Genomic DNA, 57671 nt, shown 5'->3' with positions numbered 1-57671 from the left:
CGCTGACGGGTCATCCTCTCCGCTTGGATCTTATCGTTGGTTCGGTCCTGCGGGCGTTCGGGTAGGCGCGTGGCGGCCGGTCTCCGGTCTCGTCCACAGCCGCAGACTAACAGAAGCGGGTCGCGGCTTCCTCGCAATTGCTGCGCGAGATTACCCTTAATATATCGTGAAGATGCGCGGTTCCGCTATTCGTTGCCGGAATCCTGCGCGCGATACGAGATCACGGCGAATCCGAATCGCTCAGCGCGATGGTTCGAGCAGGGCTGCCGGGGCGACGAAGCGCTGCGCAACCTCGCGCATCATAAACGTGCTGCGGATGCGGGCGACGTGCGGCAACGTGGAGAGTTCGCTGCGATACACGCGGTCATAATCCTCGAACGAGCGGACGTGGACGATCATCAGGAAATCGGTCTCGCCCGAGACGAAGCTGCAATAGGACATGGACGGGCAGGCGACGACGGCCTGTTCGAATTCGTTGAGTACCGATTCCGCCTGGCTTGCCAGTTCGATCGAAACGACGGCGACGATGTTGAACCCCAAACGTGCCATGTCGAGGTTCGCGGTATAACCGGTGATGATGCCGCGATCCTCCAGTATCTTGCGGCGCCGAGCGGTGGCGGTGCTCGACAGGTTTATGCGCTCGCCCAGCGTCACGTCGGACGCGCGGCCGTCGCGCATCAACTCGCGCAGGATGCGATAATCCGTCGAGTCGATCCCGCGGGCGTCGCTTTCGTTCATCAATACCGTCCCCTTGCGCTGCAATCCGGCAACTTCGCCGCAAAAGCTATGAGACATTGCTCGATACCGCAATCGCCACCATGCTACGCTCGCCGCGCCGCAGCAAAGAGCGCGGCTCATGGGGGATCGACGATGCTTGGACGCTGGAGTCACGCCGCAGTGGGAAGCCTGGCGCTCGCGATCGTCGGCGCGCCGGGGGTTGAAGCGCAGTCAGCAGGCGGCACTGCGGCCGCGACTTCGCCGCTATTCTCGATCAAGACGATTCCCGCGGAAGGCCGTATTCTGGCCACGCTTCCGGTTCCCGATCGCGACGGCGTGTCGGGGCGCTTTCTCTACGCACCGTCGCTGCGCACCGGACTGGGGTCGGCAGACCTGCGGCTCGATCGCGGCATGCTGGGGTCGGAGCGAATCCTCATCTTCAAACGCATCGGCAAACGCGTCGCGGTGATGTTCGAGAACCCGCGCTTTCGCGCGACCGGGGATGCCGCGGTGCAGGAAGCGGGGCGGACCAGCTTTCCGTCGAGCGTGATCGCCATGCTCGATGTGGTGTCCGACGTAGGCGGCGCGCTGACGGTCGATCTCGCGCCGTTCCTGACTCGCGACGTCATCGGCATCGCCGACACGCTCAACCAGGGCGGCAAGGGCTACAAGCTGGTCGACGCGCTGAGTGCCGCCGATCCCGTATCGGTCAAGGCCTTCCCCGACAATATCGAGATAGACGCGCTGCAAACCTACACCTCCGACAACCCGGGCCGCCAGATCGAGGCGATCGCCGCCGATCCGACGCAATTGGGGTTCGTGGTCCACCACAGCTTCATCCGCCTGCCCGCATCCGGCTTCGTGTCGCGCAAGTTCGACATCCGCTCGGCGGCGGGCGGCGAGCAATTCTATGATTACGGTACGCCCTTGGGCCAGGACGTGGTCCAGCAGCTCGCCAATCGCTTTCGTTTGGAAAAGACGGACCCCACGGCAGCGCGTTCCCCCGTCAAGAAGCCGATCGTCTTCTATATCGACCGCGCTGCCCCCGAGCCGATCCGCACCGCGCTGCTCGAAGGCGTGAATTACTGGAAGGCATCGTTCGAGAGGGCCGGTTTCATCGACGGATTCCGGGCCGAACTGCTGCCGCTCGGCGCCGATCCGCTCGACGTGCGCTATTCGATGGTGAACTGGTCCAATCGGCTGACCCGCGGCTGGTCCTACGGCGGCGGCATCGTCGATCCGCGAACGGGGGAGATCGTGAAGGGGAACGTCGTCATCGGCGCGCTCCGGGTGCGGCAGGACATGACGATCTTCGAAGGACTGGTGGGAACCGCGCAGAGCGGCACCGGCGGCGCGAACGATCCGGTGCGCGTCTCGCTCGATCGCATCCGACAATTGGGGGCACACGAGGTCGGCCATGCGATTGGCTTCATGCACAATTTCGCAGGCTCCACGCAGGATCGCACCTCGGTTATGGACTATCCTGGGCCGCGTATCCTTCTGACGGGCGGGAAGATTGACCTCGGCCAGGCCTATGCGCCCGGTGGCGGGGCGTGGGACGATTTCACCGTCGACTGGCTATACGGCCAGCCAGCGCCCGGCACCAACCCCGACGAAGCGGCACGTGCCAAGGCGCTGGCGATTCACGCCAAGGGCATCCGCTTCATCACCGACATCGACGGACGCGCGCCCGACACGCCCAGCCCGTGGGGCAGCATGTGGGACGATGGTCCCGATCCCGTCGCCGGGCTGAACCACATGATGGAAGTACGCCGGGTCGCCATCGCGAACTTCGGTCCCAACGTGCTGCGTGCGGGCGAGGCATTGTCGAACCTGCGGCGCAAGTTCGTGCCGATATGGCTGCTCCACCGCTACGATGTCGACGCCGCGGGCAAGCTAATCGGCGGCATAGACTATGCCTATGCGGTCGCCGGCGACAACCACGCCCCCGCCGCGCCCGTCCCCGCTGCCGCTCAGGTCGCGGCGATCGACGCGCTGCTCGCCACGCTGTCGGCCCAGGCGCTGACCGTGCCCGCCGCGCTCGTCATGCCGCTGTCTTCGCCCGTCAACGGCCGCAGCGATCCCCAGTTCGACCTGGAAGTGTTCCGCAACGCCGCCTCTGCCGCGTTCGATCCTCTGGTGGCGGCCGACGTCGCTGCACAGGTGACGCTGGACTCACTGCTGGCGCCAGCGCGGCTGACGCGGCTTCACGAACAGCACCGTCGCGACTCCGCGCTGCCGGGACTCGACCTGCTGCTCGACCGACTGGTAGCGGCAGTGATCGACGCGCGTCGCGACGCGGTGGAGCGGCGGATCGCCTATCGCGCGCTGATGACGATGGCCCGGACGGCGCACGACGATGCCACCTCGCCCGAAGTTGCGGCGGTGCTGAACGGCAGGCTGATCGGAGTCGCCGCGAAGCTGGGTAAAAGGGAGGGGGCCGACGCCATATGGGGCACTCACGTCGCCCAGCTGCTACGCGATGACGAGAGGCTCCGCCGCGAACTCGCCAAACGCACCGCAGCGCCCACGATCCCGCCGGGTATGCCAATCGGCGGCGACAGCGGCTGGTTCGGCGATTGATCCAAGTGCCGTGGCTCTGCCTTGATCGGCGCACTTACCGCCTGCGAAACGAGGCCAATCGCGACGGCCGACGGACTCCATTTGCGGTGGCGATATTGCGCCAGTTGGTCACTACGCCGATCGCCGCCGATCGGCTTCTAAATCCCGCGTTTATCGCGTTATAGGTTTGCACGCCCGGTTACGCTAAGGGCGCGAAATGCACTCCTCTCGATACGCTTTCATCTCGATCCTCCTCGCTTGCCCTGCCGCGGCGGCTGCGCAAGACAGCGGCGAGGAAGTTGTCGTCACCGGCCGTGGCCTCGCCGACGCACCGGGAGACCGCGCGTTCGATGTCGTGACGATCGACCGCGACACGATCGCGACAAACGCCGCCGCTCGGCTGGAAAGCGTACTCGGCGACGTGGCTGGGCTTCAGCAATTCCGCCGCTCGGACAGTCGCTCGGCCAATCCGACCAGCCAGGGGATCACCTTGCGTGGGATCGGCGGCAATGCATCGAGCCGCGCACTGCTGGTGTTCGATGGCGTGCCGCAAACCGACCCCTTCGGCGGCTGGGTAGCGTTACCGGCCTATGCCACCGACCGGATCGGCCGCATCCGCGTGACGCGCGGTGGCGGCAGCGGCTTCTATGGCCCCGGCGCGCTGGCGGGGACGGTCGAGCTGGAAAGCGCGACTCCGGATCAGCTTGCCCCGTTCGTCGGCGCACTCGCTTACGGCGATCGTGACTCGATCGACGCGCGCGGCTCCGCAGCGCTCGTTCGCAGCACCGGCTTTGCGACGATCTCGGCGGCTTACGCGCGCGGCGACGGCTTCGTACCGACGGTGGCCGAGGATCGTGGCCCGATCGACCGGGCCGCCCCCTACGAACAGGCATCGGGCGCGGTTCGCGGGGTGATCGCGCTTTCACCGGGCACCGAATTGCAGGCCAACGTGACCGCCTTCGTCGATCGGCGCGAGCGCGGCACGCCGTTCACCGACAACGCGAGCGAAGGCGCCGACGCCAGTGTCCGGCTGGTCGGGCGCGGACATTGGGGCTGGTCCGCGCTCGCTTACGTCCAGACCCGCAGCTTCGCATCGAGCTTCGCCAGCATTGATGCGACGCGGCGCACCGCCACGCAGACCCTCGACCAGTTCAACACTCCAGCTACCGGGCTCGGCGGCCGTATAGAGGTTCAGCCGCCTATGGGTGACGCCATTCGGCTGCGCCTGGGCGCAGACGTTCGTGACGTGCGTGGGCAGACTCAGGAGCTTTTCACCTTCGTCAACGGCGCACCGACGCGGCGGCGGGTTGCGGGCGGCAACAATCTGACCGCGGGCGTGTTCGCCGATGGCAGCGCCGAGATTGGTGCGCTTACGGTGTCGCTCGGCGGCCGGCTGGATCAGTGGCGGATCGCCGATGGCTTTCTTTCCGAGCGCACGTTGGCGACCGGGGCAGTGTTGACCGGCCTGAACTTCGCCGATCGCCAAGGCACGGAAGCCACCGGCCGCGCGGGACTCGCGTGGCGGGTGGCGAACGGTGTGACGCTGCGCGCCGGCGCCTATCGCGGCTGGCGGCTGCCCACGCTGAACGAACTCTACCGCCCGTTCCGCGTGGGCGCCGATGCGACGGCCGCCAACGCGATGCTGAGCCCCGAGCGGCTGGCCGGGGTAGAGGGCGGCGTCACGTTCGCGCCTGCACCGGGCATCACGCTGGCAGCGACGCTGTTTCACAACCGGCTCGCGGATGCGATCGCCAACGTCACGGCGGGCACCGGGCCGGGTCAATTCCCGCTCGTCGGCTTCGTCGCGGGCACATACCGGGTACGGCGAAACCTGGATGCGGTGCGCTCGAACGGGCTGGAGGTCGATGCCGCCTGGCGCTCCGGCCCGATCGGGGTTCGTGCATCCTGGAGCCATGTCGATGCGCGCGTCCAGGCGGCGGGTTCGCCGCTGGACGGCCTGCGCCCCGCGCAGACCCCGCGCGACCAGGTGTCCGGAACGATCGACGCGCGCAGCGGCGGTGTGGCTGCCGCGCTGACGCTTCGCCAGGTCGCGCGCCAATTCGACGACGACCAGAACAGCCGCACGCTGGCACCGGCGACGACCCTCGACGGGTATCTGGCGCTGCCGATCACCGCCGCCATAGCGGTGGAATTGCGTGCGGAGAACCTGACCGACACCCGCGTCGAGGCAGGGATCAGCGGCGCGGACATCGTCGAACGCGCGACACCGCGCACGCTGTGGATCGGGCTGCGTTACCGTCCGCGATAGGATTGCGGCACGGACATGAAATCCGGGCGCTGTGCGTTCGAGCCGAAGTCAGGCGATCCCGAACGGCACCACGCGATTGGCCTGCGTGTGCCCCACCTCGGCGCGGCCAAGGTACGGCACGCCCATATCCCGCGACCAGCGGACCATCATGTAATCCAGCGTCTCTCCCCAGGCAGGGACGTTCGGCTGAACATCGCTCACCGCGCCCAGGCGCAATCCGGCGATACCCCTCAACTGCGTTGCATGCGCGATCTTGAAGAGCAGACGATCGACGTTGTACATCGCCTCCGAAACCTCTTCGACGACGACGATATGGTCGGTCAGGTCGGGAAGCCACGGCGTGCCGATCAGCGCCCCCAGGATCGACAGATTGAACGCTACGCAAGGCTGACCATCGAGGCCCGGCTCAAGCCCCGCACGGTCGCGGCGCGCGAGCCAACCGAGCGACCGGGCGACAGTCTCCTCGCCCCCGCCGCGCCCGATGTCGCTCGCCATCGGGCCGTGCACGGCATATCCGATCCGCCGCGCGTATAATGCGGACAGCAAGAAGCCCACATCCGAATAGCCGAGGTAGGTTTTCGCGCGCGCTGCCCTGCCGAGGTGAGGCATGACCATGCTCAGGATACGGTTGGCGCCATAGCCGCCGCGCAGGAACCAGATCGCGTCGAACGCAGGATCGTTGGCATAGTCGAGAAACGCCTCGCCACGGCGCATGTCCGACCCTGCGAAATGGCCATCGGTTTCCAGGCATTGCGGGTGGAATACGAGTTCGACCTCGGGAAAGGCGATTGCGGCGAAGGCGGTCACCTTCGGTATCACCTCCGGATTGGCGCGGCTTGACGCGGCCAGCACTCCAATCCTCATGATCCGCTGGCCCCCCGCTTGCCCAACCGCGCACTCGCAGATAGCGCGGGCGGATGACATTGGCCAAACCTTGTTTTCTGGTGGGTATCGGCGGCTCTGGCATGATGCCGCTGGCGATGATCCTGCGCGCGCGTGGGCATGCCGTGTCCGGATCGGACCGCGCACTCGACCAGGGACGCGTACCCGCCAGGTTCGATGCGCTCCGCGATGCCGGAATCGACCTTTTTTCCCAAGACGGCAGCGGGGTGCGCGCGGACATGCGCGTCATTGCTTCCGCCGCGGTTGAGCAAGCTGTGCCGGACATCGCCGCCGCGAACGCCCTGGGATGCGAACGTGCAACGCGGGCGGAGGCGCTCGCGGCGCTGTTCAACGATGCGGCCTTGCCCATCGGGGTGGCGGGAACCAGCGGCAAGTCCACCGTCACAGGCATGATCGCGTGGATATTGCACGCATGCGGCCGCGATCCGACCGTGATGAATGGTGCGGTCATGAAGAATTTCGCGACCGTCGACGCGCCGTTCGCCAGCGCGCTCGTCGGCGGCGGCGACGCGTTCGTCTCCGAGGTCGACGAGAGCGACCGCTCGATCAGCCTCTACCGGCCGACGATCGCGGTGCTCAACAACGTCAGCCTCGACCATATGGCCCTGGACGAGCTTCGCACGCTGTTCGGCGACTTTGCCGGTCGCGCGCGCCTTGTGGTCGCCAACGTCGGCGATGTCGAAACGCAGGCACTGCTGAGCGATCTGACCTCGGTCACCACCTTCGCCGTGGACGCCGAGGCCGATCTGTCGGCGCGCAATTTGGTGCCAGAACGGTTCTCGATCCGCTTCGATCTGGTGACGAAGGAGACGACGATCACGATGCGGCTGGCGGTGCCAGGACTTCACAACGTGTCGAACGCGCTGGCCGCGATCGGCGCCGCGATGGCGGCGGGCGTTTCGATCGCCGACGCTGCCGCCGCAGTGGAAGGGTTCATCGGGCTGAAACGCCGCTTCGATCTGGTCGGCGAGGCGGGCGGGATCGCCGTCATCGACGATTTCGGGCACAATCCCGACAAGATCGCAGCGACGCTGGATACGCTTCACGCTTTTTCTGGCCGCCTGCTGCTGCTGTTCCAACCCCACGGCTATGGTCCGCTCAAGGTCATGCGTGACGAATTGCTCGTGATGTTTTCGGGCAAGCTCGGACTCGACGACCTGCTGGTCATGCCCGATCCCGTCTATCAGGGTGGCACCGTCACGCGAGAGGTGGGCAGCCGCGAGATCGTCGAGGCGCTGCGCGCTGCGGGATGCGATGCGCGCTACGTCGCGGATCGGGCGGGGGCCGCCGATGTGGTCGTCGAACAGGCCCGCCCCGGCGACCGCATCATCGTGATGGGCGCGCGCGATGACACGCTTTCCGCGCTCGCCGCAGATTTGGTCGCGCGGATCGCCGCAGCGGCTGGCGAAATCCCGCCCTTGTGATACGGTAACCCGTCGCTGCAAAGGACCGCTCCATGATCCGCCGCCTGTTCCTCGATCATCCCACCTCGGTCGGGGAGAGCTATGGCGAGCATCTGATCGCCGCGGGGCGATTCGGGGTGACGATGGTGGCGGGTGGCGTCGCGTGCATGATCCATGCCCTGATCCCGGCCGTCTTCGCGAACACCGGCAGCGGCACCGTCACGACGCTGTACGCCCGGATGGTGGCCAAGCGCGGTGCCGCGCGTGCGGCCCAGGCTCAGATGAAGACGGTCGAATATATCATCTGACCGGGTGCTTGGCGGCGCCCGGCGGACGCGATAGGCACATGCCGATGACTTCCGATCCGACGATCCCCCGCCCCCGCCTCGCCTATCATTTTACCGAGGGCGCACGACCGGCAGTTGTTTTCCTGCCTGGCTATGGCTCCGACATGAGCGGCACCAAGGCGCTGTCGCTGGAGGCCTGGGCCAAGGCGACGGGTCGTGCCTTCCTGCGCTTCGATTACGCCGGATGCGGGCAGAGCGAGGGCGACTTTGCCGCGCAGACCTTGGGCGACTGGCGCGACGACGCGCTGGCGATGATCGACACGGTGGTCGCAGGGCCGGTGATACTCGTCGGTTCGTCGATGGGCGGGTGGATCGCGCTCCTTATCGCGCGCGACCGCCCGGCCCATGTCGATGCGCTCGTCGCAGTCGCACCGGCGCCCGATTTTACCGATTGGGGCTTCACGACCGAAGAGAAGCTGGCGCTGCTGTCCGACGGAAAGCTCGAACGCGCGAACCCTTACGGCGCCGAACCGACGCTCTACACCCGCGCGTTCTGGTCTTCGGGCGAGGCCAACCGGCTGATGTTCGGGCCGATCGCCTTCGATGGCCCGGTGCGGCTATTGCAAGGGCAGGCCGACGCCGACGTGCCGTGGCACCGCACGCTTGAACTCGCGCGGCTGATCCGTTCAGCCGATGTCCAGACATGGTTGATCAAGGACGGCGATCACCGCCTGTCGCGCGAGACCGATGTCGCGTTACTGATCCGCGCGGTGGAGGATGTGATTGCCGCGCCATGATCCTGCTGCTTGCTGCCGCTGCCCTGCAGACGCCCGAGGCCGAAGCCCGGTTCAACGCCTGCGTCGATCTGGCGCAGACCGATCCCGCAGCGGCACGCGCGGAAGCCACACGCTGGCGGATCGCGGGCGGCGCTTGGTTCGCCCGGCAATGCGCCGGGCTGGCGTACACGCGCGAGGGTGACTGGCGTGCGGCGGCAGCCGAGTTCGAGGCGGCGGCGCGCGAGGCACAGACCGCGCGCGACGCGCGATCGGCGCAATATTCTGCGCAGGCCGGCAATGCCTGGCTTGCCGCAGGTGATGCCGCGAAAGCGCGTGCGGCCCTCGATGCGGCATTGGCGGCGGGGACGCTGACCGGGCTGCAGCGTGGCGAGGCGCAGCTCGACCACGCACGTGCGCTGGTCGCTGCCGGCGACCTGGAGGCAGCGCGGATCGACATCGACCTGGCGCTCCAGACTGCGGCTGCCGACCCGCTCGCCTGGCTGCTGTCGGCGACATTGGCGCGGCGGATGGACGACCTGCCCCGTGCGCGGAAGGACATTGCCCAGGCGCTTTCGCGTGCCGCCGACGATGCCTCCGTACAGCTAGAGGCAGGCAACATCGCCGCCCTCGCCCGCAACGAGCCGAACGCCCGCAAGGCGTGGGGCGAGGCGGCGCGGCTGGCACCGCAGAGCGAAGCCGGGCGCAGCGCGACGGCAGCGCTCAAGCAGTTCGATCTACCATAACTGGCGCGGCGCTTCGCCCCGTCCTATCTCCAGCGGGATACCCTTCCGGAGCGTCTGCATGAATTATCTCCACACCATGATCCGCGTCACCGATCCCGACGCGACGATCCGCTTCTTCGAACTGCTCGGGCTGAAGGAAGTCCGGCGGATCGAGAGCGAAAAAGGTCGCTTCACGCTGATCTTCCTCGCCACGCCCGAGGACATGAATGCGCCGGGCGAGCGTGCCAGTGCCGAGGTCGAACTGACGTACAATTGGGATGCGGAGGAGTATTCCGGTGGACGCAATTTCGGGCATCTCGCCTACCGGGTCGATAACATCTACGAGACGTGCCAGCGGCTGATGGACGGTGGCGTCACCATCAACCGGCCGCCCCGCGACGGCCATATGGCGTTCGTGAAGACGCCGGACGGCATCTCGATCGAACTGCTCCAGAACGGCGTCCTGGAACCCGCCGAACCCTGGGCTTCGATGTCCAACACCGGCAGCTGGTGATGCTGGAAGTCGTCCGCGTTCCCGTGCTTGCCGACAATTACGCATGGCTGGTCCATGATCCCGAGAGTGGCGCGACGATCGTCGTCGATCCGGGTGAAGCCGGACCCGTCAAAGCGGCGGCGGCGGCACGCGGCTGGCGGATCGACGCGGTGTGGACGACGCATTGGCATACCGATCACACCGGCGGCAACGAAGCGCTGAAGGCCGCCGGCGTGGAGATCGTCGCCCCTTCCGCGGAGGCGGCCAGGATACCGACGCTGGACCGCGGCGTCGGCGAAGGCGACGTGCTGATGCTCGGGCGTCACGCTGCCACGGTGATGACGGTGCCCGGACATACGCAAGGGCACGTCGCGTTCCACTTTGTTGAGCAGCAGATCGTCTTTACAGGCGACACGCTGTTCGCGATGGGTTGCGGGCGCTTGTTCGAGGGAACGCCTGCCGCCATGTTCGCGAACATGCTCCGTTATGCGGCAATGCCGGATGCGACGCAGGTTTACTGCGGCCACGAATATACGCTGTCCAACGCACGCTTTGCCGCCGTCGCGGAACCCGACAATGCCGCGATCAAACAGCGGCTGGCCGAGGTCGAGGCGCAGCGGGCGGAGAGCCAGCCGACCGTTCCGACGACAATCGCTGCCGAACGCGCGACCAATCCCTTCCTGCGCGCGGCTTCGGTCGAGGCGTTCGCAGCGCTGCGAACTGCCAAGGATACGTTCAAAGCCTAGAAACGAAACGCTTTTCCGCGCGTTCATCGCGGCAGGAGATACTTATGCGCAGCCTCGTCCATATCACCCCCATCCTGCTCCTGGGCGCGCTGGCTGGCTGCACGCCGACCGCCGCAGAACAAGGGCGGATCGACGCGAGAGATGCCGTCGCCCAGACCAAGCTCGACGCCGCGCTCGCCGGACTGGTGCCCGGCAAGCCCACAATGTGCCTGCCGTTGACCGGGCGGCAGCAATATCAGACCGAAGGCTATGGCCCGACGATCCTCTACAAGGTCAGCCGCGGGCTGATCTACCGCAACGACACCAACGGCGGATGTGCGGGGATCGCGCGGGGCGACATTCTGGTCACGCGCCAGGTCACGGGCCAGGCCTGTTCGGGGGACATCGCGACGACGATCGACAATACGTCGCGCTTCCAGACCGGCAGTTGCGCGCTCGGCCAATTCGTCCCCTATCGCCAGCCATGATCCGCGCGCTCGCCGCCGCTGCGTTGCTGCCGCTCGCAGCCGCAGCGTCCGATCCGCTCGCCGGCCGGGTGGCAGGTCCGATGCAGAGTTGCCTGTCCATCTCACGCACGGCAGCCCCCGAGATCATTGACGGCAAGACCATTCTCTACCGCGACGGTGCGAGGATCTATCGCGCTCAGATCGACGCCTGCCCCGGCCTGACCACCTTCTCGACGCTGATCGTGGAGGTGTACGGGCCGCAGATGTGCCGCGGCGATCGTTTCCGGGCGGTGACCCTCCCCTCGTCCATTCCGTCGGCCTATTGCCGGTTCAGGGGCTTCGTTCCCTATACCAAGGTCAAAGCACGAACCGGCTGAGGTCGGTGTTGCGCGCGATGCTGGCAAGCTGGCTGTCGACATAGGCACCGTCGATCACGAGGGTCGAGCCTGCACGATCCTCGGCATTGAAGCTCACCTCCTCCAGCAGCTTCTCCATGACCGTCTGCAAGCGGCGCGCGCCGATATTCTCGACCTGGCCGTTCACCTCCGCCGCGATCCGCGCGACGGCGGCGATGCCGTCCTCGGTGAAGCTGATCTCCACGCCCTCGGTCGCGATCAGCGCCTGATATTGCACCGGCAGCGACGCCTTCGTATCGCTCAGGATCGCTACGAAATCTGCCTCGGTCAGACCCTTCAATTCCACCCGGATCGGCAGGCGGCCCTGGAGTTCGGGCAGCAGGTCGCTGGGCTTGGCGACGTGGAACGCGCCGCTGGCGATGAAGAGGATATGGTCGGTCTTCATCGGCCCGTATTTGGTCGCGACGGTCGTCCCCTCGATCAGCGGCAGCAGATCGCGCTGGACGCCCTCGCGGCTAACCGAGCCGCCGCCGCGCTGTTCGGACATCGCGATCTTGTCGATCTCGTCCAGGAAGACGATGCCGTTCGCCTCGGCATCGGCCAGCGCGACGCGGTTCACGTCGTCCTGATCCAGGCGCTTGTCCGCCTCCTCCTCGACCAGTTTCTCCCAGGCGGCGCGGACACTGAGCTTGCGGCGCTTCAACTGCGCGCCGCCGCTGAGCGACTTCATCATCTCGCCGAGGTTTATCATCTGCGGCGCGCCGCCGGGCACGTCGAAGGGCATCGACGGCGCCTGTTCGACCTCGATCTCGATCTCTGTCGCGTCGAGATGACCATCGGCAAACCGCTGGCGGAACGCTTCGCGCGTGGCAGCACTCGAATCCTTGCCGGTCAGCGCGTCCAGGAGCCGCTTCATCGCCGCCTCCTCGGCCTTGTCGGCGATGGCGACGCGGCGACGTTCCTTTTCCAGCCGGATCGCCTCCTCGACCAGGTCGCGCGCGATCTGCTCGACGTCGCGACCGACATAGCCGACCTCGGTGAACTTGGTCGCCTCCACCTTGACGAAGGGAGCATCGGCCAGCTTGGCCAGCCGCCGGCTGATCTCGGTCTTGCCGCAGCCGGTCGGCCCGATCATCAGGATGTTCTTGGGCGTCACTTCGTCGCGCAGGTCGGCGGAGAGCTGCTGTCGACGCCAGCGGTTGCGCAGCGCCACCGCGACGGCGCGCTTGGCATCGGCCTGACCGATGATGTGGGCGTCGAGCGCGGCGACGATCGCCTTGGGGGTTAGGGACTGGGTCATTTACTCATTTCTTAAGGGGCTAAGAGGAGGATTCCATCGTCTCCACCACGAGCCGGTCGTTGGTATAGACGCACACCTCCGACGCGATGCCCATCGCCTTGCGCGCGATGACCTCGGCATCGGCCTCATAATCGACCAGCGCCTTGGCGGCGGCGAGCGCGTAATTGCCGCCGGAGCCGATCGCGGCGATCCCGCCCTCCGGCTCCAGAACGTCGCCGTTGCCGGTCAGGATCAGGGTCACGTCCTTGTCGGCGACGATCATCATCGCCTCCAGGTTGCGGAGATATTTGTCGGTGCGCCAGTCTTTGGCCAGTTCGACCGCGGCGCGCAGCAATTGTCCCTGATGCTGCTCCAGCTTGCGCTCCAGCCGCTCGAACAAAGTGAAGGCGTCGGCGGTCGCGCCCGCGAAGCCGCCGATGACGCTACCATCCCCAAGCCGGCGCACCTTGCGCGCGTTGGGCTTCATCACCGTCTGGCCCATCGACACCTGCCCGTCCCCCGCGACGACGACCTTGCCGCCGCGGCGGACCGAACAGATGGTGGTGCCGTGCCACACCGGCATGCTGCTATCGTTCCCGCTCATGTCCGCCGATGTAGGATGCGGCGGGCGTGGATCAACGCTCCACCCCCTTGGCCTTCCCCCAGCTGCGCGCGACGGTGTAGCCCAGATAGCCTGTGCCGAAGAGCGCATAGAGCGGCTCGGGGATGGCCGCGAGATAGGCGGCCATCCCGCGCGTCATCGCCGCCGCCACATCTGGGCGAACCGCGGCGATGAGGCCCATCGGCAGCGACCAGAGCAGCAACGCGTACATCACGTAGAGGAAAGCCGGGCGCGCCCGCGTCTCCCACCGATCGCGCCGAAGGTAACGAAGTTCACGCATATTCCCGGAAGAAACATCCTCGCTCATGCGCCGATCCGGTTCGCGAGCCAGCCATAGAGGAACGCTTCGTTAGCGGGGCGGCGCTCGGCGAGTGCGACATAGCGTTCGCCCTGGAGCGCTTCGAGTGCTTTCAGCAGCACCGTCTCGCCACCTGCACCGCGCTTGGCAAGAAATGCGTCCAGGGCGGCCAGCGTCGCCGTTCCAACCCGGCCATCGACCGCCAGATCGGGATAGTGCGACGCGCCGCGATTGAGCGCGTTAAGCGCCCGTTGGAGAAAAGCGCCGGCGACCAGGACGCCCATGTTCACCCCCGTGTCGAACAGTTCCGCCGCCACCCGCGGCGCCTTCGTAGCGACCCGATCGAACGCCGGCGCGGTCCAGTACAGCCGGCGGTAGATCGCCACGGCCCGCCCCCGCGGCAGCGCGCGCATGGGACCGGTAAAGCCATCGGCGCGCGCCACCGCCTCGGTGATGCCCCAGCACGTCGCGCCGCCGCGGTCGGCGGGGTGGTTCGCATAACCGCCTTCACGGTCGATCACGTCGTCGATCAAGGATTCCACGTTCATCGTCTGCCCTCCGGTTGAAGCCGGAGTCACGAACCATAACGGTTCGTTGTAGGACAGAGGCGATCGCGACCCTCGACTCAGATGTAATATGATTCTCGTGGTGCGGTGACGATCATCATCGTCCTGAACATCCACGACGCCGTCACGCCGGCAGCGATGCCCAGCGTCAGGCTTTTCAAGGAGCCGTCGACAATCGGCCACAATGCCGGGCCATGCAATGGCAGGCCGATCAAGATCGGCCCGCATACGGCACCGACAGCGATCCACACCCAAACGCTCGCTGCCGGTGGCCACCGCAAGCCGAGCAACCAGAGGGATGTTCCAAGGATCAGCGCGGGTAGCGCGCCAACCCAGATACCCACCAACGCACCGACGAATGTGCCGACCATCGCGAGCGCTGCGGAACCGGTCGCAACCGCCAGCACAAGAGCAGCGACCAGACCCGCAATCGCGGCGGCAGCCACGGCCGCCAGCGGAAATCTCCAAGCCATCGACCGATGCATCGGAAAACCATAAGGTTCAGCGAAGCGCACGTCCATCTGAGCCGCATCGTAGAAGGTATTCGCCGGGTGTGGCTGGTCGGGGCGACAGGATTCGAACCTGCGACCCCCACACCCCCAGTGTGATGCGCTACCAGGCTGCGCTACGCCCCGACCGAACCGCCGCCGTTACCCGCCGTCGTGCCGGGATGCAAGCCGTTCAGTCGCCGACGAGCGTGCGCCAGAAGGTGCCGTCCCACGCCTTGACGGACATCCGCTCGATCGGATGATCGCGCAGTGCTCGGCCGAACGCCTTTTGATGCGGGGCGGCGCCGTGAGCGGCGAGCGCTTCCGCCGAAGCCCATCGTTCGGCGATGCGGACGAGATCGGGGTCGCCACAGTCGATCGAGAAGGCGTAGGATTCGCAGCCCTCCTCGGCCGTGCATACCGCAGCATGGTCCGCCAGCAAGGTGCGCGCGCGTTCGCCGCCGCCGCTGGCCAGCTTGATCTCACCCATCACTATTATCATCGCTCTCTCCTATATCAGGCGGACGATTGCACGGCGCGGCTTCCGATGGTAGCGGCACGCGCTTCCAAGGGTGCGGGCTCCTGTCCGCCATGCCCGCTATATCTGTGTCGGGACGCATGTTCATCACACCAGCCTATGCCCAGGCCGCCAATGGGGCCGCCGCGTCCGGAGGCGGGATCGCCTCCTTCCTCGGTCTTGCGCCGCTGCTCCTCGTCTTCGTCGTCTTCTATTTCCTGATGATCCGCCCGCAGCAACGCCGGATCAAGGCGCTGCAGACCGCGATCGGCGCGGTGAAGAAGGGTGATTCCGTCGTCACCGCGGGCGGCATCGTCGGCAAGGTTACGAAGATCGAGGACGCCTTCGTCGAGGTCGAGATCGCGCCGAACGTGCGCGTGCGCGTGGTCAAGGCGACGCTGACCGAAGTCATCAATCCGATGGCCAAGCCGGCGAACGACTGAGACGATGCTCGATTTCCCGCGCTGGAAGGTCGCCTGGATCATCGGCCTGCTGACGGTCTTGTGTGCCCTCGCCATCCCCAGCTTCCTGCCCGAACGCTATACCGCGAATCTGCCGGTTCATCCGCGGATCAACCTGGGACTCGATCTGGCAGGCGGCAGCTATCTGTTGCTGGAGGCCGATACCGCCGATCTCGCCGCATCGCGGCTGGAGGCGATGCGCGACCAGGTGCAGACCGAGATGCGCCGCGGCACGCCGAACATCGCGATCGGCGACATTTCGACCCGTGACGGGCAATTGTCCTTCTTCGTGCGCGATGCCGCCCAAGTCGATGCGGCGCGCGAACGCCTGCTGACGATCACCGGCGGCGGCGCGGGGATGACCGGGCAGCGGGTGTGGGACATCGGCGTGGTCGATACCAGCCGCTTCATCATCAAGCCGACGCAGGCCGGGCTGACCCAGGCGATCGAAACCGCGCTGGGCGATGCGACCGAGGTGGTGCGCCGCCGCATCGACGCGCTCGGGACCAAGGAGCCGACGATCATCCGCCAGGGTGCGAGCCGCATCGTCGTGCAGGTGCCCGGACTTCAGAATCCTCAGGCGCTCAAGGACTTGCTCGGCAAGACCGCCAAGCTGGAGTTCAAGCTGGTCGACGAGACCGCCAACCCCGCCGATCTGGCCGCCGGCCGTGCGCCCGCGGGCAGCCAGGTGCTGCGCTATCCGACGAACCCGGCGGGCATCCCGTTCATCGCGGTCAAGCGCTCGGCGATGATTACCGGCGACCAGATCAGCGAAGCCACCCAGACCTTCGACCAGCAGACCAACGCGCCCAACGTGGCGATCACCTTCGACGGTCCCGGCGGGCGGCGCTTCGCCAAGATCACCACGGAGAACGTCAACAAGCCCTTTGCGATCATCCTGGATAATCAGGTGATCTCGGCGCCCAATATCGAGAGCGCGATCCTCGGCGGACGGGCGTCGATCTCGGGCAGCTTCACGGTGGAGAGCGCCAACGAGCTCGCGATCGCGCTGCGTTCGGGCAAGCTGCCGGTGGCGCTCAAGGTCATCGAGGAGCGTACCGTCGGCCCCGATCTGGGCGCCGATTCGATCCGTGCGGGCGTGCTCGCCTCGATCGTCGCGGCGGTCGCGGTGATCGTGTTCATGTTCGTCACCTACGGCCGCTTCGGCCTCTATGCGAACCTGGCGGTCGTCATCAACATCCTGGTCATCCTGGCGGTGATGGCGATGCTGAACGCCACGCTGACATTGCCCGGCATCGCCGGTTTCGTGCTGACGATCGGCACCGCGGTCGACGCCAACGTGCTCATCAACGAGCGCATCCGCGAGGAGCGGCGGCGCGGCCGCAACGTCGTCCAGGCGGTCGAGCTGGGCTATAAGGAGGCGAGCCGCACGATCTTCGAGGCGAACATCACCCATGCGATCACCGGCGTCATCATGCTGCTGCTCGGCTCCGGGCCGGTGAAGGGCTTTGCGGTCGTGCTGCTGATCGGCATCTGCACCAGCGTGTTCACCGCGGTGACCTTCACGCGGATGCTGGTGGCGCTGTGGCTGCGCCGTGCCAAGCCGAAGACGATCAACATATGACCCGGCGCCAGATCGACGCGCATCCCCCAAGTCCGTTCGTGCTGAGCGAAGTCGAAGCACATGACGCGGGCCTTTCGCCTGTGGCATGCCCTTCGACTGCGCTCAGGGCGAACGCAGGCCGGGCGGCAAGAGAACAGCTATGAGACTCCTGAAGCTCGTCCCCGACGACACCAATATCGACTTCGTCCGCCTGCGCGTCTGGGCGTTCGGGCTGACCCTCGCGCTCAGCCTGGCCGCGCTCGCGCTGGTCGCGGTCAACCGGCTCAACCTGGGCGTCGATTTCGTCGGCGGGCTGATGATCGAGGAGAAGTTCGCGACCACCCCCGACGTCGATCGCGTCCGCACCCTGGTCGATTCGCTCGGCGTCGGCCAGGCGACGCTCCAGCAGTTCGGCGATCCCAACACCGTCTCGATCCGCCTGCCGACGCCCGAGAGCACCGACGAGGGCGCCACCAACGCGGTGGTGCAGAAGGTGCAGCGTGCATTGTCGCAGGAATTCCCCGGCGCGCGGCTGTCGAAGCAGGATGCGGTCAGCGGCAAGGTGTCGAACGAACTGCTCTGGCGCGGCGGGCTGGCGGTCGGTCTCGCGATCCTCGGCATCGGCCTGTTCGCGGTGCTGCGTTTCGAATGGCAGTTCGGCGTCTCCACGATCGTCGCGATCGTCCACGACCTGCTGATGACGCTCGGCTTCTTCGCGCTGACCCAACTCGAATTCGATCTCAACATCGTCGCTGCGGTGCTGACGATCGTCAGTTATTCGATCAACGACAAGATCGTCATCGACGACCGTATCCGCGAAAACATGCGCCGCTATCGCAAGATGGAGATGCGCGACATCATCAACCTGTCGGTCAACGAGACGCTGCCGCGGACGGTGATGACCTCGGTGACGATCCTGCTCGCGCTCACCGCGATGCTGATCCTGGGCGGGCATGTGCTGCGCGGTTTCACCGCGGCGATGATCCTGGGCATCATCGTCGGCACCTATTCGTCGATCTACGTCTCGTCCTCGCTGCTCATCACCCTCGGCCTGCGCGCCGAGCCGAACGAGCGGGCGGCAAGCGCGATGGACAATGCCGAACGGGTCGGACCCCGAAAATGAAGATGGAGCCGGTGGTGACGCCGGGCGGGCCGATCGTCACCGGACTGGTCGGCACCGGCTTCCGGCTGGGCGAGACGCTATACCCCGCGGTGCTGATGACGACCGATGCGGTGGCGCGGTGGGCACCGCCGCCGCTGGCCGCGCTGGACGAAGCGGCGCTGGCGCCGATCCTGGCGGCGCGCCCGGAATTTCTCGTGCTCGGCACCGGCCGCGCGCTGGTCCGCCCGCCGCGCGCGCTGGTGGCGGCGCTGGAGGCGCGCGACATCGGCATCGAGCCGATGGACAGCCGCGCCGCCGCGCGCGCCTGGGGCGTCTTGCGCGCCGAGGGGCGGATCGTCGCGGCGGCGCTCTACCCGCTGGACGCGTAGCATTTCGCACGGCTAGTCTCTCCCGATTGCAAACGGCCGAGAGACATGATGACCACCTTCACGCTGATCGCCGCCGCCGCCGCCGCCTTGCAGGCGTCGCCAGCCCCCGCCCCCGATTACGCACAGGATGCCGCCTGGCTCTGCCGCCCCGGCCGCGCCGATGCCTGTGCGGTCGAGCAGGACGTGACGGTCATCCGCGCCGACGGCAAGCGCAAGGTCGAGCGCTTCCGCGCCGCGCGGCAACCCGCGTTCGACTGTTTCTACGTCTATCCGACCGTCTCGATGGACCAGAGCGCGAACAGCGACATGACGATCGGCGACGAGGAGCGGCAGGTCGCGGCCTCGCAGGCGGCGCGCTTCACCGCCAAATGCCGGGTGTTCGCGCCGATGTACCGCCAGGTGACGCTGGGCGCCTTGCGTGCCGCGATGACCGGGCAGCCCAATCCCGGCGACCGGGCGATGGCGCTGGCCGACGTCACGGCGGCGTGGAACGCCTATCTGGCGCGTGACAACGGCGGCCGCGGCGTGGTGCTGATCGGGCACAGCCAGGGCGCGAGCGTCCTCAAGGCATTGATCGCGCAGAGCATCGAAGGCCAGCCGATCCGGCGCAACATCGTCTCGGCGATGCTGATCGGCACCAACGTGGCGGTCCCGGCGGGCGCCGACGTCGGCGGCGACCTGAAGCGCATGCCCTTGTGCCGTTCCGCCACCCAATATGGCTGCGTGGTGACCTATACCAGCTTCCGCGCCGACGCGCCGCCGCCCGCGAACAGCCGCTTCGCCCGCGTGCCCGACGCCGGGATGGTCGCCGGCTGCACCAACCCGGCAGCACTCGCCGGCGGCAAGGCTGTGGCCGATGCGATCCTCGGCACCGCGGGCGCGGGGCAGTCGAGCGCCCGGCCCGGTCCCTGGACCCGCGACGGCGCGCCGCTGACCACGCGGTTCGTGAAGGTGCCGGGGCTGATCTCCACCGAATGCGTGGCGCGCGACGGCTTCGCCTATCTCGCGGTCACCGTGAACGCCGACCCGGCGGATGCGCGCACCGACGCGATCGTCGGCGACGTCACCTATCAGGGCCGCGTGCTGGCCGATTGGGGGCTGCACCTGATCGACATGCCGGCCGTGATGGGCGATCTGGTGGCGCTGGCCGATACGCAGGCGCAGGCGTGGCGCGGCATCGGCCTGCCGGCGAAATAACCGGCCGGCCTTTTTCGCGCATCTTTCCCCAGGTTAAGCGGCCTTTTCGACGCCAGGCGTTTGCTCCCGGTCACCACCGGAGCATCGCGATGAAGATCCATCACCTGAATTGCGGCACCGACTGCCCGGTCGGCGGCGCGTTGTTCGACGGACGCAGCCTGGGACCGCTCGGCAAAATCGTCTGCCACTGCCTGCTGATCGAGACCGATGCGCACGGGCTGGTGCTGGTCGACACGGGCTATGGCCTGAAGGACATCGACCACCCGCACCGCCACCCGGAACCGCGGATCAGCGTCCCCTGGCGATTGATGCTCAACATCCGGCTGCACGAGCGCGACACCGCGATCCGCCAAATCGAGGCGCTGGGCTATCGCGCCGCCGACGTCCGCCACATCATCGCCACCCATCTCGATTTCGACCACGCCGGCGGCCTGGAGGATTTCCCGAACGCGATCGTCCACGTCATGGCCCGCGAATATGATGACGCGACCGGTCCGCATGCAGGGGTGGTGGCGCGCAACCGCTGGCGCCCGTCGCAATTGAACGACGTACAGGCATGGCGCCGCTACGGCGCCCAGGGCGAGCGCTGGTTCGGGTTCGATGCGGTGCGCGGGCTCGACGGCCTGCCGCCCGAGATATTGATGGTGCCGCTGCCCGGCCACACCTGGGGCCATGCCGGCGTCGCGATCCGCCGCGGCGGAGGCTGGCTGCTTCACGCGGGCGACGCCTATTTCTACCGCGGCGAGATGCGGCAGGCACGCCGCCGGTGCACGCCGGGCCTGCGCGCCTACCAGCGCCTGATGGAAGTCGATGCGACCGCACGCATGACCAACCAAGCGCGGCTGCGGACGCTGTCGATCGAGCGCCGCGACGAGGTAGCGGTCACCTGCACGCACGATCCGGTAGAGCTGGAGCGGTGCCAGGCCGGAAGCCCATTGTGACGCCGTGACCGGGACGGCCCTATCCAGCCGTCCCGGTGTAGGCGATCGTTACAACATCTTGGCGACCGATCCGGCGCTCATCTGCTCGCTCTGTCCCCCGCTGTCGGGCCGTGCCGGTCCGAGAACCGGCACCTCTCCCATCGGTTCGACGCGCTGCGGCTTGAATTCACCCTTGCCGTCGATCGATGGGCCTTGCGACCAACGTCCCTCCGGATAGCTGCCGTCGGTCGAGGTTACGAAATAGGAGTAATTGAACTCCTGATTCTCCGCTTCCTGGGGAAAGGAGTTGGGAATCGGAAATTGCGCCGCGAACCCACCCAGATCCTCGATGACCGACAGCCACTGGTTCTGGTGCATCGTGTCGCGCGCGATCAGGAAGGCGAGCATGTCGCGCATGCCCTGATCGTGGGTCTGATTATAGAGCCGCACGGCGAGCACGCGGCCCGTTGACTCGGCAGCCACGTTGGCGGTCATGTCGGCGGCGATGTTGCCGCTGGCGTACACGTTGCTCATGTTGAACGGAACACCGTCCGCGTCGATCGGCATCGCGGCCAGCCCGGACGACAGCAACTGCTTGTGGATCATGCCCTCGATCGCCTGGCGCGGCCGTTCGCCGCCCATTACCGCTCCGACCAGCTTGTCGGTGACGCCCTCCTCCTGCAGATGCGCAGGCGCGGTTTCCAGGTTCATCGCCACCGCGGTCGCCAACATTTCGATGTGGCTGATCTCCTCGGTCGCGGTGTGGAGCAGCATGTCGCGGTATTTGGTGTTGGGTGCGCGATTGCCCCACGCCTGGAAGAAATACTGCATGCAGACCCGGATCTCCCCCTCGACGCCGCCGATCGCCTGCTGAAGCGATCTTGCGAAGGCGGGGTCCGGTTCCTTGACGACAACCGGATATTGCAGCCTAGAGTCATGATAATACATGTTAGTTTCTCCATCATGCCGCTATCGGGCGACATCGCGCAGAACGCCGACGGAGAGGAATGGTTTACTACGGATTGTTGCTTTCGATCCCCAGATAAACCAGGTTAATGCATTGGTCGCTCAAGAACTACTTTGAAGCGAAAGGCGAGCGTACTCAGCCGCCGGAGCGTGCCGTCGCTTCGCGAGTCTTCAAACGGACCCTCAGATCCGCTTTACCCCCGGATACGCCAGCAACATATCCGCATCACTGCTCGCCCGGACCGTCTCGTTCCCCGTGATGGTCACGCACTCGCCCGCTTTCCAAGTCACGTCCGCGACAGTGCCGGCCCCGGTGATCGGCACCAGCCACGCGGTGATGCCTTCGGGCAGCGTCACGGCATGATCGCCGCCGCTCAGCCGCTCGAGCACGAACTTCGGCCCCTCGACCAGAATCGCCCGCCCCGCCCCCGCTGAACCCGGCGAGACGATCGGCGTGTATGGTTGCAGGTCGGCGACCTCCACCCCGTCCTTCAGATGCAGTTCGCGGTCGCTGTCGTAATCGTACAGGCGGTACGTCGTCTCCGAATTCTGCTGCACCTCGATCAGGGTCAGCCCGCCGCCGATCGCGTGGATCGTGCCCGAGGGAGCGTAGAGAAAGTCGCCCGCCTTCACCGGCACCCAGTCGAGATCGTCGACGATCGCTCCGGACTGTGCATCGGCGCGCAGCTGGTCCGCGGTCATCGGCGCCTTGGGGCCGAGCGCGATCGTCGCGTCGGCGTCCGCCTTCAGAATCGTCCAGCATTCGTCCTTGCCGCGCGGCAGGCCCCTGGCATGCGCCTGGTCGTCGTCGGGATGGACCTGCACCGACAGCCGCTCGCCCGTGAAAAGGTATTTGATGAGCATGTCGGGGGTGGTGTCGCCGGGCGTCTGGAACCAGATCTCGCCGACCGGTGCCGCGTCTGCGGGCGCATCGTCGAACCCGAAGCCGAGATCGTGGCGGCCCCAGGGCTTTTCGACGCGGTGGGTCTGGAGCAATGTCGCTGGCATCGGAAAAGCCTCTGATAGGTGGAGGATCGGGGTCATAGGCGCAACGAGCGACGCACGCTATTGTTCGCCCCCGCCCCCGTGCGCTATGGGAGGCGCCGATGCGTATCCCCCAGTTCCGTTCGGTCGCGCTTGCCGCTGTGATCGCCCTCCCCGCCCTCGGCGTTGCCGGTTGCGCCCAGAATCGTGCGAAGGGCGACACGCCCTATATCGCCCGCGATGTCGGCACCTTGTACCTCACCGCCAAGAAGCGGCTGGATGACCGGCGCTACAAGGAAGCCGCGGTGCTGTTCGATGAGGTCGAGCGCCAGCATCCCTATTCGGTCTGGGCGCGGCGCGCGCAGTTGATGAGCGCGTTCAGTTACTATCTCAATCGCGACTATACCGAATCGATCCAGTCGTCGCAGCGCTTCCTGTCGGTTCATCCCGGCAACCGCGACGCGGCTTATGCTTATTATCTGATCGCCCTGGGCTATTACGAGCAGGTCGGCGACGTCACCCGCGACCAGAAGATCACGCGCCAGGCGCTGGATGCGCTGGGCGAGCTGACACGCCGCTATCCGGGCACCCGCTATGCCGCCGACGCGCGGCTGAAGATCGACCTGGTCAACGACCATCTCGCAGGCAAGGAGATGGAGATCGGCCGCTTCTATGAGACGCGTGGCCAGTGGCTGGCGGCCACGCTGCGCTTCCGCCGGGTGATCGAGCAATATGAACAGACCACCCACACGCCCGAAGCACTGATGCGGCTGACGGAGACGTATCTGGCGCTGGGCACGCCGCTGGAGGCGCAGAAATCGGCGGCGGTGCTCGGCGCGAACTATCCGGGGACGCAGTGGTACGAGCGTGCGTATAAATTGATGCAGGATCATCCGGCGCAGCCGCTGCCCGCCGTGCCGCCGGGTACGGCCATCGTACCCGAGGGCACGGCGGGCGCACGGCCGAGCCTGCCGGGCGAAGCGGGGCAGACACCCAACGCGGAGGCGCCGGGCAATCCCACCCCGGTGGCGCCAAGCGGCGGCACGACGGGCACCGGTACGCCCACCACCGAGACGCCGACGACCTGAGCCGTCTTATTCCTCCCCAAGCTCTGCTTGGGGAGGGGGACCGCGGCTGAAGGGCGTGATGGAGGGGCAAAGCCCCAACGGCAATCGCTCGTGGCCAGCCCCTCCACCACTCGCTGCGCGAGCGGTCCCCCTCCCCGAGCAAGCTCGGGGAGGGGGAGAACGAAAGAACATTCAGGCATCGCACCGCCGTGCTAACCCGTGTAGGGCGCACCCATGCTGACCGGGCTATCCATCCGCGACGTGGTGCTGATCGAGGCACTCGACCTGGAGTTTCACGAGGGGCTGGGCGTGCTGACGGGTGAGACCGGCGCGGGCAAGTCCATCCTGCTCGACGCGCTGGGCCTTGCCTTGGGCGGGCGCGGCGACAGCGCGCTGGTCCGCCACGGCGCGGTGCAGGCGATCGTCACCGCATCGTTCGATCCGCCCGCGCCCGTTTTGGCCCTGCTCGATGAAAACGGCTTCGCGATCGAACCTGGCGAGCCGCTGGTCGTGCGCCGCATCGTCAAGCGCGACGGCGGCAGCCGCGGCTTCGTCAACGATCAGCCTGTGTCTGCGGGGTTGCTGCGCGAGATGGCGCCGCATCTCGTCGAGATTCACGGCCAGCACGACGATCGCGGGTTGCTGTCCCCCGCCGGGCACCGCGCGCTGCTGGATAGCTTCGGCCGGGTCGATACAGCCCCCACCGCCGCCGCCTGGGAGACGCTGCGCGCTGCGGACGCGGCGCTGGCCGCGGCACGGGCGGAGATCGAGACCGCGGCGCGCGACCGCGAATGGCTCGAACATGCCGCCGCCGAACTCACCGCGCTGGCCCCGGAAGCGGGGGAGGAAGAAGCGCTGGCGGATCGGCGTCGCACGATGCAGCGCGCGGAGAAGATCGCCGACGATCTGGAGGCGATCGACGCCCATCTCGAAGGATCGGATGGCGGTCTTGCCAAGCTGCGCCAGGCGGCACGGGTGCTGGAGCGCATCGCTGGTGATCACGAAGCGCTCACCGATGCGCTGGCGGCGGTCGATCGCGCGGTAATCGAAGCGGCGCTGGCCGAGGAACGGCTGCGTGACGCGCGCACCGCGCTGACCCACGATCCGCGTGCGCTGGAAGACGACGAGGCGCGGCTGTTCGAATTGCGGGCGATGGCGCGCAAGCACCGCGTTCAGCCGGATCAGCTTGTCGCGCTGGCCGAGGATCTGCGCACGCGGCTGGGACGGCTGGACGCGGGCGAAGGCGGCGTGGCGCAACTGAGCGCCGCCGTTGCCGCGGCGCGGCGGGATTACGACGCGGCGGCGGCGGCGGTGTCGGCACAGCGCACCGCCGCCGCCGCGCGGTTGGACGCCGCGGTCGCTGACGAACTGGCGCCACTGAAGCTGGATGCCGCGCGCTTTCGCACCGTGGTGGCCGTCGGAGCGCAGGACGGCTGGTCGGCGGCCGGCAAGGATCGCGTCGAATTCGAGATTTCGACCAACCCCGGCGCCCCCTTCGCGCCCCTGGTCAAGATCGCGAGCGGCGGCGAATTGTCGCGCTTCATCCTGGCGATGAAGGTCGCGCTGGCGGAAGAAGGGTCGGCCGCGACGATGGTGTTCGACGAGATCGACCGCGGGGTCGGCGGCGCGGTCGCCAGCGCAATCGGCGAACGCCTCGCCCGGCTGGCGGAGCGCACCCAGTTGCTCGTCGTGACCCATTCCCCCCAGGTGGCCGCGCGCGGACGCCAGCATTTGCTGATCGCCAAGGCGCATGACGGAATTGTCACCCGCACCGGCGTCCGCACGCTGGGCGAAGACGAACGCCGGGAGGAAATCGCGCGCATGCTGTCGGGTGCCAGCATCACCCCGGAAGCGCGCGCGCAGGCCGAACGACTGCTGGAGACGGCTTAGAGCATGATGACCTTGGATTGACTTACTTCCGTTCGTCCTGAGGAGGGACTGAGCGCAGGCGAAGGACCGTCTCGAAGGACAGTGGGTCTCACCTGTCCTTCGAGACGCCGCTTCGACTTCGCTCAGGGCTCCTCAGGACGAACGGATCGGTATCAAGTCATCGCGCTCTAGAGCGTCCCTGCCCCCCCGTTCGCGCCCAGCGTCGAGCCCGTGGTGTAGCTGTTGCCCGCCTCCGCCAGCGTCACGTAAAGCCCGGCCAGTTCGGCCGGCTGGCCCGCGCGGCCGAGCGGCATGTCCTGGCCGAACTTCCCGAGCGTGCCGGGCAGCTGGCCGCCCACCACCTGTAGCGGGGTCCAGATCGGGCCGGGTGCGACCATGTTGACGCGGATGCCCTGTTTGGCGACCTGCTTGGCCAGCCCCTTGGTGAACACCAGGATGGCAGCCTTGGTCGTGGCATAGTCGAGCAGTTCCTCGCCCGGATCGACCGAATTGACCGATCCCGTGTTGATGATCGCGGATCCGGGCTTCATCAGCGGCAGCGCCGCCTTGGTCAGCCAGAACATCGCATAGACGTTGGTCTTCATCGTGCGGTCGAACTGTTCGGGGGTGATCTCGGCGATCGAAGCCTTGGATTGCTGATAGGCCGCGTTGCTGACCAGGATGTCGAGCCCGCCAAGCTGGCGAGCGGCGCGGCCGGGCAGCGCGGTGGTGAAGCGCTCGTCGGTCAGGTCGCCGGGCAGCAGCACCAGCTTGCGTCCCTCTGCCCGCAGCAGCTTGGCGACGTCTTGAGCGTCTGGTTCCTCGTCGGGGTGATAGTTTATCGCGACATCCGCCCCCTCGCGCGCGAAGGCGATCGCGGCGGCGCGGCCGATCCCCGAATCGGCGCCGGTCAGCAGCGCCTTGCGTCCCTGCAGCCGCCCCGAGCCCCGGTAGCTGGTCTCGCCGCAATCGGGCACCGGCGTCATGTTGCGCTGCAATCCCGGCCACTTCTGGCGCTGTTCGGGGAACGGCGTGCGGGTATATTTCGTCTGCGGATCGACCGGGACGGTCTGCCCCTGCGCGAACGCTGGCGCGGCGGCGGCAACCAAGCCGGCGGCGGCGGCCCCGCGGAAGACGTCGCGGCGGGTGGCATCGTCGGTCATGGCGGCATCCTTCTTGCAATTTCCTCGCGACAGCGCACGATCAAGGCTTTGGTTTCACGCTACTTACCTGGATCAGTCGGACTTTCGCTTGCGGGCGTGGCGGCGCCTATCCTAACCCTGTGCCATGACCGTGCCGACGACCGACGCCGAAGCCGCCGCCGCGCTTGAGGCGCTCGCCGTCGAGATCGCGCGCCACAACCGGCTGTACCATGGCGACGACGCACCGGAGATCAGCGACGCGGATTATGATGCGCTGGTCCGCCGCAACGCCGCGCTGGAGGCCGCCTTTCCAAAGCTGGTCCGGGCCGACTCGCCGTCGGTTCAGGTCGGTGCCGCGCCCGCGGCGCACCTCGCCAAGGTTGCGCACGCCAGGCCGATGACGAGCCTGGACAACGCCTTTTCGGACGCGGAGGTGGCCGAGTTCGTCGCGCGTGTTCGCCGCTTCCTGAAGCTCGACGACGAGGCGGTGGCGCTCACTGCGGAGCCGAAGATCGACGGCCTGTCCTGCTCGCTGCGCTACGAAGGCCGGCGGCTGGTTCAGGCGCTCACCCGCGGCGACGGACAGGTGGGGGAGGACGTCACCGCCAACGTCCGCACGATTCCCGACATCCCGCAGACGCTGCCCCAGGGCGCGCCGGACGTGTTCGAGGTCCGCGGCGAAGTCTATATGGCCAAGGCGGATTTCGCCGCGCTCAACGCCCGCCTGCTCGCCGAAGCGGCAGAGCCCGCCAAGGCGCGCCAGTTCGCCAACCCGCGCAACGCCGCGGCGGGTTCGCTGCGCCAGAAGGATGCGAGCGTCACCGCCAGCCGCCCCTTGCGCTTCCTGACCCACGGCTGGGGCGAGGCGAGCGTGACGCCCGGAAACACCCAGGGCGAAGTCATCGACTGCATCCGTACATGGGGCTTTCCCGTGTCCGATTACTTTTGCATCGTGGGCACGGTCGACACGGCGCTGATGGTCTATCGGCAGATCGAAGCGGATCGTTCGCGGCTCCCCTTCGACATCGACGGCGTCGTTTACAAGCTGAACCGGCTGGCCTGGCAGGCGCGTCTCGGCGTCGTCGGGCGTGCCCCGCGCTGGGCGATCGCGCACAAATTCCCCGCCGAACGCGCGCAGACGATACTTCAGGCGATCGACATTCAGGTCGGCCGCACTGGCAAGCTCACCCCCGTCGCGCGGCTCGAACCCGTCACCGTCGGCGGCGTCGTCGTCACCAATGCCACGCTCCACAACCGCGACGAGATCGCGCGGCTGGGGGCGCGCGTTGGCGACCGCGTTGTCGTGCAGCGCGCCGGCGACGTCATCCCGCAGATCGTCGAGGTACTGACCCGCGACGAAGACCGTCCCGCCTTCGTCTTCCCCGACCATTGCCCACCGCAATATGGAGGATGCGGCTCCGAAGCGGTGGCCGAGGAAGGCGAGGTCGACGTGCGCTGCACCGGCGGTCTGATATGCCCGGCGCAGCGACTGGAGCGACTACGGCATTTCGTGTCGCGCGGCGCGCTCGACATCGAAGGGCTGGGCGAGAAGACGCTGGTCGAGTTGCTCGAACTCGGCTGGATCGCCGAGCCTGCGGACATCTTTCGCATGGCGCAGCACCGCGATGCGCTGGTCGCGCGCGAGGGATGGCAGGCGAAGTCGGTCGACGCGCTGCTCGCCGCGATCGAGGCGAAGCGCGCGCCCGATGCCGCCCGGCTGCTGTTCGGCCTCGGCATACGCCACGTCGGCCAGGTGACCGCGCGCGACCTGATGCGCCGGTTCGGCACCCTCCCCCGGCTTCGGGAGACCGCGGAGGCGGCGCACCGCAGCGATGCCGATGCGCTGGGGGACTTCGCGCTGATCGAGGGCGTCGGGCCGATCGTCGTGCGCGCGCTCGGCGATTTCTTCCACGAGCCGCACAACCTCACCGCCTGGGACGACCTGCTCGCCGAAGTCACCCCGCCGCCCTTCATCCACGAAACCCGCGCGTCGCATGTGTCGGGCAAGACGGTGGTTTTCACCGGCACGCTGGAAACGATGAGCCGCGACGAGGCGAAGGCACAGGCCGAGGCGCTGGGCGCGCGCGTCGCGGGATCGGTGTCGGCGAAGACCGGGCTGGTGGTGGCTGGCGCGGCCGCAGGCTCCAAGCTGAAGAAGGCGGCCGAACTGGGCGTGCCGGTGATCGACGAGGCGGGTTGGGCGGCGATCGTCGCGGCGGCTGGATGAACGGGGGAATCGTGGCAGAGGACAGGATGGCAGCGACCGGCGATGACGTGGACGCCTTTCTGGCGCGCGCCGAACCGGTCGAACGGCGCGAGGATGCCCTCCGAATCGCGGCATTGATCGGTCGCATCACCGGTGAGGCTCCCCAAATGTGGGGCAGCGCGATCGTCGGCTATGGCCGATACCATTACCGCTACGACAGCGGGCGCGAAGGCGACATGTGCCGCATCGGCTTTTCGCCGCGCAAGCCGCATCTCGTCCTGTACCTGCCCGGTACGATCGACGGCTATGGCGCGCTGCTCCATCGGCTCGGCCGGCATACACGCGCCAAGGCTTGCCTCTATATCAAGCGGTTCGCCGACGTGGATGAGACGGTACTGGCACAGGTGATCGAGCAGGCCTGGAGCCGCGGCACCGGCTGAACAACGGGGTGTGATGCTTTTTTGCAACGCACCATGCACGACTTCTCGAACCCCATACAACCGACTCGCCAATGTCATGGAACCGCAATATCCGTGCGGCAGTGGCATCTGCGACGGCGAGGACGCCGCGCGTGCGTGGACCGGCACGGCTCAAAAGGGAAAATATTCGATGCGAAACAACCTGTTCCTGGGCGTTGCCGCCGTCGCGCTGATGATGCCGGTCGCGGCGTTCGCGCAGGAGACGACGTCCACGATCGCGGGCACCGTCACCTCGAACGGCGCACCGGTTGCGGGCGCTACCGTCACCGTGCTGAACGTGCCATCGGGCACCACCGCGACATCGACGACCGATGCGAGCGGGTCGTTCAACGCGACCGGCCTGCGCATCGGCGGCCCGTTCACGGTGACCGTAACGGCAGCCGGATATGATAGTGCGACCGTGACCGACATCTTCACGGTGATCGCGCAGCCGTTCGAACTGCCGATCGAACTCGCGGCCGAGGGTGCGCAGGGCGGCGACATCATCGTGACCGCATCGTCGATCCGCGGCGCGGGGACGAGTTCGCAGGGGCCGGCCACGGTGCTGACCGCCGAAGACATCGCCAATGTCGCCACGATCAACCGCGACGTCCGCGATCTGATGCGCCGCGATCCCTTCGCGCGCCTCGACGATACGCCGGGCGGTGGCCGCGCGGTGTCCTTCGCGGGCCAGAATGCGCGCTTCAATCGCTTCTCGGTGGACGGTGTGCCCGTCACCGACAATTTCGGCCTCAACCCCGATGGCCTGCCGACCCGCCGCTCGCCCATCCCGCTGGATGCGATCGGTCAGTTCCAGACCAAGGTCGCGCCGTATGACGTGCGCGAAGGCAATTTTCAGGGCGGCGCGATCAACGCGGTGCTGAAATCGGGCACCAACACCTTCCACGGCACGGGCTTCTACGCGCAAACCCAGGACGAACTGCAGGGCGACCGCACGAAGCCTGGGCCCGGCGTGGCCGCAAATGGCCGGGTGCCCAAACCCAATTACAAGGTCCAGAATTACGGCGCCCAGATCTCGGGTCCGATCATCGCCGACCGACTGTTCTTCATGGTCGCCGGCGAGCGCATCCGCGGCGGTTTGCCGATCGCGGAAGGCACGGCGGAGAACAACGCGGGCACCATCGTTCCGTCGATCTCGCAGAATCAGGTGGATCGGATCTCGGCGATCGCCCAGTCGCGCTATGGGTATGAAACCGGCGGAATCCTCACGGACTCGCAGGACAGCGACGACCGGCTGGTTGCGCGTCTCGACGCCAATCTGTCGGATACGCAACGTGCCTCGTTGACGTATCTCTACACCAAGGATTCGATCCGCTTCAATCAGAACACCTTCGTCACCGGCACGCCGGGCATCGGTCTGGAATCGAACGGCTATATCGCGTCCAATCGTCTCCACACCGGGGTGTTCCAGTTGAACAGCGACTGGTCGGACGATTTCTCGACCGAGCTGCGTGGGTTCTACAAGGATTACAAGCGCGGCCAGGATCCGATCCTGGGCCGGGGCTTCGCACAGTTTCAGGTCTGCACGGCCGAAAACTCCGACCGGACCGCGCCGGGCGCGCAGGGGGCGGCCGCTTCGACGGCATGCGCCCCAGGTTCCGGTCAGGTCAGCTTCGGTCCGGACATCTCGCGCCAGACCAACGCGCTCACCAGCCGTACCTATGGCGGCCTGGTGCAGGGGCGCCTGAACCGCGACAACCACGATCTGCGGGTGTTCGCGGAGATGCAGGACACGCGCATCTTCAACGCCTTCCTGCAACGTAGCGCAGGCGATTATTATTTCGACTCGATCGCCGACTTCCAGGCGGGCAACGCGCAGCGCCTGCGATACGGCAATGCGGTGCCCAGCCTCGACCCGAACGTTGCCGCAGCCGACTTCCGCTACCAGCAGTTCAGCTTCGGTATTCAGGACACCTGGCGCCTGACCGACTGGTTCACGCTGAACTACGGCGTACGCTACGACGTCTATGGCGATGCGGGTTCCAAGCGGGTTGCGTTTAACCAGAGCTTCCTCGACCGCGCCGGGTTCCGCAACACCGCCTACATCAGCGGGCGCGATGTGGTGCAGCCGCGTATCGGCTTCGATCTGCGGCCGTTCGGTGACCTGTCGGTCCGCGGCGGTGTCGGCATCTTCTCGGGCGGTTCGCCGGACGTCTATGTCTCGAACAGCTTCTCGAACACCGGCTTCCTGACGAACTCGGTGGACATCCGCCGCAACAACGACGGCAGCTTCACCATTCCGGGCTTGACCGGCGCGGCGGTCACTGCTGCGGGCCAAGCCGGCTTGAATGGCGTCAACGGCACGGCGATCCCGGCCGCGGTGGACACCGCACTGCTAGCCCTGCAAGGCAATCCGGCCGCTCCCGCGACCGTCAACGCGCTCGATCCGAATTTCAAGCTGCCCTCGCAGTGGCGTTCGACGCTGTCGTTCGACTACACGCCCGAGGTTCTCGGCGGTGGCTGGACCTTCGGCGCGGACTTCTTCTATTCGGCGGTGCGCAATCAGGTGTTCTTCACCGATGTGCGCGTCCGCCCGAACGGGCTGCTCACCCCGGATGGCCGCACCCGCTACAGCCCGTTGACCAGCTTTGCCGATACCAATCAGGACTTGCTGCTCACCAACACCAAGAAGGGGCGCAGCTACATCGCCGTGGCGCGCTTCGAAAAGCGGTTCGACTTCGATCTGACCATCGGCGCGACCTACGCCTATCAGGACATCAAGGATCAGGCACCGGCGACCTCTTCGACGGCGGGGTCGAATTACGGCAACGGCGGCTTCCTGGACGCGAACGGCGCCGCCTACGGCATTTCGAACGATGAGGTGAAGCACAACATCAAATATAACCTGACGTTCGATCACGCGTTCTTCGGTGATTACAAGACCACTTTCGCGCTGTTCGGCGAAACGCGGATCGGCCGTCCGTACAGCTATACCATGCAGGAGGCATCGAACGCACGCAGCCCCGTCTTCGGGACTTCGGGCACCGGCACGCGCTATCTGCTCTACGTGCCGACGAGCACCACCGATGCGCTCGTCAGCTATGACACCCCCGCCACCCGCGATACATTCGAGGCGCTCATCAACTCGACCGACCTGGCGAAATACCGCGGCAAGATCGCGCCGCGCAATGCGTTCAATTCGAAATGGTTCACCCGTTTCGACCTGCACGTGGCGCAGGAGATCCCCACCGGGGTCGCCGGCTCGCGGCTTCAGGTGTTTGCCGATATCGAAAACGTCACGAATTTGATCAACAAGAACTGGGGCCAGATCCGCGAATACGTCTTCCCCTATACGATCCCGGCGGTGCGCGTGCAGTGCCTGGCCTCGCCGACTCCTACTGGCACTTCGGCGGCGGGCGTGTTGGTCAACACCTCGACCCAGCCATGCGCGCAATATCGCTATCTGGCGCCCAACACCGCGCCGACGGACACGATCTATGCCCGCCAATCGCTCTACGCGATCCGGGTCGGCGCGCGCTTCAGCTTCTAAAAGCCTTGCGCTAGCGACATATTCCGGCCGCCGTCCTTCGGGACGGCGGCTTTTTTTTAGAGTATCCGTCGTGATCCGGCGGGTTTTTGGGGTTAGGGTTCGATTGTCTTTGAGAAGCGTATTTACGAGGATGATGAGCTTTCGCATCACGGCGCTGGTGCGACCTGGGGTGGTTTTTCCGGCGGCGGCCAGCGCCTGATACTTTGCTTTCCATGTAATCGTTAAAGCGGGGCGCGGGTGTGTCTATGCGAGCGAGCCTGGCGGCGTCGATCGCATCGGTCCCCTCGACAGGCTCGGGACCGGCTTCGCGTGGGGGCAGACCGCCGCGCTGCATCGGGTTGACCTCGGCCAAGGGCATGCCGGCCTCGCCGCAAGTTGAATGAAGGCGAGGAAGTTTGCGGTGAGTTTTCGTGACGTATCACGATATGCCGCCATTGTTTAAGGCGAAAAGGCCCTCGATGCGGTGCTGGAACTCGACGACGGAACCCTACTCGCGGAATGCACCGCAATCACCGAATACCTCGACGCGCTTGAAGGCGTCCTCAGGCTTACCGGCAGGTCAGCGCGCGAAAGAGGCCTGATCCACATGATGAGCAAGCGTGCTGAGATCGAGCGCTGGATGCCGTCAGCGTCCATTTCCATCACGCGACACCGGGGCTTGGGCCGGACGTCGAGCTCTATCAAAACGCCGAGTGGGGGCTCCGTCAGCGCGACAAGGCTCGACGCGGCATGCGGTATTTCGATGATGTTCTTCGGGGCCAGCCGTATGTTGCTGGGGAGATGTTCTCCATGCCCGATATCACGGTGATTGGCGGCCCCCTTCGCCGGGCTCGTTGATGTGCCGATACCCGGCGACTGCACGGCACTGCTGGCTTGGTATTCACGAATGCAGGAACGTCCCAGCGTCAAGAACCGTGTGAGCATGTCGGAGAGAACCTAATCACTATCGCGTCGTCGGTTCGAGCGCTCCGCAATATCGTCGGACAGGTTTCGCGCGAGAGGCTCTACGAGCTTCGCAGGGACGCAGGTCTGTAGCGGTCGGCCGGCTTCGTTACGGTGCCGTCAGCCCGAACGCCCCGAATGTAAAGGCGTAACGATCGCTCGATGGAAATGCCGCGAACGCGGTCATCTGGCCGGCCTCGTAGCGGAAGTGCCAGGTCTGTTCGATAACGGGGGCGGGTGCGGTAAAGGCGGTCGGATCGAACAGGGCGATATTGGCGCGGTGATCGAGATCGCGCACCGAGGCGTAGCGAATGGCCTGTGCGTCGATGCTACGGGAGGCAGTAGCGAACGTCTGGCAGTCCTCATAATCATCCGGTTTTATCCATCGGGCGGCTGGCGCATCAAACGGTGGCGCCGTCAGGTCGAGCGCGCGATCGACCATGATCGGCACCGTGAACGCCGAATGCTCGACCACGGTCGTCGGCGGTACAAACCCGGGAGAGCGGGAGAAGAACAGCAACCGCCAATAGGCCGTTTCCGCAACCGCGGTCGCGACGTGCTCGGAGGCATAGAAGATGCCGGGGCGCTCGTTCGCTCGCCGGAACCGCGACGCCTTGGCGTAACCGTATCGGAACCGGGTGCCGAGCAGATAGTGCAGCCCGCGTGCGGTCTTCGGCATCACCGGCTTGACCTCCTCGACCAGCCGTTCGAGCAGCGCCTGATCCTCGATGTCGCCAGCGAGCCGGTTGGTCGAGATACGGTGCTGCGCCTCGACCAGCCGCCAGACCTTGCCGGCGTATCGGCGGAAGTCTGCGGGGGTCGGGACGACCTCAGACCTGGGCGCGGAAGTCATCGACGTAGTTCGTCACCGCCCCCAGGCCATGGATCGAGCGGATCAGGTCGATCGGGCGGCCGTCGAGATCGGGATTGGGGCTGCGCAGCCACGACATCGACGCATCGTCGTCGCTGCCCATCAGCGCATCGAGGCCGCGGAACAGGCGGACGAGATACTGGCCAAGCTCGAACGCCTTGCTCGACCGGTCGAGTTCGAACCCGCCGGTCCGCAGGCGCGAGGCGGTTGCGGGCGACAGGCCCAGCACCGCGCCGAGTTGCTCATTGGTCAGCTTCCAGCAGGCTGCGACGCGAGACACGGCCGCGGTCAGCACCCGATTCTCGTCGTTCTTCGGCATTGGTCCGCCCGTTGCCATGTTCGTTCATTGGAATGGATTAGCCTGTATTCGCTTGTAAGAACGATACGCCTTGACCGCAAGTCTCTGGCTGAGCGGTCGCGTGATCGAAGCTGGCGCAAGCCGGCGCATTTCACCTAACAGCCCAATTCTGTTTTCGGCACCGTCCGGCGATTTTCACCCGGCCCGATCGACCGACGATCCGGCGGGGAAAGCCGCCACTATGACGCCCACCAGATTGCTGATCGGCCAGATCCTCATCGTCTTCGGACTCGTGATCGGGGGCGTGTGGGCGGCGACGCAATGGGCGGCGGCGATGCTCGCCTATCAGCCCGAACTCGGGTCGCCTTGGGCGATCGTCGCCGGCCTGCCGATCTATCGCCCCTGGGCGCTATTCGCGTGGTGGTATCACTACGATGCCTATGCGCCCGTCGTGTTCGACAAGGCCGGCACGCTGGCAGGCGCCAGCGGGTTCGTCGGCTGCGGCGCGGCGATCGCCGGGTCGTTGTGGCGTGCGCGCCAGTCGAACAATGTCACGACCTATGGGTCGGCGCGCTGGGCGAATCGCCGCGAGATCGATGCCGCCGGTCTCCACCGCGACGCCGGCGTGCTGCTCGGCAGTCTCGGCGGCCGCTATCTGCGCCACGACGGTCCCGAGCACGTCATGGCGTTCGCACCGACCCGTTCGGGGAAGGGCGTGGGGCTGGTCGTCCCCACCCTGCTGTCCTGGACCGGATCGACCGTCGTCCACGACATCAAGGGCGAGAACTGGACGCTGACGGCGGGCTGGCGCTCGCGCTTCTCGCACTGCCTGCTGTTCAATCCGACCGATGCGCGATCGGCGCGCTACAATCCGCTGCTCGAAGTCCGCCGTGGCGCCAACGAAGTGCGCGACGTCCAGAACATCGCCGATATCCTGGTCGATCCGGAAGGCGCGCTCGAACGCCGCAATCATTGGGAGAAGACCAGCCATTCGCTGCTGGTCGGCGCGATCCTGCATGTCCTCTATGCCGAGGAAGAGAAGACGCTCGCGCGCGTCGCAACCTTCCTGTCCGACCCGCAGCGCAGCTTCGTCGCCACGCTCAAGCGGATGATGTCGATCAACCATCTCGGCGATGCCGATCATCCGCGCGTCCATCCCGTCGTCGCCTCCGCCGCCCGCGAACTGTTCAACAAAAGCGAGAACGAGCGTTCCGGCGTGCTGTCGACCGCGATGTCGTTGCTCGGCCTGTACCGCGATCCGACCGTCGCCGAGGTCACCTCGCGCTGCGACTGGCGTATCGCCGACCTGATCGAAGGCGAGCGGCCGGTGTCGCTCTTGTATTTCCGACGCACTCGGCACCGCGACCGAGCAGCGTGCGATGCGCAACTATGCCGGACACCGGCTCGCGCCCTGGCTTGCGCATGTCATGGTCTCGCGCCAGGAGACCGCGCGCGCTGCTGACGCCCGGCGAGGTGATGCAGCTACCGGCGACCGATGAACTCGTGCTGATCTCCGGGCTGGCACCGATCCGCGCCCAGAAATTGCGCTATTTCGCCGACACGAACTTCACCGCGCGTGTCGCACCTGCGCCGTCTCTGGTCGACGGTCGCTATGCCGATTGTCCCAAGCCGCGGTCGAACGACTGGGGCCGCTTCGCGCGCCTCCCCGATACCCGCCTCGAAAACGCGGCGGAAACCGTATCCGCTGACGAAGACGGCGGCATGCAGCAGCAGCGCCATCCCGGCATCGCCGAGGACGCTGGCACCAAGCCCGTCGAGCAGGAGAACGTCCAGCAGCAAATCGCCGACGATGACGGCGATGGCGCGGCCGAGAAGCGCGCGATGGATCAGGCGCGCGGACTGACCCCGGTCGCGGGCGGCTATGGCCTCAACCAGAGCAGCGGGCGCGACCTGCTGCCAGGGATCTGAGCCATGAAGGTCCGCCAGAACCTCTATATCGATCGTGAGATCGCCGACGCGCTCGAAGCGCTGGCGGCCGGTCCCGGCGGCAACAAGAGCCGGCTGGTCAACGACGCGCTCGCCGCCTGGCTCGCCCGGCGCGGTACGAAGGAGATCGACCACCTCTTCAAGGGGCGGCTCGACCGCATGTCGCGCGATCTTGCCGCGATCCGTCGTGTAAACGCTCCGCGGTATGCTGGCGAGCAAGAAGCCCAATCAGGTCGAGGCTGCGAAGCGTGTGTCCACGATGATGCTCGCGCAGGAGGCGGGTGACCAATACGGCACTGTGTTCGGAGCCCTTAGCCGGGAACAGCAGGACAGCGATCTTCAGCCAGATCGGTTGCGCCGGGCGGACGCGGACGCCGATTACGCCGAGACGCGCGCGGAATATGCCCCTGCCCAGCAGCAGGAGCAGCTGCGCGGCCGGCGGGTGCGAACGGCCCATACATCGAGCTTGCTGAACCGGCGCGAAACGCCCCGCCTTACGGCCGCCCCTCAGATCGGTCCGGGCGCCGATGGGCATCGGCATCCGACCGGGCGAGCAGACCGCGACCGACGGCACGGGTGGCGTGTTCGTCGTCCGCAACGGGCAATGGGTGAAGGCACGATGATTTACGCCATGCTCGCCAGCGATGTCGCTGCGATCCTTGATCTGCACGCCTGCGGGCTGACGCTGGCCGACCAGTGGCGCTGGGTTCTGACCGAAGCAGTGCAGCGGACTGGCCTACCGCCCAAGATAGTAGAAGCCGATCTGCGAAACCACGGGTTTGTCCCTACCGGGATCGAGCTTGCCGATGACGAGGTCTGCGAGGCGATCGTCACCGGGGCCGTGCGCCGAATGGATGCGAGCGAAGAGCCGCACAACCACGTCGCCGTCGGGGAAAGCTGGTCGGACATGGCCGCGCGGATCGCGGGTCGGATCGAACGCATCAGTTCCGGCGCTACGCCGCGGGAGCGAGCGCTGGCCGAGATCAGCGTCCTTCATCAGGTCGACGCTCATGTCGCGGCTCGCGCTCTGGCGCATCTCGGCCGGGTCGGCACCGAGGTCGGGTCGGCTGTGATCAGCGGCGCGAGCCTGTTCATCGCCCCCTCTAGCTACACGGAGCACTGACATGATCCCTCACGTCGCCACTCAGTTGCAGGTCGACCACGCCCTGATGGTCGCCGCCACCGAGCAGGCCCGGAGGGAAGGCATTAGCCGAGCCGAGTTCACCGGCGCGCCATCGCCGCCCAGGTGAAGCGCGCCGCGTGAGCCTGCCGCCGCTGCCCGCCGGATTGAAGCTGGACAGCTCCAGCCGGGACGACACGCCTGCACCGCCGCGTAGGCGTCGCGACAAACCGCGGGAGACCGTCCGCCTCCGGGCGGGCGAGACCGTCCGCCTCGATCCGCCAACGGGTGACGCGCACGACGGCGACACCTTCCGTCTTCGCACCGGAGAGAACGCCAGGTTGTTCGGAGTGGACGCGTTCGAGCTGGACCAGACCGGCCTCGCGCGAGATGGCAGCACCGTTCCCTTGGGTGCCGAGGCGCGACGCCGGCTTCTCGCTTTTGCCCAGCCCGATGCGACGGTCACGGGGACGGGCGACAAGACCTACGATCGCCCGGTTGCCACGCTGGACCGGAACGGGGATGCGGCAACCGCACTGCTAGACGCCGGACTGGGTATCGCCACGCCAGAATATCTGCGCGGCAACGACGATGCTCGCACCCGTTACATGGAAGCCGAGCGGCTTGCCCGCCTGAACCGTCGTGGTGCGTGGCAGACGCAGTTCGAACAGCCCTCGTCCTATCGGCACGGCACGCCCGATCCTTGGGCGAGGCGGAATACAGCAGCACACCGCTCCCAGGCGGCAGCGCTGTGTTCTGGGACGAGCCGACGCCGATGCAGGGCCTGCGTCCAGAAATCGAGCGCGGCTATGTCTCAATCTGGCAGAATAGGAAGTCGAAGCCAGAAGACCTGCTCGCCTATGCGAAGGCGAACGGCTTCACCGTCGATCCGGAACAGACCCGCCGTCGTTATGCCCAGCGCGACAAGGGTGCGCGCGCCGGCGGTCAGGTTGGATATGCCATGATCTTCCCTCGGTTCGGCGGACACGCGGGGTTAGCCGCTCATGCGCTGCTCGGCCTGTTCGGGCGTAAGGTACCCGATGGCCGAGTGCATGCGGTGCCGGTTGTAGTAGCCCTCGATGTATCCGAACAGCGCCTGTCTCGCTTCGACCTGCGTCACCCATCGGCACTGATGGACGAGCTCGACCTTCAGGGTGTGGAAGAAGCTCTCCATCGGGGCATTATCGTAGCAATTTCCGGTACGGCTCATTGATGGCGTAGCGCTGATCGCGGTCAAGTGATCGACGTAAGCACCGGCTGCATATTGCGATCCGCGATCCGAGTGGCAGATGAGACCGGGTGCCGGTCGTTGCCGCTGCGCTGCCATCATCAGCGCCGCGAGCGGCAGTTCGGTCCGCATGTGATCGCGCATGGCCCAACCGACGATCTTGCGGGTCGCCAGATGGAGCACGGCCGCCAGATACAGCCAGCCTTCGCCTGTCGCGATATAGGTGATGTCGGCAAGCCAGATCCGGTTTGGCGCGGTTGCCGCAAAGCGCTGGGCCAGCAGGTTCGGGGCGATCGGAAGATAGTGGCGACTGTCGGTCGTGCATGGTCGGAACCGGCGCCCTGCCAGCGCACGGATGCGATGCCGGCGCATCAGCCGCTCGACGCGGCCGCGGCTGCATCGATAGCCCTCCGCCCGCAGGGCGGCGTGCATCCTCGGCGATCCGTATCGCCCCTGATGTCGCACCTGGAGCCGACGCACGTCGCCAAGCAGCGCCAGGTTCGCCGTCGTTCGCGCACTCGGCGGCCGACCGCGCCAGTCGTAATAGCCGCTACGCGACACGCCGAGCATGCGGCACATGACGTTCACCGGCCAGATGGACGCATGCTGCTCGATAAAAGCGAACTTCACCGCGGCATCTCCGCAAAGCCTGTCCCGAGCGAAGTCGAGGGGATGCCGACGGCTTTTTTTAGGATGTCGCGCTCCATCCGCGCGCGGTCCAACTCGCGGCGCAGCCGGGCGATCTCGGACGCCCGATCTGCTGGCGACGCCATCGTCGATACTGGCGGCTTCGCCGCCGGGCTTGCCGGCGGGGCGCTGCCCTCATGTAACTTGCGCTGCCAGCGACGCAGCATCGTCGGCATGATCCCCAACTCGCCCGTCACCTCGGTCTGCATCCGACCGCTCGTCTCCCACAGCGCCACGGCCTCGCGCTTGAACTCGTCCGTGAACCGACGTTTTGTCGTACTTGCCATCATACACCTCCTGGCTCCGCGGAGCCTATCATTGGTGTCCGTCAAACCGAGGGAAGATCAGTTGAAGCTCGACCGGGTGTTCAGCTGGAAACGGTGGGCAATAACCTGGCGGTTGCTTGGCCCGACCATGCTGCTCACCATCGCCGCGGTCACGATCATCGGCGTTTGGTTGCTCGCGCTGCCGCTGCCGCTGGCGATCCTGCTGGGGGGAGCACTGGCACCTACCGATCCGGTGCTCGCTGCCGACGTTCAAGTCGGTCCGCCGAAGACGGGCGAAGAGGACGAAGTGCGCTTCGGACTTACCTCCGAAGCCGGGCTTAACGACGGGCTTGCCTTCCCCTTCGTGAACCTTGCCGTGGCGCTCGCGGCGGCGGCTGCGACGGGTGAACCTTGGGTCGCCAAGTGGGTGCTCCACAGCATTCTGTGGGAGATCGCGGTCGCCATAGCGATCGGATGGGGCATCGGGCGGTTGTTCGGGTGGATCACCTTCCACATACCGGCCGACAGCAAGCTCGCGCAGACGGGCGACGGCGTGATCGCGATCGCCGCGACGCTGATCTCCTACGGCATATGCGAGATGGCGCAGTGCTACGGTTTTCTTGGCGTATTCGTGGCAGCGCTCGCCATCCGTCACGCGCATCGCAGCCACGATTTCCAGCGCGACATGCACGATTTTACCGAGCAGATCGAACGTATCGCGATGATGGTGGGGCTGCTGCTATTCGGCGGTGCGTTGGTCAGCGGGCTCCTCGCGCCGATCGGTTGGATCGAAGCATTTGTCGCCGCGCTGATCCTGCTGGTGGTCCGGCCCGTCGCTGGTATGATCAGCCTATCCGGCTTCAGGGCCAATCTGAGCGAAAAGCTGACCCTCGCTTTTTTCGGCATCCGCGGCGTGGGGTCGTTCTACTATCTCGCTTACGGCTTGAATCACATGGACATGGACGTGGGCGGTGGCGAACGGCTCTGGGCGATCATGGGCCTCGTCGTGCTGCTCTCGATCCTGATGCACGGGCTGACCGTGACCCCTGCGATGCGCCTGCTGGACCGGCTTCATGGGCGCGACCCGGATGCGGGCGACGACGTAAGCGCGGTCGCCGCCGATGCGCGCTAGACGTTCGGCACAACCTCGACGATGAAATCACCGCTTTGCAGAAGACCGGCCTCGGTCTCCCAGAAGCCGATCATCGTCTCGCCCCGATAGATGCGGTGGCCCAAGCCGGTCTTGATCTGCGAGAGGGGCTTGCCGATCTCATCCGCCGTCACGCAGCGCTCGCGCAGGGCGACGCGCCCACCCGATGCCGCCAGGTCGGCCATATAGTCCGCGATATGAGAGCCGTGTGTCGAGCCGGCAAGAAGGAGACCAGCAAAGCTCGCCGGGTTGATGACGGTGTCGGCGCCAGCCTGCCGCGCAAGCGCCTCATTGTCTTCCGAGCGGATCACGACACTGATCGAAACCTGAGGCGCAAGCCGACGGGCGGTTAGAACGATCAGGATGGAAGTATCGTCCCGGCCTGCGGATACGATGATGGAGTCAGCCTGTGCGACCGCGACCGCTTCCAACGCTGCATTGCGGGTGGCGTCGCCTTCCATCACCGTTGCGCCGCAATCCTTGGCGATGCGCAGCGCGGCAGGGTCGGCGTCGATAACCACAATCGTCTGCGGATCGGCACCGCGGCGAACAAGCTCGCTAACCGCCTCGGAACCGCTGGTGCCATAACCGGCGACGACGACATGACCCCGGAGATGCCTCTGAATGCCCTTCATGCGCCATTTCTCCCACACCCGCCTGAGCAGAAAGTCATAGGCCGTACCAAGGAAGATCAGCCAGACGAACAGGCGAATGGGGGTCACCACGAAGGTGTCGAACAGCCGCGCCTGCTGCGTCACGGGTACGATGTCGCCGTAGCCCACCGTCGTGATGGTAATCATCGTGAAATAGAGCACATCGGCGAAGCTGATCGCGCCATCCACATTGTCGCGCAGGCCGTCACGGTCGAGCCAGTGTACCGCAAGGGCTATGCCGATAAGGCCGAATGCGAGCAATACGCGCCATATGAGCGACAGCCAGACCGGGGTCCGGCTCTTGCGGTGCAAGCTGTATGGAGCAGGATCAGTGTCGCGGGCGGGCATGCCCTTGTGTAGCGACGAAGCCGCTAGAACGGGAAGAAAATGGGAATGGCGATCACGCCGGCGACCCAAGTGACGAGATTCAGCGGCACGCCGACCCTCACAAAATCCATATATGTGTATTTGCCGACCTGGAACACGAGCACGTTGGTCTGATAGCCGAACGGGGTGGCGAAGGCAGCGCTGGCGGCCATCATCACCGCGATCAGGAATGGCCGCGGCGCGACGCCAAGGCTCTCGGCCAGTGCGACCGCGACCGGAGTGACGAGTACCGCGACGGCGGCATTGGACAGAAACTCGGTCGCGAACAGCGTCACGCCGTAAAGGATGGCCAAAGCCACCAAGGGTCCGAACGGCCGGATGAAGTCGATCAGCAACGCCGTTCCCGCCGCGGCCAGCCCCGTTACCTCGATCGCCAGGCCGACCACCACCATGCCCGCGATCAGCAGCAGCACCTCGGGGCGAAGCCCGGCATAGGCTTCTTCCGGGCTGATGATTTTAAGCAGGATCAGCAGGACGGCGCCGGCAAAGGCCGCCGCGGCGATGGAGGTTATGCCGGTCGCAGCGGCAAGGATCACCGCAAGAAAGACGCCAAGGGAAATGATCGCCCGCTTAAGATCGAAGGGTTTGTTGACGGCGAACAGCTCGGGATTGCCCATCGTTCCGTCGCCAGTCTGCTCCTGGAGTTCGCCCTCCGACAGGGGCGCACCGTCGTCCCCTCGAGCCAGCAACCGTCCGCCGATCAGGAACAGATAAAGACCCCCGGCTGCGGCGACGATCAGCCCCACGGGTGTGATCTCGAATACGCCGAACACCGGCTGGCCGGCGTTTCTCGCCATGTCGTTGACCAGCAGGTTGGTCGACGTGCCGATCAGTGTGCAGGCGCCGCCCATGATGGTGATGTAGCTGAGCGGGATCAGGAAGCGCTTGGGCGACAGACGCAGCGACACTGCCACGTCCTTCACGACGGGGGCGGCCAGCACCACGATCGGGGTGTTGTTGAGAAACGCCGATGCGCCGCCGCACAGGACGAGCACCAGCCACAGCCCCGCGCTTCCCAGTCGGGCGCACATTTTCGTCGCCTGACGGATCAGGACGCCCAGAAAACCGGAAAGCTCGATCGCGTAGGCAATGATGAACAGGCAGGCTAACGCGATGATTGCCGGGCTGGCGAATGCGCCCTGCACCTCGATGGGACGAATGACCCCTAAAAGCATGAGCGACGCCGCAGCGGTCAAAGCCGCGACTTCCGAGCGGATTTTGCCGTGGATCAGCACGCCGACAACAACGACCAGGACGACAAGCGCCGCAATCTGATTGAAATTCATAATCCCGGCAGACCCTCAAGCCGTCCATACGTCAACTGTGGCTGCGTAGCGCTCCCATTGTGCGTGAGCTGTGCTATCCCGTCTCACATGTCTTGCAGCGCACCGAACAGGACGGCCGGCGATATCGCCGCGAGGGTGGCCTCTGCCCTTTCACTTGCCGGCCTGCTGCTCGCGGGCTGCAATCAGAAAAACCCTGACCCGGCGCCGACGAACGTCCAGACAGAGACGCCGACCACGCCTGCGGAACTCGACGCGCCAGTTGCGCCGGCACCACCTTCCGCCTTGACGCGGGGCGATCTCGTCAGTGCGGCCGGTCAGGCGGCATCCGCCTATGTCGAAGGCCAGACGCTGCCGGAAGCGGACCCGCTGGTGGGACGTAGCTTTGCCGTGCGGGTGCCGTTCGGTTGTAACGGGCCTAGTCTGCCAGACGCGGCGAAAGACGAGCGCGACGGCCTGGCCGCGTGGACCTGGAGTTCGGATCGGAAAACGATCCAGCTCAGCATGACACCGGGTGACTGGACCGGCTCGGCGTTGCTTGCCGAGACCGACGCCGCGGGAAAATGGGAGGCGGTCGAGGGCTTCTGGATACCTCGCCCGTGGCTCGCATCCGAATCCTGCCCCGCGGTTCAAGCCGATCCCTCGCAAACAGAGGCGCTTCCCGCCTCACCGCAGACGGTCGGACTTGCGGCCGTGTTCGAGGCGGGAAGCTCGCGGATCGGTCGTCGCGATGGACGGGCCTACGAGTTCACGATCCGGGCAAAGGGCAACGAGCCGCTGTCGCCGCCAGACAAGGGCTATCGAATGCTGCTGGAAGGGCGCGTTGCATCGTTCCCGAACGGGCGAGCGATCGAGTGTCGCGCCCCTGGACCGGAACAGCGTCCGGTCTGCATCGTCGCCATCCAGCTCAATCAGGTCTCTTATGAGGACGCGAGCGGCCGTACCTTGAGCCAATGGAGTTCTGGATAACAACGGTCACGACGGAGATATAACAGCCGCCCCAACATCGGCGCGAGGTTGTTTCACCGCGCAGCCGATGCAATAGACCCCTTGGGTGCTCCCGTTTCGGTGTCGGTGGGCAGGTTTTCACGCTGGTCGGGCCGCTGGCGGATTCCTGTGCGCGGGTACCGTCGATGAACCAGAAGACCCATGCGCGCCCGAGCGCGATTCGCCGTTTTCTCGAAGCGCAATCCTCTGCCGGGATCATGCTGATGGCGGCCGCGGTCGTCGCGCTTCTCATCGCCAACTCGCCGATGGGTCCGGGCTATGGTGAGATGCTTCACACGTACGTCGGGCCGCTGTCGCTCGAACATTGGATCAACGACGGCATGATGGCCGTGTTTTTCCTTCTCGTGGGTCTGGAGATCAAACGCGAGGTGCTGGACGGCCAGCTTTCGACTTGGTCGCGGCGCATCCTACCGGGCATCGCCGCTGCGGGCGGGATGATCGTGCCGGCACTCATCTACCTGGCCTTCAATCGTGGTCCTACCGCAGCGGGGTGGGCGATCCCCGCCGCGACCGACATTGCCTTTGCACTTGGAGTCATTGCCCTACTCGGTAATCGCGTTCCGGCGTCGCTGCGCGTGTTTTTGGCGGCACTGGCGATCATCGACGATCTGGGTGCGGTCCTCATCATCGCGATGTTCTACACCGCCGACCTGTCGTTGCCCGACCTGGCGGGAGCGGGCGTGGCAGTCGCGGTGCTGATTACCCTCAACAGGTTCGGTGTCCGCCGACTGTCTCTATATCTGCTGGTCGGGCTGGTCCTGTGGGTGCTGGTGCTGCGCTCGGGCATCCATGCAACGCTCGCCGGCGTCATGCTGGCTTTCACCATCCCGATGGAATCGACGCCAAGCCGTTCCGACGCCGACTGCGTCAGTCCGCTGCATAGACTGGAGCACGCCCTTCATCTGCCTGTCGGTTTCTTTATCGTGCCGATCTTTGGCCTCGCTAACGCGGCCGTGCCGGTTCTCGGGCTGCCCCTGGCGCGCTGATCGCGCCGGTCACGTTGGGCGTTGCAGCGGGGTTGTTGATCGGGAAAGTCGTGGGCGTGTTCGGCTTTGCCTTGCTTGCCGTGCGGTTCGGGCTGGCCGACATGCCCGCACATGCGAGCCGACCTCAGATGCTCGGTGTCGCACTGCTCTGCGGGATCGGGTTCACCATGAGCATCTTCATCACGCCGCTCGCTTTTCCGAACAGCCTCTTGTTTCAGTCTGAGGCAAAAATCGGCGTGTTGGCCGGATCGCTCATCTCGGGATTGCTGGGCTATGCAATTCTGCGTCGTGCAAAACGTGATCAGACATGATGCCCGAAGCCAAATATCGAATGGTGCCAAAACCGAACGGTTGTGACACCAAGGCGCGAGCTTCTTGACACGTGACCCGGCGTTTCGCTGATCTGTCCCATGCTAGTCGCGATCACGAGCACTGATGTCCGGCTCGCTGGCTGCATCGATGTCCGGCGCCGCTCTGTTCCAGCGTGGACCATGCCAGTGCCTCTTCCTACATCGCTTTTGTGGCGTTGTTCGGGGCGCGAGCGACGGTTGTGCGTCTAACCGCGCTAGTGCTGAGCATCATCGGTGCGACGTCTGCGTCGGCTCGGTTCGTGCGCGCCGGGCCACGCGATGGCCTTACTGCTGGGCGCGTTGCCGCGGGCGTTCCTAGGCGCCGCGATCCAGTTGTCGCGCCATCTCAATACCTCGCAACCCCGCTGTAAGCGTCCGGTCTTGCCCGCCTTGCGCGTGGGGTGAGCGGCAAGCCACAGGTGCGGCACCTATGGCTACGCGGATTATTGAGGTTGGGAACGCGGGCTTGGCGGAACCGCGGCGGTTCACTGACGACGACAAGGCCCGGATCGTCTCTGAGGCGATGATGCCGGGCGCGAACGTGGGAGATGTCAGCCGACGCTACCGCGTCTGCAAGTCGCTGATCTATCGCTGGCGGCGCATGCTGCTGCGCGACGGCGTAGCGGTTCGGACGGCGCAACTGCCCGCGCCCACATTCGTGCCTGTCGAGGTGGCGATCATGCCCGTTGCATCGCAACCCGAGCCGCTCGGGCCGGGCGTAGTCGAGGTGCTCGGGTCAGGCGGGCAGCGCGTGCGGTTAGCGCCGCCTATCGACGCGCGGGTGCTCAAGGCCGTGCTGGCCGGGTTCGGGTGATCGGCCCTCCAGCCGGCGTGCGGGTGTATCTGGCGGCTGGCGTCACAGATATGCGCAAGGGCTTCGACGGGCTCGCCGCGCTTGTCCAGCAGCGCCTTTGCCAGAACCCGTTTGGGGGCGCTGTGTACGCCTTTCGGGGCAAGCGTGGCGATCTGATCAAGCTGCTGTGGTGGGACGGCCAGGGTCTGGTGCTCCACGCCAAGCGGCTCGAGCGCGGCAAGTTCACCTGGCCGGCGACCGCGGACGGCGTCGCCGTGCTTACCCCGGCGCAGTTATCGATGCTGCTTGAAGGCGTGGACTGGCGGCACCCGATCCGGTCGTCCCAACCGACGTTGGCGTGGTAAAAAGCACGCTTTTCTGCGGTTCTCACGTGCATGGGCGATGCCGCTCTGGTATAAGCGATCGTGTTGCTCGATGCCGCCTCGCTGCCCAACGACGTGGAGCTGCTCAAGACCATGCTCGTCGTCGCGGACGCAGAGCTGGAACAGCTTCGCATGCAGGTCGCCCGGCTCCGGCGCATGGCGTTTGGCCGCTCGTCCGAGCGCCTTACCCGCGAAGCCGACCAGCTGGAACTCGGACTGGAAGAGGCCGAAGCCGAAGCGGCGGCCAAGATCCCGCCCGCGGTTGCGCGTGCTCGCGACGCCGCCAAGCCACATCGCCAGCCGCTTCCGGAGCATCTGCCGCGCGAGGAGGTTTTGCACGAGCCGTCTTGCGTGTGTCCCGATTGCGGCGGTGCCATGCGGCGCATGGGCGAGGACGTAACCGAGCAGCTCGACTACGTCCCGGCCTCGTTCCGCGTCGTGCGCCACGTCCGACCACGTCTCAGCTGCCGCGCGTGTAAGCGCATCGTCCAGATGCCTATGCCCTCCATGCCGATCGAGCGCGGCCGTCCCGGTGCCGGGCTGCTCGCGCATGTGCTGGTGTCCAAGTACGCCGACCACCTCCCGCTCTATCGCCAGTCGGGCATCTATGCCCGGCAAGGCGTCGATCTCGCCCGCTCCACGCTGGCCGATTGGGTGGGGCGCTCGGCCAGGCTCCTCGACCCGCTGGTCGACGCGCTCGAACGGCACGTGATGAGCGGCTCTACGCTGCATGCCGACGACACGCCTGTGCCGGTGCTCGCGCGCGGCGCGGGTCGCACCAGGACCGGTCGGCTCTGGACCTATGTTCGTGACGAGCGCGGTTATGCCGGCGATGCGCCCCCGGCTGTGCTGTTCCGCTATGCACCCGATCGCAAGGCGGAGCGCCCCACGATGCATCTCGCCCGGTTCCGGGGTGATCTTCATGCCGATGGCTATGCCGGGTTCGACCGGCTCTACGGCGAGCGCATTGCCGAGGTCGCCTGTTGGGCGCACGTCCGCCGCAAGTTCTTCGATATTCACGCTGCCACCGGCTCCGCCACCGCGCGTCAGGCGCTGGACCACATCGCTGGGCTGTATGCAGTCGAGGGCGACGTCCGGCAGACCGCCGGACGAGCGACGACGCGAGCGTCAGGCCAGGGCGGGTCCGCTGCTGGATGCGTTCCGCCAGTGGCTCGACGTGACCGGCCCCAAGCTGTCCAGGCGCTCCGACCTCGCGGTCGGCATCCGCTACGCGCTTGCGCGCTGGTCGGCGCTCACCTGCTACATCGCCGACGGTCGGCTTGAGATCGACAACAACGCGGCCGAGCGCTCGCTGCGCGGCATCGCCATCGGTCGCAAGAATTGGATGTTCGCAGGCTCCGACCAGGGCGGCCACCGTGCCGCCAGCATCTACAGCCTCGTCGAGACAGCCAAGCTCAACGGCGTCGATCCCGAAGCTTGGCTGACCGATACCATCGCCCGCATCGCCGACCATCCTGCCCGCCGCGTTGCCGACCTGCTGCCCTGGAACTACCGCCCAGCCTAAGCCCACACCCTCACCGGACGCTTACACCCCGCTCGGGTGACCGTCGATTGATAAGTCAACGGCACTGCAGGTTCAAAGGCTTTTCGCGGACGCGGACTTCAAGCGCAGGCTAATAGCGCGCCGTGCGGTTCCGTTTGCGTAGACCCTTCGCGGAGCTGATCCAGATGATCGCTCCACCACTGGTGCATCGCCACCCGTTCGTCCCAATAGCGACCCCGATTGTAGATGGCTCGAATGCTGTTCGCGTCGGCGTGGGCGAGAGACCGTTCGATAGCATCCGGACTCCAGCGACCGCTCTCGTTGAGCAGCGTCGATGCTGTGGTCCGTAGACCGTGTGGCGTCACTTCACCCAGCCCGTAGCCCATCCGACGAAATGCCTGATTGACAGTGTTCTCGCTTAGGGGACGTAGTGATGTGTGAAATGCAGGGGAATACGAAGCCGTCCGGCCCGGTAAGCGGAAGCAATTCGTGCAAATAGCTCAGCACCTGTCGAGATAACGGAACCTCGTGCATTCTACGCATCTTCATGCGTTCTGCTGGAACTTGCCAAACGGCGTTTTCAAGATCGAACTCCGGCCACTTAGCCAGTCTCAGTTCTCCCGGGCGCGCCATCAAATGCGGCGCGAGTTGCATTGCGATCCGGGTCACTGTGTGACCGGAATAGCTGTCGATCGCGCGAAGAAGCTCGCCGACGCCTCTAGGGTCGAGGATCGCGGCGTGATGGGTGACTTTTGGCACGACGAGTGCGCCACGCAGGAGGCTTGTTGGGTCGGTTTCGCCGCGCCCTGTCGCAACGGCGTAACGGAAGATGCGGCTGGCAAATGAGCGGCACCGGCGCGCAGTCTCGTGCTTGCCCTTCGCCTCGATCCGCTTGAGGGCAGCGAGGACGTCGAGCGGCTTGAGGTCGGCCGCAGGCCGAGCGGCGATTGGCTCCAACTGCTCCAGCAGCCAATTTGCCTTGGTAGTGGTTGTGCCTGCCCGACCCTCCGCAACCATCTTGTCGATATATTCTCTGGCTATATCGCCAAAAGTGTTTGCCGCTTTGAAAGCCGCAACCAGTTTGTCGTGCTTGCGCTCTGCCAGCGGATCGTGGCCAGCCTCCAATGTCCGCCGGGCGGCGTCTCGACGACGGCGAGCGTCGGCGAGGCCGATCTCAGGGTAGCGTCCCAGCGCCAGCCGCTTCTGCTTGCCGATGAACCGATACTTGTAGCGCCATAGCCGCGATCCGTTGGGATGGACCTCGAGGTAAAGGCCGCCTTCGTCCGCGCACTGAAAAATCTTGTCCGTCGGACGAAGACTTCGGATTTGGACGTCCTTGAGCGGCATGATGAGTCTCCTCGACTGACCCCAAGGGACGCTCGTCGAAGACCTGGCGGAGCCGTGGTGCCATCAAATTTCATCAAGGCCATCATGGCCTCGCTCGTGGCACCATATGGCCCCGGATGGTCTGAAATCGCCTGAGACATCCCGGGATCGGTGAAGCCCTTTTATGGCGGAAATTCAGGGTTTTGTCGATCCTCCGGAGACATCTCGGGAAGAACAAATGGTGCCCCACAGGGGACAAAGATGGGCACTCAGATCATTGGCGAATATTGGTTCGAAGGGACTGATAATAGGCCGGCAGGAGACCGTCCGGTCAGAGGATAGCGGGCATAGCTGCCGATCCGGCGCATCCGCGCAGTTTTCACTTGTGCATGGGGGCCGGCTGGCGACGTCGCCTTCGGATGAGAACCGCTGAATGCCTAGGTGTCAACGAAATCGTGCTGGAGTCCCAGGTAGAGGCGAAGCATGCGCAAGAGGCCGATGAAGCCAGATGCGTCGGCGAACGTGGCCTGTTCCAGGAATATCCGCCTCAGCTGGGGCTTTCTGTCCGGGAGCAGTTCGCGGTGTCTACGACCACCGGCAACGTGGTTGGAAATCACGGCATCTGGATGTTCAGCCGTAAAGGTTGCCCATATCCTCTCCGAGCAGAGATCCTCGATCTCCCAGTCGATGCGGCCAAACGGCACGTTGACCTGCGCAATCTCCATCGATCGGTCGTATCCAGGTGTGAAAACCGGCATTACTGGGTGAAGCAGGAAGATATCGACGTACGGCTGTATCCGCCTGTCGAACCTCGAAGCCACCGCGAACGCACTTCTGCCAGCGGCATCCTTATCGAACAGCCCGATGAACCGGTATAGTAATGCCCCGTTCGCGTCCCTTTCGCCCTCGGCTAGCTGCCAGAAGAAGTTCAGTCGCCGATTAACGCCATCGACTCCGCCATCATCGCCCTGTCCCGACGCCACGATGGCGAGGTCACCGTCCAGAAGATGCCTGCCTCGCTCGGCCGCATGAAGCTCGGACGCGCGGGTCAGATACGCGACGTCGGAGGTGCCTTCGACAATCACGTTGTTGCGCGCCAGATTCCAACCCAACGGACCGGCGTAGCGCTCGACTGTTCCGCTCACCGCCGCGCCGCCGTAAGCGGCCTGAGCAGCGGCCCGTTGTGACCGAAGGAGATGTATCCCGCCAATTCCGACCCCGGCGCAAGCCTGACCTGACCGAATTCCGCGGGCCGAAAAGGGGCCTCGACGCCTCTGAGCTCCGAGACCTTCGCGAACGCCCGGCCCTCGGCGTTGGTCGCAACGCGCGCACGGACCTGGCGGCGTTCCGCCCCGGACGCGTCGAGCAGCCAGTGCAGCCTCTGCGGAACTTCGACGAAATGTTCACCACGGCGCCACAACGACCTGAGCTGACGGAACTGATTGTCACCTTCGTTCGCACGGTCCAGCTGGAACATCAGCAGCGCCATTTCGAGTTGCATTTGGGGCGTGAAGGCTGGTCCACTCGCGCTCAGCGACTGAAGCAGATTGAGCTGCAGCAGGAAGTCCAACGGACGATCGATGCATATGAGCAGATAGCGCAGCTTCACCGCCTGGACGTTGCCGTTCAAGATCGGTTCGGCCAGAACCATGGCGGCGGAAGCGCGATTGGCGGCCGGCAAGTCCGCCAGAGATGAGCCTTGCAACCGGCCCACGCCAGCGCCCAGCCTCGCGAGAGCCACCGCGATCGCGCCAAGCTCTGTTCCCAGATCAGCCTTCTCCGGTCCGCCGCTCTTCAGCAGCAGGCTGAACGCCCGTTCGGCAAGGCGACCCAAAGCGTTGCGGCGCGGCTCGGACCCCGGTCGGTCCATAAGCCCGTATACAAGCGCGAGGACCTCGAGGGCGCGTTCGGCCGCTAGCTCTTCATTAGCCGCGCCCTGGGCGAGCAGGGCGCGGCCGTATGTCTCAGCTACGAAGGAATTGTCGGGGTTGAGCGAATACGCCTCACGTGTCGCCTCCTGCGCCGCCATCCGAGTGGATCGGATCAGCTCCTCGTCGCAGCCCGCGTCCGCCTGAGCCTCGGCCAGGTCGTGCAGTGCGTGCGCGAGCGAATTAAAGAGGTTGATATCGGACTCGCCGCCAGTGCTGGCATCGAGCCGGAGGGCAGTCCGCAAGTCGTCGGTCGCGCGATTGAGCAGCTCGACCCTTTCGGCACTCGACAGCATGAAGCCTTCGCCATCGGCGGCGATGCGCCTGCGGGAGATCGCGCAATGGTGGAGGAAGGTCCTGCTTGTCGCGCGCAGCGATCGCGGCATCTGGTCGAGCGCATCCAGAACCTCCCGCCAGAAGATCATGAACGAGCCGTGCCCATGGCCGGGATCGATCTTGAAGATCGAGATCGCGAAGGCGTCGGCGACTTCTCTTAGGTGCGCCTGCTGCAGCACCGGCTGAGCCGAGATTTCTCGCAGCAGCATGAAGCGGAGATGCTCCGACGTGGTCGCCGACGCGAAGCCGAGCGCCTCGCGCGTGGCATAGTCGTTGAACAGCCCGTTGATCACAAATCGCCCAAGTAGGTTGTGCGCCATCGCCCAGTAGCGACTCGTCTCGCCCCGCACCCGGATCAGACCAAGCACCCCGAGCTCTTTACGGGAATCCTCGATCCGGTCTGCGATCGGCCAGCCATCGGTATCAGGGAGTAGCTCGTCGGGAAGCGGTTCGCGGACGGTGCTGAATGCCGCGATTCGCAGCAACGCGGACTTGAGTTCGGCATCGGCCGTCTGGTCGCGGAACGCACGGTACACGCGCGATTCGACAGTCTCGTTGAGATCAATCTGACGCTGAAGCCAGAACGAGAGGACGATCCAGAAGGCGGCGACGCCCCGCGTGTCTTGGACGGCAGACGCGTTGAAAAACGCTTGCCATTCCTGCGAGGTTCGCGCTGAATTGTGGGGGGCGAGGAAGCGGTTCAGATGAGCACCGAGCCTCAGCGCATCCGGCGCCTCGACGCGGTGGGAGAGGATCGCCAGCTCAACGAACCTAGAGTCGCTCAGGACGTCGATCCCGACCTGTGGTCCCATCGGAAGCACTATGCAGACCCGGCGACCGCTGCGCGCGATCTCGCGGGCGAAGTTTAGCAGCTCGTTGTGCCTGCCGGCCCAATCGCTCTGGTCGAAAATCAGGACACATGGAACTTCGTATAGGCGACCGACCTCGTGCTGCGGACGATCAGCGCCGATCAGTCTCGTCAGCAGGCCAGACACCTCAAGCCCTGACGGCGAGGATGGGCTTCGTCGCGCCACCAAGGTTGGGTAGCCCGCCGCCGCCGCCCTCCAGCCGAGATCACGCACGAACGTCGTTGCGCCCGCTCCTGGCTCGGTGCTGACATATAGGATGCGATTGGCCTCAACGCCGGTCCTGTCGAGCGTTCGAAGTCGGTTGCGGAGCGTCTCCCAAGTCCGCGGGTCACGTTGCCACGGCAGGCCCGCCGCGTATGGGCGCCATGACCCTGCGGGATCAGCGAAGAAACCCTCAACTTCGCCAGCAGTCAGATCTTCGGGGAGGATAGGTGTCAGCGCGTCGGTTCCGATCAAGTCGAAGGACGACAGGACCGGCCGCTGCGGATCGTCGATGCGTCCGACATCGACGTTGCGCAGGCCTCCCTTCTCGTTTCGCATCCGAACGACAAGGGAGCCGTCTCGACCCAGCAGATATTCACGCTGGATCGCTTCGGCGAACTGCTGCAGCGAAGCTTCAACTACAGCGACGCTGCTGGCTGTGTGCTCGGCCCGCCATTGATTGACCACCTCGCCCGCCACCGGGTCATCGGTGACGAAGGTGACCACTGTCCGAAAGCCGTCTTCCCAAAGATCGGTGAGACCGGCCGGGATCGCGAAGACTCCCGAGCTGACAACGACGAGCTGCCGCACCGATCGCTTGCGCAACTCCTGCAGCATGGTCAGCCGCCGAGTAATCGCGGCCAAGCCGGTTTTGCGCTGTCCGCTCCTGCCATTAAGCAGCAGCACCGCAAGGTGTCGGGGCGGCAGGAGCACGTCCGCGGGGTCGGTGTCCACGATATGCAGAAGGCCGCGGCGGCGCACCAGCGGATCGTCAATAGGCTCAGGCCCTTCTAGACCGCTGAGGAACCCCTCGTCGGAACGATCCGACAGGACAACACTCCAGGGAAGCCGCGCTACGACTACCGCATTCTCTGGGTCCGAAGCCCCGTCGCCGGACAGCCACAACGCTACGTCGCGGCTGTCCAGCTGAGTAAGAATGGGTGCGGGGATCGCCACCGTTGCTGTTCTCGAAGTCGTCATGGGCTGAGCGTCGAACAAGATCGGGACCTTGTCCAGCGGTGAGGATCGGGCGCCTCCCCCGAAAAGCGGCGGCGAAAGCCGTCTCAATCACATTACGGGTTGCGCCGGTTGACTGCTAGACCGGGTCGCGTTCCTCGCCGATCCGAAACAAATGTCAGGCTCACTCTGGCGATTGTGCTTCGACGTTCAGGGACCGAATGTATACCATTGTGTCACGTTACGGTCACATGCACGGTACATTCTTTACCCGGCATCATCACGCCGTCGATGCCATTCGACACATCCCAGATGATCTCTGCGCCGTTTGTCGATCGAGCCTTTACTGACCGGTCATGAAAACTGCGGCTTTGTCGCCGCGAGAGCTGGATGTGGCGTAGCGAGGGCCCGCCCGGCATCACGCGCCTCCAGCGGTGTTGAAGATCATCGTACTGCTGCAGCGAACTTTCGTTGGCGTAGCGATCGACACTATCAGCGTCGAAACTGACTACGGTGATCTCCGATACTTGGCGCGCGGCCCGCACGATCATCGCCATAAAATCGACAAGGCATTGCCGGTTACGTCCGTCGGCGCAGCCATAGGGATCGCGGATAGACAATTCGGCGACCGGTCGATCGGCGACAGGCTTTTCGAAGATTTCGAAGGTGCGCCGGACGCTGGGCTGAAACGACACCCGAGACGGATAACTAACTAAAGGCGCGGGTGGCGCAGGTTCAATGGGCCGAGATGAGAGGGTCGGCCGCGATGGAGCGACCTTCGGTACAGGTTCGGGTGTCACTGCCGTGGCTAAGTCGGCGGGTACTTCCGGCACCGGCGTTGAAACATCGTCGGCATCCTCTGCCCCGCCAAGCACAGCATCGAACAATGACGATGCATCGCTCTCGTTCTCGCCCGGCAGAAGTAAACCGCGGCTGAGGTCGCGCTTTCGGCGCATCAACGCATCGAGCTTCAAGTCGAAGCTCATCGGGCCGATCGCCGGATCGGGATGGACCGACTGCGGCAGGTAGACATGGACGTCACGCATCTGACCGATGCGATAAGCCCGGTCGGTCGCTTGATCCTCAACGGCCGGGTTCCACCAGCGCGACAGGTGGATGACGTGATTGGCAGCCGTCAGCGTGATGCCCACTCCGCCGGCCTTTGGCGATAGTATCATAACGTCGAAACCGGGCGCCCGCCGCTGGAAAGCATCGACGGCGGTTTGCCGGGCGTCGCCGGCAACGCCGCCGTGGATCCGCGCGACGTCGTGCTCCAGCTTGTAGCGACGCCGGAACTCGACCGCGAGCAACGCTTGCATTGCTAGACTCTCGCAGAAGACTAGCGCCTTCTCGCCGGCAGTGTGAACACGATCCAGCACATCGAGCGTGGCGCGCAACCGGGCCGACTCGACGAGATAGCTATGGCTTGCGGCTTCAGGTGCGATCGGATGCAGCGACACTCCGCGCAGCATGTGCAGGATTTCCAGCATATGGCCGGGTTTGCCGGTTCCCTTGGCGATCATCGCGCGCTGGATTACGGCGTCGTATGCAGCGGCCTGGGCCGGCGGCATCGCCAACGGCAGCGCCGTGATGTGCTTGGCCGGCAGCCCTTCGAGGCAGTCGTCCTTCATCCGCCGCAGCAGCAGCGGTGGCCGTCCGTCCTGCGGGTCGGTGAGAATGCCATGCAGCGCGCGCAGTCGGTCGGGTTCGGTCGCCGGGTAGCTCTCCTCGAACGCCTTGCTTGATCCGAGCAGGCCGGGATGAACGACATCAAACACCGACCACAGATCCTGCAACCGGTTCTCGACTGGCGTCCCGGTCATAGCGATTTGAAAGCGCGCGTTCAGCGTCTTCGCCGCGCGGGTCATCTGGCTGGCTGGGTTCTTGAGCTTCTGCACCTCGTCATAGAGGATCGTTGCGAACGGCACCCGCGCGAAGCTCAGATGATAGTCGCGCATCGTTTCGAACGTCGTCAGGACGATGCCGGCCTTGCCCCATCCATCAACATCGATGCCGGAGTTGCCCGATTCGATATCGCGGCCCGTGCCGCTGCGCATCCTTCGTAACGTATCGCCATAGGCGTTGACGATCCCGCCAAGCGCACCGGGTGCGAGATGACGCTCGATTTCGGCACGCCAGTTGGCGAGCAATCCGGTTGGCGCGACGATCAATACGGGTTTGGACGTGTCCTGCTGTTCGCGCAGCCAAGCGAGGAACGCCAGCGCCTGAAAGGTCTTTCCCAGGCCCATATCATCAGCGAGCATCACGCCAGGCAGCCCGCTGCGCCAGCACGCGACCAACCAAGCGAATCCCTCAACCTGATGCGGCTTGGGACCCGATCGCACGGAGGCGGGGAAGGCCGGCGGCGGGGTTTCAGCGGCCGGGGCGGCCGCGGCGAGCGGCGCATAGGCGACATCCTCAAGGTTGTCGCGCACCTGCAAGAAATAGCGGCGGCCATCCGGCGGTACGTCCGCTGGTACCGTTTCGTCGTCAGTTGAGCTGCGGGCCGCGTCGATCAAACCTTTGAGATCGCTCAACGCTGCCCGTGTCTGCTCGGTCGCGGGAACGTCCTGCGTGTCGAACGTGAACGTCGCGCGCTCCTCTCGCACCGCCTGTTCGACCGCGTCCAACGCTTCCTCGACACGGGCGGGCGGGATTTCAAGCATGGTCGCATCGGGTGGATCACCGATGCGAAGACCGAATGCCTCAGGCAACCAGCTGTTCGGCTTGGGCTTAACCCATGGAAGCACCGGCTTGCGCCAGATGTCGATTCCGGAGACGCGCTCGGAGAATTGTTGCGTCTCTACGAACAGCGGTGCCGCCGCGTCGCTGTCCTCCAGCGCGAGAACTTCCGCTATACGGCGCTGGGGGTTCCGGGCGAACGCCCGTCGCGCCTCCGCGCCGCCGGCCTG

At 65.7% G+C, this 57671-nt stretch carries 49 protein-coding genes, 1 tRNA gene and 3 pseudogenes (1 of these 53 cut by a window edge); 30 read left to right on the top strand and 23 right to left on the bottom strand.

The annotated features are described in order from the left end of the window. Window positions 1-240 precede the first annotated feature (240 nt). Complete coding sequence (locus tag VF643_RS14655; protein WP_331044119.1) at window positions 241-738, bottom strand: Lrp/AsnC family transcriptional regulator; 498 nt, start codon at window positions 736-738, stop codon at window positions 241-243. Window positions 739-870: 132 nt separating this feature from the next. Between VF643_RS14655 and VF643_RS14650 the strand changes: the two genes are divergently transcribed. Together VF643_RS14650 and VF643_RS14645 are read left to right on the top strand one after the other, a co-directional pair. Further along, window positions 871-3300 carry a zinc-dependent metalloprotease gene (locus tag VF643_RS14650; protein ID WP_331044118.1) on the top strand — a complete coding sequence of 810 codons (2430 nt, stop codon included), beginning with the start codon at window positions 871-873 and terminating at the stop codon, window positions 3298-3300. 196 nt (window positions 3301-3496) lie between these two features. Then, the gene (locus tag VF643_RS14645; protein WP_331044117.1) at window positions 3497-5548 is read left to right on the top strand and encodes a TonB-dependent receptor; all 2052 of its coding nucleotides are present in this window, start codon (window positions 3497-3499) and stop codon (window positions 5546-5548) included. Between the two features lie 48 nt (window positions 5549-5596). On the opposite strand, the gene VF643_RS14640 is transcribed toward VF643_RS14645, so the two are convergent. Then, window positions 5597-6412: an LD-carboxypeptidase gene (locus VF643_RS14640; protein WP_331044116.1), complete on the bottom strand. Its 816-nt coding sequence runs from the start codon at window positions 6410-6412 to the stop codon at window positions 5597-5599. Window positions 6413-6465: 53 nt separating this feature from the next. On the opposite strand from VF643_RS14640, the gene VF643_RS14635 reads away from it, so the two are divergent. The 8 genes from VF643_RS14635 to VF643_RS14600 are packed head-to-tail and all read left to right on the top strand — an operon-like array spanning window position 6466 to window position 11701. Then, the gene (locus tag VF643_RS14635) at window positions 6466-7875 is read left to right on the top strand and encodes a UDP-N-acetylmuramate--L-alanine ligase (protein ID WP_331044115.1); all 1410 of its coding nucleotides are present in this window, start codon (window positions 6466-6468) and stop codon (window positions 7873-7875) included. Window positions 7876-7907: 32 nt separating this feature from the next. Next, on the top strand, window positions 7908-8162 hold the full coding sequence (locus VF643_RS14630; RefSeq protein ID WP_331044114.1) for a DUF6356 family protein: 255 nt from the start codon (window positions 7908-7910) through the stop codon (window positions 8160-8162). A 44-nt stretch (window positions 8163-8206) separates the two neighbouring features. Continuing rightward, the gene (locus VF643_RS14625; protein WP_331044113.1) at window positions 8207-8938 is read left to right on the top strand and encodes an alpha/beta hydrolase; all 732 of its coding nucleotides are present in this window, start codon (window positions 8207-8209) and stop codon (window positions 8936-8938) included. After that, window positions 8935-9660 (top strand): hypothetical protein, encoded by a 726-nt coding sequence (locus VF643_RS14620; protein ID WP_331044112.1) that lies wholly within the window; start codon window positions 8935-8937, stop codon window positions 9658-9660. The genes VF643_RS14625 and VF643_RS14620 overlap by 4 nt, the downstream gene beginning before the upstream one ends. A gap of 58 nt (window positions 9661-9718) precedes the next feature. Continuing rightward, window positions 9719-10153, top strand: coding sequence for a VOC family protein (locus tag VF643_RS14615; RefSeq protein WP_331044111.1), 435 nt, complete (start codon window positions 9719-9721; stop codon window positions 10151-10153). Next, complete coding sequence (gene gloB / locus VF643_RS14610) at window positions 10153-10878, top strand: hydroxyacylglutathione hydrolase (protein ID WP_331044110.1); 726 nt, start codon at window positions 10153-10155, stop codon at window positions 10876-10878. Before VF643_RS14615 ends, gloB begins: the two co-directional genes overlap by 1 nt. A gap of 44 nt (window positions 10879-10922) precedes the next feature. Continuing rightward, entirely contained in the window at window positions 10923-11345 is a 423-nt protein-coding gene (locus VF643_RS14605) for a hypothetical protein (RefSeq protein WP_331044109.1), read from the top strand. Continuing rightward, window positions 11342-11701: a hypothetical protein gene (locus VF643_RS14600; RefSeq protein WP_331044108.1), complete on the top strand. Its 360-nt coding sequence runs from the start codon at window positions 11342-11344 to the stop codon at window positions 11699-11701. Before VF643_RS14605 ends, VF643_RS14600 begins: the two co-directional genes overlap by 4 nt. Here the strand turns inward: VF643_RS14600 and hslU are convergent. From hslU to VF643_RS14565, 7 genes are all read right to left on the bottom strand, one after another. After that, a complete protein-coding gene (gene hslU, locus VF643_RS14595) occupies window positions 11682-12980 on the bottom strand; it encodes an ATP-dependent protease ATPase subunit HslU (protein ID WP_331044107.1) in 1299 nt (432 codons plus the stop codon). The two genes, VF643_RS14600 and hslU, sit on opposite strands and share 20 nt — an antisense overlap. Before the next feature lie 19 nt (window positions 12981-12999). Continuing rightward, entirely contained in the window at window positions 13000-13542 is a 543-nt protein-coding gene (hslV, locus tag VF643_RS14590) for an ATP-dependent protease subunit HslV (protein WP_414713874.1), read from the bottom strand. A 52-nt stretch (window positions 13543-13594) separates the two neighbouring features. Further along, entirely contained in the window at window positions 13595-13861 is a 267-nt protein-coding gene (locus VF643_RS14585; protein ID WP_331044105.1) for a 3TM-type holin, read from the bottom strand. A gap of 23 nt (window positions 13862-13884) precedes the next feature. Continuing rightward, on the bottom strand, window positions 13885-14427 hold the full coding sequence (locus VF643_RS14580) for a glycoside hydrolase family 108 protein (protein ID WP_331044104.1): 543 nt from the start codon (window positions 14425-14427) through the stop codon (window positions 13885-13887). A gap of 77 nt (window positions 14428-14504) precedes the next feature. Beyond that, entirely contained in the window at window positions 14505-14966 is a 462-nt protein-coding gene (locus tag VF643_RS14575) for a hypothetical protein (RefSeq protein ID WP_331044103.1), read from the bottom strand. Between the two features lie 37 nt (window positions 14967-15003). Further along, a tRNA-Pro gene (locus tag VF643_RS14570) sits at window positions 15004-15080 on the bottom strand. 46 nt (window positions 15081-15126) lie between these two features. Next, window positions 15127-15435, bottom strand: a complete 309-nt coding sequence (locus tag VF643_RS14565; RefSeq protein WP_331044102.1) for a putative quinol monooxygenase — start codon at window positions 15433-15435, stop codon at window positions 15127-15129. A 116-nt stretch (window positions 15436-15551) separates the two neighbouring features. On the opposite strand from VF643_RS14565, the gene yajC reads away from it, so the two are divergent. The 6 genes from yajC to VF643_RS14535 all read left to right on the top strand — a co-directional run bounded on the left by yajC (window position 15552) and on the right by VF643_RS14535 (window position 21104). Beyond that, window positions 15552-15893 carry a preprotein translocase subunit YajC gene (yajC, locus tag VF643_RS14560; protein WP_331044101.1) on the top strand — a complete coding sequence of 114 codons (342 nt, stop codon included), beginning with the start codon at window positions 15552-15554 and terminating at the stop codon, window positions 15891-15893. Between the two features lie 4 nt (window positions 15894-15897). Continuing rightward, the gene (secD, locus tag VF643_RS14555) at window positions 15898-17496 is read left to right on the top strand and encodes a protein translocase subunit SecD (protein WP_331044100.1); all 1599 of its coding nucleotides are present in this window, start codon (window positions 15898-15900) and stop codon (window positions 17494-17496) included. 139 nt (window positions 17497-17635) lie between these two features. Beyond that, the gene (gene secF, locus VF643_RS14550) at window positions 17636-18598 is read left to right on the top strand and encodes a protein translocase subunit SecF (RefSeq protein ID WP_331044099.1); all 963 of its coding nucleotides are present in this window, start codon (window positions 17636-17638) and stop codon (window positions 18596-18598) included. Beyond that, window positions 18595-18966, top strand: coding sequence for an Mth938-like domain-containing protein (locus tag VF643_RS14545; RefSeq protein ID WP_331044098.1), 372 nt, complete (start codon window positions 18595-18597; stop codon window positions 18964-18966). Before secF ends, VF643_RS14545 begins: the two co-directional genes overlap by 4 nt. A 45-nt stretch (window positions 18967-19011) precedes the next feature. Next, window positions 19012-20163: a DUF3089 domain-containing protein gene (locus tag VF643_RS14540; protein ID WP_331044097.1), complete on the top strand. Its 1152-nt coding sequence runs from the start codon at window positions 19012-19014 to the stop codon at window positions 20161-20163. A gap of 89 nt (window positions 20164-20252) precedes the next feature. Further along, window positions 20253-21104: an MBL fold metallo-hydrolase gene (locus VF643_RS14535; protein WP_331044096.1), complete on the top strand. Its 852-nt coding sequence runs from the start codon at window positions 20253-20255 to the stop codon at window positions 21102-21104. A gap of 48 nt (window positions 21105-21152) precedes the next feature. Here VF643_RS14535 and VF643_RS14530 read toward each other — a convergent pair whose 3' ends face one another. Both VF643_RS14530 and VF643_RS14525 read right to left on the bottom strand, forming a co-directional pair. Beyond that, window positions 21153-22031 (bottom strand): manganese catalase family protein, encoded by an 879-nt coding sequence (locus VF643_RS14530; protein WP_331044095.1) that lies wholly within the window; start codon window positions 22029-22031, stop codon window positions 21153-21155. 201 nt (window positions 22032-22232) lie between these two features. After that, window positions 22233-23057, bottom strand: a complete 825-nt coding sequence (locus VF643_RS14525; protein ID WP_331044094.1) for a class I mannose-6-phosphate isomerase — start codon at window positions 23055-23057, stop codon at window positions 22233-22235. A gap of 98 nt (window positions 23058-23155) precedes the next feature. Here VF643_RS14525 and VF643_RS14520 point away from each other — a divergent pair, with 98 nt between their 5' ends. Beyond that, window positions 23156-24121 carry an outer membrane protein assembly factor BamD gene (locus VF643_RS14520; RefSeq protein ID WP_331044093.1) on the top strand — a complete coding sequence of 322 codons (966 nt, stop codon included), beginning with the start codon at window positions 23156-23158 and terminating at the stop codon, window positions 24119-24121. Between the two features lie 213 nt (window positions 24122-24334). Then, entirely contained in the window at window positions 24335-25990 is a 1656-nt protein-coding gene (recN, locus tag VF643_RS14515; RefSeq protein WP_331044092.1) for a DNA repair protein RecN, read from the top strand. A 167-nt stretch (window positions 25991-26157) separates the two neighbouring features. On the opposite strand, the gene VF643_RS14510 is transcribed toward recN, so the two are convergent. Next, window positions 26158-27132 carry an SDR family oxidoreductase gene (locus VF643_RS14510; RefSeq protein ID WP_331044091.1) on the bottom strand — a complete coding sequence of 325 codons (975 nt, stop codon included), beginning with the start codon at window positions 27130-27132 and terminating at the stop codon, window positions 26158-26160. A gap of 124 nt (window positions 27133-27256) precedes the next feature. On the opposite strand from VF643_RS14510, the gene ligA reads away from it, so the two are divergent. From ligA to VF643_RS14495, 3 genes are all read left to right on the top strand, one after another. Further along, window positions 27257-29338: an NAD-dependent DNA ligase LigA gene (gene ligA, locus VF643_RS14505; RefSeq protein WP_331044090.1), complete on the top strand. Its 2082-nt coding sequence runs from the start codon at window positions 27257-27259 to the stop codon at window positions 29336-29338. Beyond that, entirely contained in the window at window positions 29335-29757 is a 423-nt protein-coding gene (locus tag VF643_RS14500) for a DUF1801 domain-containing protein (RefSeq protein ID WP_331044089.1), read from the top strand. The genes ligA and VF643_RS14500 overlap by 4 nt, the downstream gene beginning before the upstream one ends. A gap of 169 nt (window positions 29758-29926) precedes the next feature. Continuing rightward, window positions 29927-33286, top strand: coding sequence for a TonB-dependent receptor (locus tag VF643_RS14495; RefSeq protein WP_331044088.1), 3360 nt, complete (start codon window positions 29927-29929; stop codon window positions 33284-33286). 1051 nt (window positions 33287-34337) lie between these two features. Here VF643_RS14495 and VF643_RS14490 read toward each other — a convergent pair. Further along, window positions 34338-35081, bottom strand: coding sequence for an RES family NAD+ phosphorylase (locus VF643_RS14490; RefSeq protein ID WP_331044087.1), 744 nt, complete (start codon window positions 35079-35081; stop codon window positions 34338-34340). Continuing rightward, the gene (locus tag VF643_RS14485; protein ID WP_331044086.1) at window positions 35059-35418 is read right to left on the bottom strand and encodes an MbcA/ParS/Xre antitoxin family protein; all 360 of its coding nucleotides are present in this window, start codon (window positions 35416-35418) and stop codon (window positions 35059-35061) included. Before VF643_RS14485 ends, VF643_RS14490 begins: the two co-directional genes overlap by 23 nt. 220 nt (window positions 35419-35638) lie before the next feature. Between VF643_RS14485 and traG the strand changes: the two are divergent. The 3 genes and pseudogenes from traG to VF643_RS14470 all read left to right on the top strand — a co-directional run. Further along, window positions 35639-37140: pseudogene (gene traG, locus VF643_RS14480) on the top strand (IncP-type conjugal transfer protein TraG); the annotation flags it as partial. A 189-nt stretch (window positions 37141-37329) separates the two neighbouring features. Beyond that, a complete protein-coding gene (locus VF643_RS14475; RefSeq protein ID WP_331044085.1) occupies window positions 37330-37629 on the top strand; it encodes a hypothetical protein in 300 nt (99 codons plus the stop codon). Next, entirely contained in the window at window positions 37550-38467 is a 918-nt protein-coding gene (locus tag VF643_RS14470; protein ID WP_331044084.1) for a hypothetical protein, read from the top strand. Before VF643_RS14475 ends, VF643_RS14470 begins: the two co-directional genes overlap by 80 nt. Window positions 38468-39003: 536 nt before the next feature. Here VF643_RS14470 and VF643_RS14465 read toward each other — a convergent pair. Further along, entirely contained in the window at window positions 39004-39153 is a 150-nt protein-coding gene (locus VF643_RS14465; RefSeq protein ID WP_331044083.1) for a hypothetical protein, read from the bottom strand. Between the two features lie 305 nt (window positions 39154-39458). After that, a protein-coding gene (locus tag VF643_RS14460) for an IS3 family transposase (RefSeq protein ID WP_414713873.1) occupies window positions 39459-40666 on the bottom strand; the annotation gives its coding sequence in 2 pieces (ribosomal slippage) (window positions 39459-40384 and window positions 40384-40666; 1209 coding nt in all). Here VF643_RS14460 and VF643_RS14455 point away from each other — a divergent pair. Then, window positions 40554-41777: a cation:proton antiporter gene (locus tag VF643_RS14455; protein WP_331044082.1), complete on the top strand. Its 1224-nt coding sequence runs from the start codon at window positions 40554-40556 to the stop codon at window positions 41775-41777. The two genes, VF643_RS14460 and VF643_RS14455, sit on opposite strands and share 113 nt — an antisense overlap. On the opposite strand, the gene VF643_RS14450 is transcribed toward VF643_RS14455, so the two are convergent. Together VF643_RS14450 and VF643_RS14445 are read right to left on the bottom strand one after the other, a co-directional pair. Further along, window positions 41774-42796, bottom strand: a complete 1023-nt coding sequence (locus VF643_RS14450) for a potassium channel family protein (RefSeq protein ID WP_331044081.1) — start codon at window positions 42794-42796, stop codon at window positions 41774-41776. The genes VF643_RS14455 and VF643_RS14450 overlap by 4 nt on opposite strands. Window positions 42797-42819: 23 nt before the next feature. Further along, window positions 42820-44121 (bottom strand): SLC13 family permease, encoded by a 1302-nt coding sequence (locus VF643_RS14445; RefSeq protein WP_331044080.1) that lies wholly within the window; start codon window positions 44119-44121, stop codon window positions 42820-42822. Between VF643_RS14445 and VF643_RS14440 the strand changes: the two genes are divergently transcribed. The 5 genes and pseudogenes from VF643_RS14440 (at window position 44059) to tnpC (ending at window position 49163) form a co-directional block, all read left to right on the top strand. Next, window positions 44059-45087: a hypothetical protein gene (locus VF643_RS14440; RefSeq protein WP_331044165.1), complete on the top strand. Its 1029-nt coding sequence runs from the start codon at window positions 44059-44061 to the stop codon at window positions 45085-45087. The genes VF643_RS14445 and VF643_RS14440 overlap by 63 nt on opposite strands. A gap of 164 nt (window positions 45088-45251) precedes the next feature. Continuing rightward, a pseudogene (nhaA, locus tag VF643_RS14435) lies at window positions 45252-46423 on the top strand (Na+/H+ antiporter NhaA). Between the two features lie 505 nt (window positions 46424-46928). After that, window positions 46929-47276: an IS66-like element accessory protein TnpA gene (gene tnpA / locus VF643_RS14430; RefSeq protein ID WP_331044079.1), complete on the top strand. Its 348-nt coding sequence runs from the start codon at window positions 46929-46931 to the stop codon at window positions 47274-47276. Next, window positions 47273-47620: an IS66 family insertion sequence element accessory protein TnpB gene (gene tnpB / locus VF643_RS14425; RefSeq protein WP_331044078.1), complete on the top strand. Its 348-nt coding sequence runs from the start codon at window positions 47273-47275 to the stop codon at window positions 47618-47620. Before tnpA ends, tnpB begins: the two co-directional genes overlap by 4 nt. Before the next feature lie 111 nt (window positions 47621-47731). Next, window positions 47732-49163 (top strand): annotated as a pseudogene (gene tnpC / locus VF643_RS14420) (IS66 family transposase). Between the two features lie 98 nt (window positions 49164-49261). Here tnpC and VF643_RS16165 read toward each other — a convergent pair. From VF643_RS16165 to VF643_RS14400, 5 genes are all read right to left on the bottom strand, one after another. After that, window positions 49262-49528 (bottom strand): tyrosine-type recombinase/integrase, encoded by a 267-nt coding sequence (locus VF643_RS16165; RefSeq protein ID WP_414713872.1) that lies wholly within the window; start codon window positions 49526-49528, stop codon window positions 49262-49264. Further along, window positions 49509-50489, bottom strand: a complete 981-nt coding sequence (locus tag VF643_RS14415) for a tyrosine-type recombinase/integrase (protein WP_414713871.1) — start codon at window positions 50487-50489, stop codon at window positions 49509-49511. The genes VF643_RS16165 and VF643_RS14415 overlap by 20 nt, the downstream gene beginning before the upstream one ends. A gap of 416 nt (window positions 50490-50905) precedes the next feature. After that, window positions 50906-51613 (bottom strand): hypothetical protein, encoded by a 708-nt coding sequence (locus VF643_RS14410; protein ID WP_331044077.1) that lies wholly within the window; start codon window positions 51611-51613, stop codon window positions 50906-50908. Continuing rightward, window positions 51610-54801, bottom strand: coding sequence for a hypothetical protein (locus VF643_RS14405; RefSeq protein WP_331044076.1), 3192 nt, complete (start codon window positions 54799-54801; stop codon window positions 51610-51612). The genes VF643_RS14410 and VF643_RS14405 overlap by 4 nt, the downstream gene beginning before the upstream one ends. A 194-nt stretch (window positions 54802-54995) precedes the next feature. Continuing rightward, window positions 54996-57671 carry the 3' portion of a DEAD/DEAH box helicase gene (locus VF643_RS14400; RefSeq protein ID WP_331044075.1) on the bottom strand. Its footprint extends 768 nt past the window's final position, so only the last 2676 of its 3444 coding nucleotides appear in the window; the start codon falls outside the window, past its right edge; it ends in the stop codon at window positions 54996-54998.

This window comes from Sphingomonas sp. (assembly GCF_036387595.1).
In the GTDB taxonomy this organism is placed as follows: Bacteria; Pseudomonadota; Alphaproteobacteria; order Sphingomonadales; family Sphingomonadaceae; genus Sphingomonas.
The sequence above is the reverse complement of the archived record's forward strand: the minus strand, read 5'-3'. Positions and strand labels throughout refer to the sequence as shown.

What these genes read in the sequence shown, in the direction of transcription:
- VF643_RS14655 (WP_331044119.1), bottom strand. Translation starts at nt 738, where the DNA reads ATGAACGAAAGCGACGCCCGCGGGATCGACTCGACGGATTATCGCATC.
- VF643_RS14650 (WP_331044118.1), top strand. Translation starts at nt 871, where the DNA reads ATGCTTGGACGCTGGAGTCACGCCGCAGTGGGAAGCCTGGCGCTCGCG.
- VF643_RS14645 (WP_331044117.1), top strand. Translation starts at nt 3,497, where the DNA reads ATGCACTCCTCTCGATACGCTTTCATCTCGATCCTCCTCGCTTGCCCT.
- VF643_RS14640 (WP_331044116.1), bottom strand. Translation starts at nt 6,412, where the DNA reads ATGAGGATTGGAGTGCTGGCCGCGTCAAGCCGCGCCAATCCGGAGGTG.
- VF643_RS14635 (WP_331044115.1), top strand. Translation starts at nt 6,466, where the DNA reads ATGACATTGGCCAAACCTTGTTTTCTGGTGGGTATCGGCGGCTCTGGC.
- VF643_RS14630 (WP_331044114.1), top strand. Translation starts at nt 7,908, where the DNA reads ATGATCCGCCGCCTGTTCCTCGATCATCCCACCTCGGTCGGGGAGAGC.
- VF643_RS14625 (WP_331044113.1), top strand. Translation starts at nt 8,207, where the DNA reads ATGACTTCCGATCCGACGATCCCCCGCCCCCGCCTCGCCTATCATTTT.
- VF643_RS14620 (WP_331044112.1), top strand. Translation starts at nt 8,935, where the DNA reads ATGATCCTGCTGCTTGCTGCCGCTGCCCTGCAGACGCCCGAGGCCGAA.
- VF643_RS14615 (WP_331044111.1), top strand. Translation starts at nt 9,719, where the DNA reads ATGAATTATCTCCACACCATGATCCGCGTCACCGATCCCGACGCGACG.
- gloB (WP_331044110.1), top strand. Translation starts at nt 10,153, where the DNA reads ATGCTGGAAGTCGTCCGCGTTCCCGTGCTTGCCGACAATTACGCATGG.
- VF643_RS14605 (WP_331044109.1), top strand. Translation starts at nt 10,923, where the DNA reads ATGCGCAGCCTCGTCCATATCACCCCCATCCTGCTCCTGGGCGCGCTG.
- VF643_RS14600 (WP_331044108.1), top strand. Translation starts at nt 11,342, where the DNA reads ATGATCCGCGCGCTCGCCGCCGCTGCGTTGCTGCCGCTCGCAGCCGCA.
- hslU (WP_331044107.1), bottom strand. Translation starts at nt 12,980, where the DNA reads ATGACCCAGTCCCTAACCCCCAAGGCGATCGTCGCCGCGCTCGACGCC.
- hslV (WP_414713874.1), bottom strand. Translation starts at nt 13,542, where the DNA reads ATGCCGGTGTGGCACGGCACCACCATCTGTTCGGTCCGCCGCGGCGGC.
- VF643_RS14585 (WP_331044105.1), bottom strand. Translation starts at nt 13,861, where the DNA reads ATGCGTGAACTTCGTTACCTTCGGCGCGATCGGTGGGAGACGCGGGCG.
- VF643_RS14580 (WP_331044104.1), bottom strand. Translation starts at nt 14,427, where the DNA reads ATGAACGTGGAATCCTTGATCGACGACGTGATCGACCGTGAAGGCGGT.
- VF643_RS14575 (WP_331044103.1), bottom strand. Translation starts at nt 14,966, where the DNA reads ATGGACGTGCGCTTCGCTGAACCTTATGGTTTTCCGATGCATCGGTCG.
- VF643_RS14565 (WP_331044102.1), bottom strand. Translation starts at nt 15,435, where the DNA reads ATGATAATAGTGATGGGTGAGATCAAGCTGGCCAGCGGCGGCGGCGAA.
- yajC (WP_331044101.1), top strand. Translation starts at nt 15,552, where the DNA reads ATGTTCATCACACCAGCCTATGCCCAGGCCGCCAATGGGGCCGCCGCG.
- secD (WP_331044100.1), top strand. Translation starts at nt 15,898, where the DNA reads ATGCTCGATTTCCCGCGCTGGAAGGTCGCCTGGATCATCGGCCTGCTG.
- secF (WP_331044099.1), top strand. Translation starts at nt 17,636, where the DNA reads ATGAGACTCCTGAAGCTCGTCCCCGACGACACCAATATCGACTTCGTC.
- VF643_RS14545 (WP_331044098.1), top strand. Translation starts at nt 18,595, where the DNA reads ATGAAGATGGAGCCGGTGGTGACGCCGGGCGGGCCGATCGTCACCGGA.
- VF643_RS14540 (WP_331044097.1), top strand. Translation starts at nt 19,012, where the DNA reads ATGATGACCACCTTCACGCTGATCGCCGCCGCCGCCGCCGCCTTGCAG.
- VF643_RS14535 (WP_331044096.1), top strand. Translation starts at nt 20,253, where the DNA reads ATGAAGATCCATCACCTGAATTGCGGCACCGACTGCCCGGTCGGCGGC.
- VF643_RS14530 (WP_331044095.1), bottom strand. Translation starts at nt 22,031, where the DNA reads ATGTATTATCATGACTCTAGGCTGCAATATCCGGTTGTCGTCAAGGAA.
- VF643_RS14525 (WP_331044094.1), bottom strand. Translation starts at nt 23,057, where the DNA reads ATGCCAGCGACATTGCTCCAGACCCACCGCGTCGAAAAGCCCTGGGGC.
- VF643_RS14520 (WP_331044093.1), top strand. Translation starts at nt 23,156, where the DNA reads ATGCGTATCCCCCAGTTCCGTTCGGTCGCGCTTGCCGCTGTGATCGCC.
- recN (WP_331044092.1), top strand. Translation starts at nt 24,335, where the DNA reads ATGCTGACCGGGCTATCCATCCGCGACGTGGTGCTGATCGAGGCACTC.
- VF643_RS14510 (WP_331044091.1), bottom strand. Translation starts at nt 27,132, where the DNA reads ATGACCGACGATGCCACCCGCCGCGACGTCTTCCGCGGGGCCGCCGCC.
- ligA (WP_331044090.1), top strand. Translation starts at nt 27,257, where the DNA reads ATGACCGTGCCGACGACCGACGCCGAAGCCGCCGCCGCGCTTGAGGCG.
- VF643_RS14500 (WP_331044089.1), top strand. Translation starts at nt 29,335, where the DNA reads ATGAACGGGGGAATCGTGGCAGAGGACAGGATGGCAGCGACCGGCGAT.
- VF643_RS14495 (WP_331044088.1), top strand. Translation starts at nt 29,927, where the DNA reads ATGCGAAACAACCTGTTCCTGGGCGTTGCCGCCGTCGCGCTGATGATG.
- VF643_RS14490 (WP_331044087.1), bottom strand. Translation starts at nt 35,081, where the DNA reads ATGACTTCCGCGCCCAGGTCTGAGGTCGTCCCGACCCCCGCAGACTTC.
- VF643_RS14485 (WP_331044086.1), bottom strand. Translation starts at nt 35,418, where the DNA reads ATGCCGAAGAACGACGAGAATCGGGTGCTGACCGCGGCCGTGTCTCGC.
- VF643_RS14475 (WP_331044085.1), top strand. Translation starts at nt 37,330, where the DNA reads ATGAAGGTCCGCCAGAACCTCTATATCGATCGTGAGATCGCCGACGCG.
- VF643_RS14470 (WP_331044084.1), top strand. Translation starts at nt 37,550, where the DNA reads ATGCTGGCGAGCAAGAAGCCCAATCAGGTCGAGGCTGCGAAGCGTGTG.
- VF643_RS14455 (WP_331044082.1), top strand. Translation starts at nt 40,554, where the DNA reads ATGATCCCCAACTCGCCCGTCACCTCGGTCTGCATCCGACCGCTCGTC.
- VF643_RS14450 (WP_331044081.1), bottom strand. Translation starts at nt 42,796, where the DNA reads ATGCCCGCCCGCGACACTGATCCTGCTCCATACAGCTTGCACCGCAAG.
- VF643_RS14445 (WP_331044080.1), bottom strand. Translation starts at nt 44,121, where the DNA reads ATGAATTTCAATCAGATTGCGGCGCTTGTCGTCCTGGTCGTTGTTGTC.
- VF643_RS16165 (WP_414713872.1), bottom strand. Translation starts at nt 49,528, where the DNA reads ATGGGCTACGGGCTGGGTGAAGTGACGCCACACGGTCTACGGACCACA.
- VF643_RS14415 (WP_414713871.1), bottom strand. Translation starts at nt 50,489, where the DNA reads ATGCCGCTCAAGGACGTCCAAATCCGAAGTCTTCGTCCGACGGACAAG.